The sequence below is a fragment of the Roseibium album genome (assembly GCF_965233825.1).
In the GTDB taxonomy this organism is placed as follows: Bacteria; Pseudomonadota; Alphaproteobacteria; order Rhizobiales; family Stappiaceae; genus Roseibium; species Roseibium album.
Genome location: NZ_OZ247583.1, coordinates 2,216,034 through 2,273,704, shown reverse-complemented (window position 1 = coordinate 2,273,704; position 57,671 = coordinate 2,216,034). Strand labels below are relative to the sequence as shown.

Annotated in this window: 48 protein-coding genes (2 of these 48 cut by a window edge); 32 read left to right on the top strand and 16 right to left on the bottom strand. The window is 57.9% G+C overall.

What is annotated here, in order from left to right:
- The 4 genes in view from ACO6TI_RS10550 to ACO6TI_RS10535 are tightly spaced (at most 59 nt apart) and all read left to right on the top strand, a layout consistent with a single transcriptional unit that may run on beyond the window.
- A protein-coding gene (locus tag ACO6TI_RS10550) for a tripartite tricarboxylate transporter substrate binding protein (protein ID WP_055120443.1) crosses the window boundary here: on the top strand, positions 1 to 747 show its 3' portion. Its footprint begins 234 nt before the window's first position; 747 of the gene's 981 nt are visible here — the last part of the coding sequence; its start codon lies beyond the left edge, outside the window; the stop codon is at positions 745 to 747.
- Between the two features lie 59 nt (positions 748 to 806).
- Positions 807 to 1,319, top strand: coding sequence for a tripartite tricarboxylate transporter TctB family protein (locus ACO6TI_RS10545; protein ID WP_422384916.1), 513 nt, complete (start codon positions 807 to 809; stop codon positions 1,317 to 1,319).
- A 1-nt stretch (position 1,320) separates the two neighbouring features.
- The gene (locus ACO6TI_RS10540; RefSeq protein ID WP_055120216.1) at positions 1,321 to 2,844 is read left to right on the top strand and encodes a tripartite tricarboxylate transporter permease; all 1,524 of its coding nucleotides are present in this window, start codon (positions 1,321 to 1,323) and stop codon (positions 2,842 to 2,844) included.
- 27 nt (positions 2,845 to 2,871) lie between these two features.
- Positions 2,872 to 4,065 (top strand): CaiB/BaiF CoA transferase family protein, encoded by a 1,194-nt coding sequence (locus ACO6TI_RS10535; RefSeq protein ID WP_422384915.1) that lies wholly within the window; start codon positions 2,872 to 2,874, stop codon positions 4,063 to 4,065.
- Between the two features lie 136 nt (positions 4,066 to 4,201).
- Here the strand turns inward: ACO6TI_RS10535 and ACO6TI_RS10530 are convergent, their stop codons facing one another.
- Together ACO6TI_RS10530 and ACO6TI_RS10525 are read right to left on the bottom strand one after the other, a co-directional pair.
- Complete coding sequence (locus ACO6TI_RS10530; RefSeq protein WP_422384914.1) at positions 4,202 to 4,813, bottom strand: class I SAM-dependent methyltransferase; 612 nt, start codon at positions 4,811 to 4,813, stop codon at positions 4,202 to 4,204.
- 16 nt (positions 4,814 to 4,829) lie between these two features.
- A complete protein-coding gene (locus tag ACO6TI_RS10525; RefSeq protein ID WP_196891441.1) occupies positions 4,830 to 5,252 on the bottom strand; it encodes a hypothetical protein in 423 nt (140 codons plus the stop codon).
- Positions 5,253 to 5,368: 116 nt separating this feature from the next.
- On the opposite strand from ACO6TI_RS10525, the gene ACO6TI_RS10520 reads away from it, so the two are divergent.
- Both ACO6TI_RS10520 and ACO6TI_RS10515 read left to right on the top strand, forming a co-directional pair.
- Positions 5,369 to 6,283, top strand: coding sequence for a LysR family transcriptional regulator (locus ACO6TI_RS10520; protein WP_196998976.1), 915 nt, complete (start codon positions 5,369 to 5,371; stop codon positions 6,281 to 6,283).
- A 274-nt stretch (positions 6,284 to 6,557) separates the two neighbouring features.
- A complete protein-coding gene (locus ACO6TI_RS10515; protein WP_422384913.1) occupies positions 6,558 to 7,862 on the top strand; it encodes a S8 family serine peptidase in 1,305 nt (434 codons plus the stop codon).
- Positions 7,863 to 7,865: 3 nt separating this feature from the next.
- Here ACO6TI_RS10515 and ACO6TI_RS10510 read toward each other — a convergent pair whose 3' ends face one another.
- Entirely contained in the window at positions 7,866 to 9,911 is a 2,046-nt protein-coding gene (locus ACO6TI_RS10510) for a trypsin-like peptidase domain-containing protein (protein WP_422384912.1), read from the bottom strand.
- Between the two features lie 282 nt (positions 9,912 to 10,193).
- Entirely contained in the window at positions 10,194 to 10,445 is a 252-nt protein-coding gene (locus tag ACO6TI_RS10505; RefSeq protein WP_055120227.1) for a hypothetical protein, read from the bottom strand.
- Positions 10,446 to 11,055: 610 nt separating this feature from the next.
- Here ACO6TI_RS10505 and ACO6TI_RS10500 point away from each other — a divergent pair.
- Positions 11,056 to 11,952 (top strand): hypothetical protein, encoded by an 897-nt coding sequence (locus tag ACO6TI_RS10500; RefSeq protein ID WP_422384911.1) that lies wholly within the window; start codon positions 11,056 to 11,058, stop codon positions 11,950 to 11,952.
- 192 nt (positions 11,953 to 12,144) lie between these two features.
- Here the strand turns inward: ACO6TI_RS10500 and ACO6TI_RS10495 are convergent, their stop codons facing one another.
- Positions 12,145 to 14,472, bottom strand: coding sequence for a DUF1989 domain-containing protein (locus tag ACO6TI_RS10495; RefSeq protein ID WP_422384910.1), 2,328 nt, complete (start codon positions 14,470 to 14,472; stop codon positions 12,145 to 12,147).
- Positions 14,473 to 14,579: 107 nt separating this feature from the next.
- Here ACO6TI_RS10495 and ACO6TI_RS10490 point away from each other — a divergent pair, with 107 nt between their 5' ends.
- Positions 14,580 to 15,593 carry a LacI family DNA-binding transcriptional regulator gene (locus ACO6TI_RS10490; RefSeq protein WP_422384909.1) on the top strand — a complete coding sequence of 338 codons (1,014 nt, stop codon included), beginning with the start codon at positions 14,580 to 14,582 and terminating at the stop codon, positions 15,591 to 15,593.
- Between the two features lie 48 nt (positions 15,594 to 15,641).
- Here the strand turns inward: ACO6TI_RS10490 and ACO6TI_RS10485 are convergent, their stop codons facing one another.
- The 3 genes from ACO6TI_RS10485 to ACO6TI_RS10475 all read right to left on the bottom strand — a co-directional run bounded on the left by ACO6TI_RS10485 (position 15,642) and on the right by ACO6TI_RS10475 (position 18,790).
- Positions 15,642 to 16,904: an ABC transporter permease subunit gene (locus ACO6TI_RS10485; protein ID WP_055120233.1), complete on the bottom strand. Its 1,263-nt coding sequence runs from the start codon at positions 16,902 to 16,904 to the stop codon at positions 15,642 to 15,644.
- The gene (locus ACO6TI_RS10480) at positions 16,901 to 17,707 is read right to left on the bottom strand and encodes a taurine ABC transporter ATP-binding protein (protein ID WP_055120235.1); all 807 of its coding nucleotides are present in this window, start codon (positions 17,705 to 17,707) and stop codon (positions 16,901 to 16,903) included. Before ACO6TI_RS10480 ends, ACO6TI_RS10485 begins: the two co-directional genes overlap by 4 nt.
- A gap of 81 nt (positions 17,708 to 17,788) precedes the next feature.
- Positions 17,789 to 18,790, bottom strand: coding sequence for an ABC transporter substrate-binding protein (locus tag ACO6TI_RS10475; protein WP_055120237.1), 1,002 nt, complete (start codon positions 18,788 to 18,790; stop codon positions 17,789 to 17,791).
- Positions 18,791 to 19,108: 318 nt separating this feature from the next.
- On the opposite strand from ACO6TI_RS10475, the gene ACO6TI_RS10470 reads away from it, so the two are divergent.
- From ACO6TI_RS10470 to ACO6TI_RS10415, 12 genes are all read left to right on the top strand, one after another.
- Complete coding sequence (locus ACO6TI_RS10470; RefSeq protein WP_422384908.1) at positions 19,109 to 20,488, top strand: aspartate aminotransferase family protein; 1,380 nt, start codon at positions 19,109 to 19,111, stop codon at positions 20,486 to 20,488.
- A gap of 163 nt (positions 20,489 to 20,651) precedes the next feature.
- Positions 20,652 to 22,121: a PLP-dependent aminotransferase family protein gene (locus ACO6TI_RS10465; protein WP_422384907.1), complete on the top strand. Its 1,470-nt coding sequence runs from the start codon at positions 20,652 to 20,654 to the stop codon at positions 22,119 to 22,121.
- A gap of 142 nt (positions 22,122 to 22,263) precedes the next feature.
- Positions 22,264 to 22,821, top strand: coding sequence for a helix-turn-helix domain-containing protein (locus ACO6TI_RS10460; RefSeq protein WP_029061968.1), 558 nt, complete (start codon positions 22,264 to 22,266; stop codon positions 22,819 to 22,821).
- Between the two features lie 27 nt (positions 22,822 to 22,848).
- Entirely contained in the window at positions 22,849 to 25,290 is a 2,442-nt protein-coding gene (locus ACO6TI_RS10455; protein ID WP_422384906.1) for a GcvT family protein, read from the top strand.
- Positions 25,291 to 25,345: 55 nt separating this feature from the next.
- Positions 25,346 to 26,896, top strand: coding sequence for a trimethylamine methyltransferase family protein (locus ACO6TI_RS10450; protein WP_104705302.1), 1,551 nt, complete (start codon positions 25,346 to 25,348; stop codon positions 26,894 to 26,896).
- Positions 26,897 to 26,938: 42 nt separating this feature from the next.
- Complete coding sequence (locus ACO6TI_RS10445) at positions 26,939 to 29,380, top strand: GcvT family protein (RefSeq protein ID WP_422384905.1); 2,442 nt, start codon at positions 26,939 to 26,941, stop codon at positions 29,378 to 29,380.
- A 272-nt stretch (positions 29,381 to 29,652) separates the two neighbouring features.
- Positions 29,653 to 31,431, top strand: a complete 1,779-nt coding sequence (gene xsc / locus ACO6TI_RS10440; protein WP_055120246.1) for a sulfoacetaldehyde acetyltransferase — start codon at positions 29,653 to 29,655, stop codon at positions 31,429 to 31,431.
- A gap of 19 nt (positions 31,432 to 31,450) precedes the next feature.
- Positions 31,451 to 32,590, top strand: a complete 1,140-nt coding sequence (locus ACO6TI_RS10435) for an acetate/propionate family kinase (protein ID WP_422384904.1) — start codon at positions 31,451 to 31,453, stop codon at positions 32,588 to 32,590.
- Complete coding sequence (locus tag ACO6TI_RS10430; RefSeq protein ID WP_055120249.1) at positions 32,590 to 35,412, top strand: molybdopterin oxidoreductase family protein; 2,823 nt, start codon at positions 32,590 to 32,592, stop codon at positions 35,410 to 35,412. The genes ACO6TI_RS10435 and ACO6TI_RS10430 overlap by 1 nt, the downstream gene beginning before the upstream one ends.
- Complete coding sequence (locus ACO6TI_RS10425) at positions 35,409 to 36,158, top strand: 4Fe-4S dicluster domain-containing protein (RefSeq protein WP_029061974.1); 750 nt, start codon at positions 35,409 to 35,411, stop codon at positions 36,156 to 36,158. The genes ACO6TI_RS10430 and ACO6TI_RS10425 overlap by 4 nt, the downstream gene beginning before the upstream one ends.
- On the top strand, positions 36,158 to 37,069 hold the full coding sequence (locus ACO6TI_RS10420) for a dimethyl sulfoxide reductase anchor subunit family protein (protein WP_196998971.1): 912 nt from the start codon (positions 36,158 to 36,160) through the stop codon (positions 37,067 to 37,069). Before ACO6TI_RS10425 ends, ACO6TI_RS10420 begins: the two co-directional genes overlap by 1 nt.
- A gap of 19 nt (positions 37,070 to 37,088) precedes the next feature.
- Complete coding sequence (locus ACO6TI_RS10415; RefSeq protein ID WP_422384903.1) at positions 37,089 to 38,120, top strand: GlxA family transcriptional regulator; 1,032 nt, start codon at positions 37,089 to 37,091, stop codon at positions 38,118 to 38,120.
- On the opposite strand, the gene ACO6TI_RS10410 is transcribed toward ACO6TI_RS10415, so the two are convergent.
- A complete protein-coding gene (locus ACO6TI_RS10410) occupies positions 38,114 to 38,947 on the bottom strand; it encodes an alkaline phosphatase family protein (RefSeq protein ID WP_422384902.1) in 834 nt (277 codons plus the stop codon). The genes ACO6TI_RS10415 and ACO6TI_RS10410 overlap by 7 nt on opposite strands.
- A 549-nt stretch (positions 38,948 to 39,496) precedes the next feature.
- Here ACO6TI_RS10410 and ACO6TI_RS10405 point away from each other — a divergent pair.
- The gene (locus ACO6TI_RS10405) at positions 39,497 to 40,786 is read left to right on the top strand and encodes an Hsp70 family protein (protein ID WP_422384901.1); all 1,290 of its coding nucleotides are present in this window, start codon (positions 39,497 to 39,499) and stop codon (positions 40,784 to 40,786) included.
- Positions 40,787 to 40,822: 36 nt separating this feature from the next.
- Here ACO6TI_RS10405 and ACO6TI_RS10400 read toward each other — a convergent pair whose 3' ends face one another.
- The 4 genes from ACO6TI_RS10400 to ACO6TI_RS10385 all read right to left on the bottom strand — a co-directional run bounded on the left by ACO6TI_RS10400 (position 40,823) and on the right by ACO6TI_RS10385 (position 43,487).
- Entirely contained in the window at positions 40,823 to 41,155 is a 333-nt protein-coding gene (locus ACO6TI_RS10400) for an Imm53 family immunity protein (protein WP_196898327.1), read from the bottom strand.
- A 3-nt stretch (positions 41,156 to 41,158) separates the two neighbouring features.
- The gene (locus ACO6TI_RS10395; RefSeq protein ID WP_422384900.1) at positions 41,159 to 41,473 is read right to left on the bottom strand and encodes a DUF1905 domain-containing protein; all 315 of its coding nucleotides are present in this window, start codon (positions 41,471 to 41,473) and stop codon (positions 41,159 to 41,161) included.
- A gap of 165 nt (positions 41,474 to 41,638) precedes the next feature.
- Positions 41,639 to 43,045 (bottom strand): PepSY-associated TM helix domain-containing protein, encoded by a 1,407-nt coding sequence (locus ACO6TI_RS10390; RefSeq protein ID WP_422384899.1) that lies wholly within the window; start codon positions 43,043 to 43,045, stop codon positions 41,639 to 41,641.
- A 79-nt stretch (positions 43,046 to 43,124) separates the two neighbouring features.
- Positions 43,125 to 43,487 (bottom strand): hypothetical protein, encoded by a 363-nt coding sequence (locus ACO6TI_RS10385; protein WP_196879030.1) that lies wholly within the window; start codon positions 43,485 to 43,487, stop codon positions 43,125 to 43,127.
- A gap of 385 nt (positions 43,488 to 43,872) precedes the next feature.
- Here ACO6TI_RS10385 and ACO6TI_RS10380 point away from each other — a divergent pair, with 385 nt between their 5' ends.
- From ACO6TI_RS10380 to cobM, 7 genes are read left to right on the top strand one after another with little or no spacing between them, the layout of a single operon-like run.
- A complete protein-coding gene (locus ACO6TI_RS10380) occupies positions 43,873 to 44,115 on the top strand; it encodes a DUF6732 family protein (RefSeq protein ID WP_029061979.1) in 243 nt (80 codons plus the stop codon).
- A complete protein-coding gene (locus ACO6TI_RS10375; RefSeq protein WP_422384898.1) occupies positions 44,112 to 44,798 on the top strand; it encodes a precorrin-8X methylmutase in 687 nt (228 codons plus the stop codon). The genes ACO6TI_RS10380 and ACO6TI_RS10375 overlap by 4 nt, the downstream gene beginning before the upstream one ends.
- Before the next feature lie 7 nt (positions 44,799 to 44,805).
- Positions 44,806 to 45,042, top strand: coding sequence for a hypothetical protein (locus tag ACO6TI_RS10370; protein WP_158705703.1), 237 nt, complete (start codon positions 44,806 to 44,808; stop codon positions 45,040 to 45,042).
- Positions 45,039 to 46,238 carry a precorrin-6y C5,15-methyltransferase (decarboxylating) subunit CbiE gene (gene cbiE / locus ACO6TI_RS10365; protein WP_422384897.1) on the top strand — a complete coding sequence of 400 codons (1,200 nt, stop codon included), beginning with the start codon at positions 45,039 to 45,041 and terminating at the stop codon, positions 46,236 to 46,238. Before ACO6TI_RS10370 ends, cbiE begins: the two co-directional genes overlap by 4 nt.
- Positions 46,235 to 46,960: a precorrin-2 C(20)-methyltransferase gene (gene cobI, locus ACO6TI_RS10360; RefSeq protein ID WP_422384896.1), complete on the top strand. Its 726-nt coding sequence runs from the start codon at positions 46,235 to 46,237 to the stop codon at positions 46,958 to 46,960. The genes cbiE and cobI overlap by 4 nt, the downstream gene beginning before the upstream one ends.
- A complete protein-coding gene (gene cobJ / locus ACO6TI_RS10355) occupies positions 46,930 to 48,801 on the top strand; it encodes a precorrin-3B C(17)-methyltransferase (RefSeq protein ID WP_422384895.1) in 1,872 nt (623 codons plus the stop codon). The genes cobI and cobJ overlap by 31 nt, the downstream gene beginning before the upstream one ends.
- Positions 48,798 to 49,574 carry a precorrin-4 C(11)-methyltransferase gene (gene cobM / locus ACO6TI_RS10350; protein WP_104705272.1) on the top strand — a complete coding sequence of 259 codons (777 nt, stop codon included), beginning with the start codon at positions 48,798 to 48,800 and terminating at the stop codon, positions 49,572 to 49,574. Before cobJ ends, cobM begins: the two co-directional genes overlap by 4 nt.
- Before the next feature lie 165 nt (positions 49,575 to 49,739).
- Here the strand turns inward: cobM and ACO6TI_RS10345 are convergent, their stop codons facing one another.
- Together ACO6TI_RS10345 and cobA are read right to left on the bottom strand one after the other, a co-directional pair.
- Positions 49,740 to 51,059: a cobyrinate a,c-diamide synthase gene (locus tag ACO6TI_RS10345; RefSeq protein WP_422384894.1), complete on the bottom strand. Its 1,320-nt coding sequence runs from the start codon at positions 51,057 to 51,059 to the stop codon at positions 49,740 to 49,742.
- Positions 51,049 to 51,915, bottom strand: coding sequence for a uroporphyrinogen-III C-methyltransferase (gene cobA, locus ACO6TI_RS10340; RefSeq protein ID WP_055120283.1), 867 nt, complete (start codon positions 51,913 to 51,915; stop codon positions 51,049 to 51,051). The genes ACO6TI_RS10345 and cobA overlap by 11 nt, the downstream gene beginning before the upstream one ends.
- A 130-nt stretch (positions 51,916 to 52,045) precedes the next feature.
- Here cobA and ACO6TI_RS10335 point away from each other — a divergent pair, with 130 nt between their 5' ends.
- Together ACO6TI_RS10335 and ACO6TI_RS10330 are read left to right on the top strand one after the other, a co-directional pair.
- Positions 52,046 to 53,143 (top strand): cobalt-precorrin-5B (C(1))-methyltransferase, encoded by a 1,098-nt coding sequence (locus ACO6TI_RS10335; protein ID WP_422384893.1) that lies wholly within the window; start codon positions 52,046 to 52,048, stop codon positions 53,141 to 53,143.
- Positions 53,130 to 53,891, top strand: coding sequence for a cobalt-precorrin-6A reductase (locus tag ACO6TI_RS10330; RefSeq protein ID WP_422384892.1), 762 nt, complete (start codon positions 53,130 to 53,132; stop codon positions 53,889 to 53,891). The genes ACO6TI_RS10335 and ACO6TI_RS10330 overlap by 14 nt, the downstream gene beginning before the upstream one ends.
- 15 nt (positions 53,892 to 53,906) lie before the next feature.
- Here ACO6TI_RS10330 and ACO6TI_RS10325 read toward each other — a convergent pair whose 3' ends face one another.
- Positions 53,907 to 54,677, bottom strand: coding sequence for a WecB/TagA/CpsF family glycosyltransferase (locus tag ACO6TI_RS10325; RefSeq protein ID WP_209012200.1), 771 nt, complete (start codon positions 54,675 to 54,677; stop codon positions 53,907 to 53,909).
- 352 nt (positions 54,678 to 55,029) lie between these two features.
- Between ACO6TI_RS10325 and ACO6TI_RS10320 the strand changes: the two genes are divergently transcribed.
- Both ACO6TI_RS10320 and ACO6TI_RS10315 read left to right on the top strand, forming a co-directional pair.
- A complete protein-coding gene (locus ACO6TI_RS10320; protein ID WP_196998960.1) occupies positions 55,030 to 57,105 on the top strand; it encodes a GumC family protein in 2,076 nt (691 codons plus the stop codon).
- Positions 57,065 to 57,671 carry the beginning of a UDP-phosphate alpha N-acetylglucosaminyltransferase gene (locus ACO6TI_RS10315; RefSeq protein WP_196998959.1) on the top strand. 716 nt of this gene lie beyond the right edge of the window, so 607 of the gene's 1,323 nt are visible here — the first part of the coding sequence; the start codon lies at positions 57,065 to 57,067; its stop codon lies beyond the right edge, outside the window. The genes ACO6TI_RS10320 and ACO6TI_RS10315 overlap by 41 nt, the downstream gene beginning before the upstream one ends.

The window sequence follows — 57,671 nt, the reverse complement described above, 5'->3', positions numbered from 1 at the left end:
GCCATCGGGTACCTGATCGAAAACGCAGACAGCAACCATGGCACGCTCATGGTCAATTCGACACCCATCGTGATCCGCTCACTCACGGGTGTGTTTCCGCAAAACTTCCGTGACCTGACACTGGTCGCCGGCACGATTGGCGACTATGCCGCTCTCGTTGTGCCCGCCGACAGTTCGGTCAAGGACGTCAACGGTCTCATCGACGCCTTCAAAGCTGATCCTGCGGGAACCGCGATCGGCGGAGGTTCGGTTCCGGGCGGAATGGACCATCTGGTTGCTGCCATGGTGTTTCAGGCAGCCGGCGCTGATCCGGTCGCTATGAAATATGTCCCCTATGATGGTGGTGGCAAAACGATGGCCGGCTTGCTGTCCGGCGAAGTCCAGGCTGTTTCGACCGGCTTTTCCGAGGCCGTAGAACTGGCAAAGGCCGGTGAAGTCCGCATCATCGGTGTCACGGCGCCGGAGCGCGTCGATGCCTATCCGGATGCCGCGACCATGGTCGAGCAAGGAAACGACACGACATTCGTCAACTGGCGCGGGTTCTTTGCCGCACCCGGTTTGCCGGCAGATAAACTGGCCGCATACCAGGCTGCTATCGCAAAGATGTACGACACCCCTGAATGGGAAGAAGTCCGGGCACGCAACGGCTGGGTGAACATCCACAATCCCGGTGACGACTTCCGCGTGTTCCTGGAAGGTCAGGAACAGACCATCGGCGATCTCATGAAAAAGCTGGGCTTCCTTTGAGCCACGACCGGCAACGCTGACAAGAAAGATACGTTCGGGCTCGCCCGAACGTATCACCCATGAAAACTACGGGGGGAACGATGGCGCTCGATCGCTGGCTGGCATTGGTCATCTTGCTGATCTGCCTGGCCTATGGCTACGCAGCTTACTTCACCATGGACGCGCTTTTACCGCCGATCATGAAACGCAGTCCAATCTGGCCATCAAGCTTTCCGAAAGTCTTGGTTATCGGAGCCATTCTGCTGTCGCTGAGCATCTTGCTGGGCCTGGAAAAATCTCCCGACAAGTCGGACGCGGCGGATATCAACCTGTCGCGTTTGCACGAATACAAGATCGGCCAGGCGGTTCTGCTCCTGGTCCTGATGGTGGCATATGCACTTCTGCTTCGTCCCATCGGTTTTCTTGCGGCGACCTTTCTGTTTCTGAGCGTCGGCAGTTTCATTCTCGGTGAGCGCCGCTTCGGTTTGATGATCCTCGTTGCGGCAATCGCTGCCGGGACGGTCTGGTATCTGGTGGACGTGGTGCTTGGAATATTCCTGAGCCCGTTCCCGATGTTTTTGAGTGGAGGCTGAGATGCTTGAAGGACTTCTGGCAGGCCTTTCGACGGCCTTCACATTTACCAACATCATGATGGTGATCGGAGGCTGCCTGATCGGCACGTTCATCGGCATGCTGCCGGGTCTCGGCCCGATGTCGATCATCGCCATCATGATCCCGGTCGCCATCACGATCGGTGATCCGTCGGCCGCCCTGATCCTGCTGGCCGGAGTTTACTACGGCGCGGTCTTCGGCGGGTCGACTTCGTCCATTCTCATCAATGCGCCCGGCGTCGCCTCGACGGTGGCAACGTCTTTCGACGGATATCCGCTGGCGCGAAAAGGTCAGGCGGGCAAGGCGCTGACCGTGGCTGCGATCGCGTCGTTTTCAGGAGGCACCATCGGTGCCATCCTGCTCATGGTCTTCGCGCCGGCGCTGGCGTCGGTCGCACTGCTGTTTCATTCTTCCGAGTATTTTGCACTGATGGTCGTAGGCTTGTCGGCGATCGCCGCATTTGCCGGGACGGGCCAGGTCAGCAAGGCTCTCCTGATGACATTCCTCGGATTGATGATGGCGACTGTCGGGGAAGGTGTGCTCTTCAACGCGCCACGCTTCACGATGGGGGTCATGGACCTTCAATCCGGTTTTGGTTTCATTACGCTGGCCATGGCGATGTTCGCATTGCCGGAAGCCATCTTCCTCGTGCTTGATCCGGGTCGGTCCAAGACCGGGGATGGCAGCGACAGTGGCAAGATCAAGAATTTGCGGATAACCAGGGAAGAGGCGCGCAAGATTACACCGGTCATCGGGCGCCAGTCGCTCCAGGGGTTCTTCATCGGGGTTCTTCCTGGCGCCGGCGCAACAATCGCCTCGTTTCTGGGTTACGCGGTCGAGCGCAACATCGCATCCAAGGAAGAACAGGAAGAATTCGGAAAAGGCTCCGTCAAGGGCATTGCCGCACCGGAGAGCGCGAACAACGCAGCCTGTACAGGGTCCTTCGTTCCGCTTCTTACCCTGGGTATCCCGGGATCCGGAACAACCGCGATCCTGCTGGGTGCGCTGATTGCGCTAAATGTCAGCCCGGGTCCACGCCTGATGGTGGACGAACCGCAAATCTTCTGGGCGGTCATCATTTCCATGTATCTCGGAAATCTGGTGCTTCTCATCCTGAACCTGCCGCTGATCCCCTATATCGCCAAGGTCCTGGCGGTTCCGCGCAACTACCTGATCCCGTTCATTTTGTTCTTTACGCTGATGGGTGCCTATATCGGACAGAACAACGCGACCGAACTCCTGCTTCTGGTCGGATTCGGGATCTGTGCGACGCTGTTCCGTTTTGCGGACTACCCTCTCGCGCCGCTCCTGATAGGGTTCATTCTCGGCCCGCTGCTGGAGAACAACTTTTCGCGGGCAATGCAGCTTTACGACGGAATTGGTTTCGTCTGGGAACGTCCGATGACACTGGGATTGCTGATACTGGCCGTCATGCTGGTGGTGTTGCCCGGATATCGGGCTCGCCGCGCGCGGCTGCGGGCAGAAGGCGTGGCCGACGGGGATTGAGCCGGACCGAACAAAAGGAAACGCCAGGTGTCAAAACCCCTTGCAGGCATTCGGGTTCTTGACCTGACCAATGTTCTTGCCGGCCCTTTTTGCTGTCATCATCTGGCACATCTCGGTGCCGAGGTGATCAAGGTCGAGGCTACCGGTCGAGGCGATCTTGCGCGTCGGCTGGGCGCTGATCCGGACCTGAACGACAAGGGCATGGGCGTTTCCTTCCTCGCGCAGAATGCCGGCAAGAAATCCGTCACGGTCAATCTCAAGCATCCAAGGGGAAAGCAGCTCTTTCTCAAGCTGGTGAAGACCGCAGACGTGCTGGTTGAAAACTTCCGACCGGGAGTGATGAAGCGGCTTGGCGTCGGTTACAATACGCTCAAGAAAGAAAAGCCTCAGCTGATCTATTGCGCGATCTCCGGGTTCGGACAGGACGGACCCTGGGTCCACCGGCCGGCTTACGACCAGATCATTCAGGGTGCATCCGGCGTCATGTCGATCACGGGTGACAGCGAAAGTGCGCCCCTGCGCGTCGGATATCCGGTTGCCGATACCGTTGGAGGCATAACTGCCGCATTTGCCGTCGCCTCTGCTCTGAACGCCTCGCCGAGAGGTAGCTTCATCGACGTCTCCATGCTTGAATCGGTGCTGGCCACCATGGGATGGGTGGTTTCGAATTATCTGAATGCCGGCGTTGAACCGGCCGCCAACGGAAATGAAAACGTGACGTCTTCGCCCTCCGGGGCCTTCGAAGCAGAACACGGACTTCTCAATATTGCCGCAAACAAGGACGAGCAGTGGATTTTGCTAACGGACCATCTGGGACTGGGCGCGCTCCGCGCGCGACCGCAATACGCCACGCGTGAAGACAGAAAGCGAAACCGGCTGGCTTTGAAAGCCGAGCTTGAAACAGTTCTGAAAACACGGCCTGCGCGCGATTGGGCCAAGGAACTCAACAGAATAGGTGTTCCATCCGGTGCGGTGTTGACTGTGCCGGAGGTTCTGGAAATGCCACAGGTCGCAGATCGTGGTTTTCTGAAGACGTTCCAGGACGTGCCCGGTGTTGGCCGGGATATTTCCGTGACGACGACAGGGATCAAACTGGACGGAGAAGCCCCCCGCGTCGACGATCCTCCGCCTCTTCTTGGCGAACACAACAATGAAATCTGGACTGACCTCGGTCTCAGTGAAGCGGAGTTGACCGAATTGGAGAACGACGGCGCGCTGTGATCCTTGTGAGCAGCCACCTGTCCGATTGATGCCCGGCCGAAATACCAGGCATGGCGCCAGGGCAGACCCCGCGTCGTCCTGTGCTCATGCCCGTATTCCCGTGTGCAGCCTGCGGACGCGGGAGTTGGGCCGGTGTTCAGATGTGCAGGATCATCGCGGCCGCGGGACCGTTGCAATACAGCGGCTGCATTCGTTTGACCCTTGCTGCTGCGGCTTGCTCGCAGAGTGCCTCCTGGCTCAGAAATTGTCCGCGGCCGGTGAGTGCGATGTGATGGCGCATGGCCATGCCGAACAGGGAGTGTGTCGGTCTGTCAGCACAATAGACAAGAAAGATGTATCCACCGGACCGGGTCACACGCACAAACTCGCTCAATGCCGACTGAGTTTCGGAAATCGTTTCGATGCCCCAAGTACAGGTCAGAAGATCAAAGCTGTTTTCCGCAAATGGAAGATTTGTCATGCATCCCAGCACCCGGGTCGCTGGAATGTCTGCGCAGGTTTCCAGCATGGTTCTGGAGGCATCAAGCAGGACGAACTCGATACTCCCATCGGTTCCCGACATCAGTCGGCGAGCCATATCGCCGGTTCCGCATGCAACATCAAGCACATTCATTCCGGGTCGCAGCGAAGCCGTCAATGCTCCTTCGATTGCGCACTGCGCCTCACCGCCGGCATGCCGTAACCATCGCGAATGCGATCTTGCATAGCGACTGCCGCTGAACACGTCAGGGCGAGGCGACACACGCATTCTCAGGGCGCCGGGTTCACAGGTCCGCATCATTGCCTGGTACAATTCGAACAACAGATCCCATGAGCCGACCAAGACCGACGCTGTGATGCTCGATGCCGGAGCCCTTCTTGTAGACATTCGTGCAAAATGTTCTTCCAGCCTCGACAACGTCAATGCAGTAGCTTGAGTCGGCTGAAAGCTTCCAGGTTCCGGTAATCTTTCGAGCAGGAAGGTCCGCGGCGAATGTCCCATCGTGACCATAGTAAAATGGAGACAGACCGCCTTTGCCGAACGCACCGTCACCGGGCAGGACATCAATGTAGACCGTGTTGCCCTGCAGATAGCCTTCCACCTGTTTTCCAGCGAGCCTTTCAGATTTGTCCGCAGCTGAACCAGTGCTGAGACCTGCGGCCAGAACGGCAAGGACAAGTATGTGTTTCTGGAATGTTTTGAGCATTTTTTCCCTCTTGAATACCATTGGAGATCCGTAGGTCATTCGCGCAGGGCAAAATTCACACGCGCAAATCCATAAATCAAATTGATAGAATTTATAAATAATATATACTTTTGATTATGTTGGATATTCGCCTGCTCCAGACACTGATTGTTCTTGACGAAGAAAGAAGCGTGACATCGGCCGCCCGGCGCATGGGGGTCAGTCAACCGGCCATGAGCACAACGTTGCGGCGCTTGCGGGATCTGTTTCAGGACCCGTTGTTCGTTCGTGCATCCAACGGCCTTCTCCCGACAGATACCGCCGTCGACTTGCTGAAAAAAGCGCGGGAAATCGTGCGCTTGGTCGACACGCTCGAAGCGGAGAAAACTCCCTTTGACCCAAAGATAGCGGAGATGGAAATTCGCATCTCGGCATCGGACTTCGCGCTGTCGAGCATCTTGCCAGGTCTGATACGGAAGCTTCAAAACGACGCTCCGAATGTCAGGATAACGGTTGCTCCACTGGTGATCGACACAGTCGTCGACTCATTGGAAAATGGGTCTCTCGACCTGACGGTCCTGCCGAATTTTCTGGCGCCGGACAACATGCAGATCAGAAGGCTTTTTGAAGCTGATTTCATTTATCTCATGCGGGACGGTCATCCATTGCTTGAAGAGCCGGTCACGCTGGCAGCTCTGTCCCGATGCGAGCATCTGAGGGTTGCGCCGATATCCGTCCATCGTGCGAACCGCATCGAGAAAATTTTCGGCAACGCAGGCCTGAACCGCAGAGTGCGACTGACGCTGTCCAACTATGTCTCGGCGTTCGAAGTTGTGAGAAACACCGATCTGATCATGTTGACACCACGCAACATCGTTCGGGAGCTGGGTGTCGGGTTTGCCACGTGCGAACCACCCTTCAAACTCGACCCAATCGCAATGAGTCTGATCTGGCATCCGAGGAAACAAAACTCGAAATCGCATCGTTGGGTGCGTGATTATCTGGCCGAGGCGGTCAGGTCTGCTCCGGAGGCGATGTGTCCGGCCGATTGATTTCTCGAGGTTCATGCGCAAACAGGCAGCGAACCATCCGGGCCTTCGCACGCGAGAACACCGCGTCGGTGGAACGGACACCGGAATAAACAGACAGTGTGGCTGGATTCCTCCGGTTTCGCAGAGCCATATTGGCGCTGACCCTGCTGACCGCTTGCGCCGAGGATCATCGAAATTTCCTGATCCGGAGATATCTGGCACTGGTTCGCGCTAACGACTAGTCTGCTACCCAGGAAAATCATCCGATTGTCTTCGCAGAAAAATGCGGGAGCTTGTGCCCATTCTTGAATACGTTCTCACATATTGCACGCGCGCCGTACCTTGTGTGCTGTTGACGCTGTTTTTCAATGTGGCGTCGCAAGCCGGGTCGCCGTCCAGTGCCAGGGACTGGATCCGGCAAGCCACCACGCATGTCTGCGGCAAGGCGGATATGAGCGGTCTTCAGATACAGAACGCTCTTGCAGGCAGCTGGCTGCTTGAAGAAAGCTACCAGCCAAACGAGACCGCGCCTGTCAGGACAAGCTTTCGACTGGCATTGCCGGGAGGCGATGAGATGACACTTGAATCGCGCCTGGCCAACGGAATGCTTCGTCAATTCCGCGCTTCCTATTCAAAGTTCGACGGCAATGAACTCAGGCCGGCTCTTCTTGCGATTGCCGATGGCAGCTGTACGGTTCGCTCTGCCCGCGAGATCCGCGAGGAAGAAGGCCCCTGGATCTTTCTCGATCAGTTCGAGGATGACCTTGAAACACTGAGGTGGGCAGAAACACTTCAAGCTCCCTGGCCGGAAGGTGATGACCCGGGTGGTGTCCGGGTCGCACTCGTCGATTCAGGACTTGCCTACGATCTGCCGCTCCTTGCGAGCCGCCTTGCGCGCGACGACGACGGGGAGCCAATCGGATTTGATTTCTGGGACATGGATCCCTGGCCTTATGACGGAGACACTTCCCGCGGGCCATTTCTGCCGATACGGCACGGAACGGCTGTTGCCTCCATATTGGCACGAGAGGCCCCGAACGCCGCGCTCGTCCCCTATCGCTATCCACGGCCGGACATGAGCAGACTGACCGACCTGGTCGAACACGCTCTCGAACATGGGATAAAGATCATCGCCATGCCGCTCGGGAGCCGGAACCCGGATGATCGGAAAGCATTCGAAGACGCGCTGAAAGACAAGGACATTCTGGCAATCGTCTCCGCCGGCAATGACGGACGGGACATCGACAATGACCCTGTCTACCCGGCGGGGCTGGAGCTTGAGAATATCCTGACGGTCACGTCCGCAGATGCCTTCGGCAGACTGGCGACTGGTTCCAACTGGGGTGGCAAAAGCGTCGACATCATGCTGCCTGCGGAAAACATCGAGGTGACGGATTTCAGAGGCGCCACCGGCGTGACATCGGGATCAAGTTATGCGGTGCCTCGACTTGCCGCGCTGGCAGCACGCATTCTTGCCGATGACCCGGGTCTTACGGTACCGGAACTCAAGGCAAGGATCCTCGAACGCGCATCACCTTCCCCGTTTGAGCGGCAAGGCGCTGTTGCGACAGGATGGATTCCCGACCCGGAAACAGATTGAGCCTTACCTGCGCCGCGGCGCGGGCGGCGCACTGTCAATGAAACGGCGTGCCGCCTGTGCTTGCCTCGGATCTGCCTTCAGCAACGCCCGATATCCCGCTTCGGCCAGTTCCGGATCGCCGCCCCAAACACCTGATTGAATGGAAAACCGAAGCGCCTGCGGGTCGTCGGGCGCAGCATTGAGAAGCCAGCGGGCATGGTCGGTCATGTCTTCAAAACGGGTCGCCAGTTGGAGCGAAACCAGAAGAGACATCCGGGAATTGATGGAGTTCGGCACCTGATCAGACGCTTGTCCATGAAGGCTTATCGCGGCGTCGAAGTCCCCCGCCTGAGCCAGAAGGCGTCCTGCTTCCAGGAGCTGGCCATGGTTCGACGACGCTTTGCATGTTTTGGAAAGCTGTCCAAGCGCCTCCTCCTGCCGTTCACCTGCCAGAACGGAATCGATGGCGGTCGCACACGCGGCGAAATTGATCCCGAGCCGGTTCGTCATCCTGGTGGCTTCGGGACTTTCCCGCTGCTGGAGGAGCAATTGTATCGCCGAGACAGGTATGGCCTCGTACCTGCCGTCTCCACCACCCACTGCGATGCCTGCAAGGTCTCCGTCCCCGTCGACCAGAGCTCCACCGCTGACGCCGGGTTGCATGCGGGCACGCACGTGGAGCCGCCCGAGATCGGCTCCTTCCGTAGGTGCCAGAATAAGTTCACCCGGCTCGAAGACACGCACTTCCCGTCGCGCAATGTCGGCACCAATTGCGTAGTATGGTCCTTCTGCCGGTCTTGCCGACGCCGGATCTAGTATCTGTCCGTCTTCGGGCAATCCATCCACCTTCAAAAGGACAAGATCACCGCGAAAGGCTGACGGAACGACCTTGGCGGTTTTCGGACCGCCGGGAGTATGAACCGTTGCATCCTTGCGGTTCCCAACCACATGCCGGTTGGTGACGAGCAGGTCGCTCGCGATCCTGGTCGCACTGCCGACCGGATCGAAACTGGACACCGGAAAGACAGCCTGACGCAGCGCGCAGACTGCAGACGGATGCGGGCAATCCGGATCGGAATTTTTTTGTACATCCAAATCCGGCTGCCTGGTCGGCTCAACGAACGACAAACTGACAGTCTTTTCTGCACCACCTCTCAGCACCCTGACATCCACAACGGTCGTTTGTGGTGGCAAAAGCGCGAGCGCCGTGAGCGCGTCGCGTGGTGTGCGTGTTCGACGGGATCCGATCTCCAATATCAGGTCACCGGTTTCGATACCGGCGGCGTGCGCCTTGCCACCTGCGCGCACCGTTCCAACAACGGGTGCGGCAGCCTTTGCAAGTTGGGCGTTGTCCGCGGAGCCCAGTCTCCAGTCAGCAGACAGGTATTCGACCTTGCCATCTGCAAGAAGGGCGTCGGTCACACGCATCAACAACTTGGCTGATACGGCAAAATTCACGCCGATATTCGCATCCGCTCCGGACGCAAAAATGGCGGACATCATGCCGATCAACCGGCCCTGCGCGTCGACCAATGCGCCACCAGAGGAGCCCGGGTTCGCCGCGGCATCTGTTTGAACGAAATCCTCGACCGCATTGAAGCCCGCATTTGTGACCCCGACCGCTGAAACGACGCCGCAGGTGACGGATAGTCCAAGTCCGAATGCATTGCCGATCGCGCAGGCCGGCTGCGCCAAACCCGGGGCAGGGCTGATTTCAAACGGCACCAGATCCGTCTCGACCGACAACAGCGCAATATCGCTTGCCGCATCACCGGCGATCAGGCGAGCCGGCAATACTCTTCCATCTGAAAGACGAATATCGACACGCTCTGCAGGTTCCACGACATGGAAGGCGGTTGCGATTACTCCGCGCCGCACGACCACGCCACTGCCTTCCGGCGCGGTACCGGGAGACGCGCCTTGTCCGCCTTGCTCGTGTCCGGGCCATACAGGAAGGACGGAGACGACGTGTTCCAGCGTTTCCTCAGGCATTGCCGATAACGGAGCCGTGGTCAGGAACAGGCACACAATCAAGGCAAAAAAAACAGAAAAACCAGTACGACGAGGCATCCAAAGCTCCGGAATTGGGATGAAACGCAAGTTACGTTTTCAGGTCGTTTGAACTTAGACCTATCGGAGCTTGTCGAAAAGCCGGCCCTGACATCTTCGACCTGTCAGTAGCTGGTGACACGGACTGACATGCATGGTGCCCCGAACCGGGCAAGCCTGAACGAAACTCCGTTACCAAGAAACTTCGAAACAGTAGCCTGCCCAAGACAAGCCCGCGCTCATCTGATCCGGCATGAGCCTGAGATTGTCACTCGGCAAAGCTGCTTTCCGGAGTTCGTTTCGTCAGGCCGCGTCGGTCTGGTCGAGATCGCCAAGTGCCGCACGATTGCCTTCCTCGATGTTGTACATGACAATTTCTATGGCATGCTCCGGTGACAATCGCGTTTCGTCCTGCAGGGCAATCAGGTTGCCGACAACCTGGCTGGAGACTGCAAGCAACTCTGCAGGGCAGAGCGTATCCTGGTATTTGCAAAGGACTCCGACCAACTCCTGACGCAGAGTAAAATGTGTGTTCGACGGGACAGCATACTTCATGACCTAACTTCCTCTAAACGCACTATAAAAAACAATTCACCATCAAAATTCGGCTCGAGGCCGGATGTTCGTCATGTTGCAATCGGGTGAAAGAAGGCGTCACGAACCGCTCGGGTCAACCAACAAAGGTCGCCACCTTCCAAACAATACTAAGCACTACTAACAATAGAGCGTGAATTTCAATAATCAGACACGCACTTAACAGGTGACAATTTCACTGCAAAAGCCACCTATGGAATATTACTTGAAAAGTTACCTAATTTCAATTTTGGCTCATCAACGCCACATCCCCGTTCAAATTGGCCTGTCGAGACCGAATTGATCAATCGCGGATGTCCAGTGACTGTTACTGTCAGCACCTGGGACGCAGTGCCAACTTGGCATAAGAGGCAAGGGAAACATCAAGTTCCGACTTTCAGCATCCATGCGTAAACAGAGGAAGAAGATTGAGCACTCAGATTTTGAGTTGCATCGTCCCGTCAGCTTACGCGTATTTCAGGCGCATCAGATTTCGCAAAAAATTTCATAGCCCATTCGGGTGATGTACCGTCTCGAGCACGCGATATAATTTAACAATTACTTAATGAATGTATTTTGAGGGGGAATTCCAATGAAAACCATTTTTGGACCTGCACTCCTGCTTGGCGCGATTGCAATCATGCCTGTGAGCGCGAACGCAGCGCCGTCTGTTCTTGCAAATACGCAATTTACTCTCGGCTCGACCTGCAGTTTCAATTCATCCGCTTCGGGGAGCGTTGCGGCCTCCTGCGGGTCCTATTCTTCAGGCGATGGCATTGATGCCCGTGCCAGTTTCGGCAGCATCGGCATCAGAACGAAGGCTGCAGGACCGAGCAGTGTCATCGGCACAGGCACACCAGAGGAAAATGACTTCTGGCGCGGCGCAGCAGCCATGAACGACACGCTTTCATTTTCGGTCGACAGCGGAACCTTCCGGCTTTTCACCGATATCGCGATCTCCCTGATCGAGGAAGTCAGCGGTTCTTTCGGCGGCAGTTCCCTGCCCTTTGGCCGCAACATTTTTTCTGTAAGGATCGGCGATGAAACGATCTTCCATCGTAGGCACGAATACACGAACAGTTTGACAACGGGAGTTGCCAGTCTGTCGTCCACCGACGACTTCGGGTCAGCCGGAAGAGGTTTCGTCGATCTGGCGTTTACCGGAGGATCGCTCGACCTGCACGCAAGCCTTTTTTCGGAATCCAGATGCGGAGCCATGCATACCGGGAACTTTTTCAACAAGACCGGCTCATGCCTGCTCGGGGTAGACGCCTTCAACAGCTTGCGGCTAATCGGGTCGTCCGTCTTCGATACGGATGGCAAAGAGGTATCCGGTGGCTTTACGAGCTCGGAGAGCGGATTTGACTATTCTGTCGGCGTCCCGCCGCACGGCCCTGTTCCAATTCCTCTTCCAGCCACACTTCCCTTGCTTGCCGGCGGCTTGGCTGTTTTCTTTTTCGGCCGCCGAAAGACAACACAGGCCGGTTAAGCCCAAGCTCAGACAGACAACAACTTCAAGCTTACTCTTCCTGTCACCCTGACGCAGGTAACTGCGTCAGGGTGACTTGGCGATTGGCCATCTATCAGCGCTTTCGTCAGCTGTTAAAGGCAAACACCGACTCACGCCTCATTCGCACCGACTTCCGTTTTCCGTTACGTCGGCTGACGTGATCAGCGTCTTTCAGGCGCGCGCGCGCGTTCTTTGCGGGTCCATGAAAGGAGTGTCGGAAACGCTGGCACCAAGACGCTTCATGCGCCCGTCGAGTTGACCGATTTCGAGATACGTTCCGTTTCCCGCCTGCTCGACGGCGATCCGAGCCATTGCAATTGCACGTTCCAGCGTTGGCGAACGTGTGGCGGAGGTGACGATGCCAACCTGCCGCTCGCCGGCATAGACCGGGGCACCATGCGCAGGTACATCATCACTATCGATCAGAAGCCCCTTGAGCAATCGGCGCGGGTCGCGGGCATTCCGTTCCAGCGCCCGCCTGCCGGTGAAAGATTTCTTGGCAAGATCGACCGCAAATCCCAAACCGGCCTCGAAGGCATCTATACCCGGCGCGATTTCGGCGTTCCGTGCGGCCAGCCCGGCTTCAATGCGCACGATTTCGAGAGCAGCACTTCCCATCGGTACAATGCCGAATTCCTCACCGGCTGCCATCACTGCATCCCAGATTTCAATCGCGTCGGATTTGGAGCAGAAGATTTCATAGCCGAGCTCACCGGTGTATCCGGTTCTGGACAGCAGAAATGGCGCTCCCTCGCGATCCCTTAGGCGAGACATTGTGACACCGAACCATTTCAGTTGATCGAGAGCAGGGACCTGAGGCTGTGTAAACACGATCTTGCGCAGCAGATCCCGCGATTTCGGCCCCTGAAGTGCCAGATTCGGAAGGCTTTCGCGGACATCGTGAATACGAACCTGCAAGCCAAGTTCATGCGCAAGCGCTTCAAGCGCCCGGGCGCTTTCTTCCGAACCGCAGCACCAGCGGAACAGGTCCGGTCCCAGGCGCAACAGGGTGCCGTCATCGATAACGGTTCCGCTGTCGTCACACATCAGCGTGTAGGAGGCGCGCCAGACCGCAAGTTTCTCGACATTGCGCGTCGTTGCGAGCTGCATCAGCTTCATGGCGTCCGGGCCGACAATGTCGTATTTGCGCAAACCGCTCATGTCCTGAATCGCCACAGCCTCCCGGCAAGCCCAGTATTCGCCCAAGGTTCCAAAAGCGGGATAGCTGACCGGAGCCCAGAGATTGCGTGCGGGTGCGAAATGCTGTGTCAGAACAGACAGCCGCTCGTGGAACGCGGAGTTCTGACTGGTGGTCATGGGAGCGTCTTCCTTTTCGCGATAGGCCACGGCACGTCGCATAGGTTGGTCCGGTCGGTAAATGCGCACGTGAACATCCGTCGGGTTCCAGCCGTTGATCGGGTCGATGTCATCCGGGCAGGCCGTAGACACACAGACAAGATCTTCCATCGCCCGCATGGCGACATAGTCACCGGGACGCGAGTAGGATTCGGCGGTCTGGATCGTGTGGTTGTCCGGATCTATCCAGGTATTCCAGAAGAAGTTGATCGCAGGCCAGGCCGACCGTCGCGCGATACCATATGGGTCGAGTACTTCTGACATGTTGTCCGAACAGTTCACATGCCCTGGATAACCGCGCTCCTCGTAACCACGTGCTGTACAGGCCAGGCCGAACGTATCGTGGCGGCCGCAGGTATCCTGTACGACATTGAGCATCGGACGCATTTCGCGATCGTAGAACTTGTCGAACAGACCAGGGCCGGGATAGGCGCGTCTCACCATCGACCGTGTCGCGGTGCTGTCTATCATCCACTCCTCTCCGGCCATCAGGGCGTCCGATCTGAAGGCCGTAAAGTCGGAACATTGCTGGCCTTCAACATCAATGATCTGAACGATTTCACCCTTCTTCAATTCATAGGCCAGTCCCGTACCCCGAGACACGGTGAATTCGTCGCGCGTTTCGCCCAAAAGTGGGGGCAGAACAGGACCTGAAACCACTGCAGGCTTGTGACGAACAGACACGGGTCCACCCAAAGAACCGCAGACCAGGTCCTGCGAGGTCGACTGGTAGATCAGCCACAGGTCAACAGGCCGTTCTGCCTTCAGGACCAGCACTCCCGACGAAACCGCAACCACGTGAGCGGCGATTGCATCAAAGTCCCGACCGCCGTTTGTGGAGATCCAGCCAGCGAGTTCGGCACTGTCGAATTTGCTAAAATTCATTCTGGAATTTGAGATCAGCCCGAGCGCATCAAGAGCGTCGCCTCCTGCCCCATCAAAAGCGACCAATGCCAGCTGGTCCTTCGCGGACATATCTTCGAGCGAAAGAAGATCACCGGGTTTCACTTCGAGATGGACAGATTCACGCGGGGCCAGCCAATAGTCCCTTGCATGCGTCGGCTTTCTGAAGCCGGGAAAGCTTCTTCCCGGTGTTTCATGGCCGACATTGTTGAAAGCGTAAAGTACGGATTGGTCGCGCATTTCAGGGTTTCCGCCGAATGTAACTAGTTACACAGCTTGTTTACCCGGAGTGCCTATGTCAAGTTTTTCTCAATTGCGATTTACTCATTGGGCAATTTCAGAGGCACATGGCGAACACCAGATCCCGCAAACGCGCCAATCTCAGGGATGTTGCAAAACTGGCGAATGTATCGGTTGCGACCGTTTCCCGTGTCCTGAATACACCAGATTCCGTTGCAGAGGCCACCAAGGCCGCCGTCACCGCGGCGATCGCAGAGCTGCGTTTCGTACCGAGTGCCGCGGCCCGCGCGATCAATTCCGGTCGGTCCCGCGTGGTGGGCGCACTCGTGCCGACGCTCGATCATGCGATCTTTGCACGTTACCTGGCGGCGATTGAACAAACGCTGTCCGGCTATCGTCTCTCCCTGGTCGTTGCCACCACGAAGGGCGACGCGGCAATTGAAGCCGAAAAGGCGCAAACTCTTGTCGATATCGGCGCGGAAGGACTGATAGTCTCCGGGGTCACCCATGAACCCGGGCTTTATGATCTGATCGAACGCTGCCAGCTGCCTGCTGTTGCGACATCCTACTACGATCCGGACTTTCACCTGCCGACCATCGGTTACGACAATGCCGGCGCCGGCCGGATCGCGCTGCAGCACCTGCTTGACCTTGGACACTCACGCATTGCCGTGGTGCATGGCTCCCTGATCGGTAATGACCGCACACTTGCGCGTCTCAAGGGTCTTGAAGATACGGGCGATGCTGAATTGAGTTTTGTCGAAGCCGATCTATCGATTGAAGACGGTTGCAAGTCCGCGCAAACCATCCTTTCGGCCGCACACAGGCCTACAGCCATTTTGTGCCTGTCGGACGTGCTTGCGACCGGTGTCCTTTATGAAATGCAACGCCAGGGCGTCGGTGTGCCGCAGGACGTGTCGGTCATCGGCATCGACGATCTGCCCGGATCAGCGCATGCGTCACCCAGCCTGACAACAGTTCACCTTCCTGTCGTCAGAATGGGGCATGCAACAGCCGTTGCTATTTCCGAATGGATTGAAAACGGACTGAAGCCGTCCGGGATGCTGCTTGCAACTGAACTGATTGCCAGGGATTCGACCGGTATCCGGCGCCCCGCTTGAAACAGGAACAGGCGCAGCATCACCGCGCCTGTCGTATTCTTCTCAATGTCAGGCCCGGCCCTTCCAGGGCACCAGAACCCGCTCGGCCATGCGCATCAGGATATCGATGCTGTAGCCGACGATACCGATCAGGATGATACCCATGATGACGATATCCGTGAGCTGAAACTTCGATGCAGCGATAATCATCATCCCGGCACCTTTCTGCGCGGCAACCAGTTCGGCGGCCACGACCGTTCCCCAGCAGACGCCCATGGCAACGCGTGCACCGGTAAAGATCTCGGGGAGGGAATTGGGAACGATGACATAGCGCAGGATCTGGCGCTTGTTGGCACCGAGCGAAAAGGCCGCGTGGACTTTACTGATATTGACACCTGAAACGCCGGCCCTGGCCGCAATCGTCATGATCCAGAGCGCTGCCAGGAACAGCAGCACGATCTTGCCGGTTTCCCAGATACCGAACCAGATGATGACCAGCGGGATTAGCGCAAGCGGCGGAACCGGGCGCATGAATTCCACGATCGGATCGAACCAACCGCGCACCCAGCTGGACAGGCCCATGGCGTATCCTAGCGGGATCCCGATAATCGAACCGGCGACAAAGCCACCGATAACGCGCAGCAGCGACCAGCCAAGATGCTCCCACAGCGTGAAATTCTGATACCCTTCGGAAGCGATCTCCGCAAAGCGACTGACCACAGCTTCCGGTGAAGGCATCCAGATGGGTTCCATCTGCAGCCCCTTGCTGGGTTCAAAATTCAGTGACCCCTTGGGTGTCATGCTTACCCTGCCGTTGGAAACACTGACACTTTCGCCGGGTGCGATTGGCTGACCGTCAACTTCCGTAACGCGCGCGCCCTCACCGTCATTGCGGGTGACACGCAAAAGCACGGAGCGCCAGGCACCAACAGTTCCTGAATCGTCCTGTGCAAAGCCTTCCTTCGGCGCCACCTCGGGAGCATCGATCTTTTTGCCGGGTTCGTGGACGATGACGTCCACATTGGCTTCACTGGTTTCACCAGCTTCGTTGGTAACGGTGTAACTGAAGCCCGTCTCACCGGTAAAGGGACCGGGTACGTGGAAAGGAACCAGCTTCGAACCGGTGAACGCGCCCCAGATGAAGAAGATAACGAGCACCGAAATCACGGATGCAGCCCTGTTTGGGCGGATTGCGCTCTCGTCGCCAAACGTCACCGTTTTCAGGCTGGTGTAAGACTGCCCGCGCTGCATCAGCGTGCTCAGATAGCTGACCAGAAAATAGCTCGCCAGAAACAGCGCAGCGTAAGTCAGAAAAACAATTGACCCGGTCATGCCGCTGTCTCCGATCGACCCATGATTTCCTCTTCCATTTCCCAGATCATCGAGAGGATTTCTTCACGGGTTTCACCAAAACCCTCGCTTTTTTTGACTTCCCTGAGATCGGCTTCAACACCGCGATCGGCAAAAGGCAAGCGGTATTCCTTGTGAATGCGTCCCGGTCTCGGGGCCATCACCAGAAGGCGTTCTCCCAGAAGCAGGGCCTCTTCCACCGAGTGGGTGATCAGGATGACGGTCTTGCCGGTTTCCTTCCAGAGCTTCAGGACAAGACCCTGCATCTTCTCGCGCGTCAGTGCGTCCAGAGCTCCCAGGGGTTCATCCATCAGAATGACGTCGGGATCATTGGCAAGGCACCGCGCAAGAGCAACGCGTTGCTGCATGCCGCCTGAAAGCTCATAGACAGCCTTTTCCTTGAAGTCCTGCAGACCCACTGTTTCAAGCAGATGATCGACAATCTCGTCGCGCTGCTTCTTCGGCATGGATTTCATGCGTGGACCGAAGTCGACATTCTTGCGGACATTCATCCATTCGAAGAGTGCCCCTTTCTGAAACACCATGCCACGTTCGGCATCGGGACCGGTGACGATGTGACCATTCAATCGCACCTGTCCGTCCGTTGGAGCCAGAAATCCGGCGACAATGTTCAAAAGGGTGGTTTTCCCGCAGCCCGAAGGACCCAGTACCGACATGATTTCGCCGGTGTTCAACTCAATGGAAACGTCCTTGAGTGCCTGAACGTGCGTTCCGTTGGGTAGGTCGAAACGCATGGATAAATTTTCGATATGGAGGCCGTCCATTGAGAGTCATCTCCTGCAGTGTGAAGAATGGGAAATTGGGGCGACGTCAGTTGCCGCCCCAAGACTTGCAGGGATGCTGGCTTATTCTGTTCCCGTCGCAGCCAGGTAGCTTGAGTCCACGGCATCGACATAGCTGTCGAGTGCCTGCGGGATCGAGCCGGCTTCCTGGAAGACATCTGCAACACCGAGCATGAATGTCTGGACATTTCCGCCCATCCACTTGTCACTCAGCTTGTCCTCAACGTTGGGGAACGTGAATGTCGCAAGCGTGGCTTCGGTCGCATCGACATCCATGCCGGCGTCCTTGGCGATGACTTCGATCATTTCCGCCTTGTTCTCACCTGCGTTCCACATGGCATTCGCCTCGGCCGTCACCTTCAGGAACTTGGTCAGCATCTCGGATTCTTCAGCGGCAAAATCAGCCGGAACGCTGATACCGTCAAAAACGAGAATACCGAGCTCTTCCTTCTCGGCGCCGGTCAGGAGGACATTTCCGTGTTCCACCATGCGGCGCAGGGCACCGCCCCAACCGCAGACCATGTCAAGGCTTCCCTGCGCGAAGGCTGCCGCACCATCGGCCGGAGCCATGTCAACGATCTCCATGGTCGAAATGTCGACGCCGAAGTGCTTCATCTGTGACAGGAAGCCATAGTGCGCCGCTGTCCCTATCGGCACGCCGACCTGCTTGCCTTCCAGTTCCTTGGCATTGTTCTTGTCGATTTCCAGAGCTTCGGCAACCACACAGTTGTCGTTTTCCGAGTAGCTGACCGCAATGTCCGTCAGGATGAGATCCTGACCGGCGGAAGCTGCGACAACAAATGGCGGCACGCCCTGGCTGACGGCAATCTGCACATCGCCAGACGCCATCGCTGCGGACATTGCAGTGCCTGTGTCAAACGAAACCCAGTTGATCGGAACGCCCAGGGCTTCTTCGTAATGGCCCTTTTCCTTGGCGTATTGGAACGGCATCGGCCATTCCAGGAAATACGCGACTGTCAATTCCTGAGCCGCGGACGTTGCCGGCAAGCCGCTCATGAATGCCAGAGCTGCCAGAGAGCCGATTAGTTTAGATTTGTAGGTCATTTATGCTTTCCCACTGTTCCCTCGATACTTCGCAGACGCGCAGGTATTCCTGTCTCTTGCCACCTTCGTCGAACGTTGGCTTGCCTGCATATGAAAATGGTTACGGCAGAACGACGCGGTTACAATAGAAACACTCAACTGGATCTAAAGTAAATCCAGATCTGGCCCTATATGTCCCCACGCCCCCGTGTTGACTGAAAATAATTGATGCAATGGTCTGCTTGAATTGTGAGCAGGCGCACAAAAAACTGCTTGCGCAGTCCAGCATCGAATTCGCCAAGTTTCGAGCATGCCGATGAGAGACGAAAGGACATTGCCATGAACGTTGCAGCTTCTCCGAATGATCTGAGTGAAATCATCGAAGCCGACCGCAACCACGTTTGGCACCACCTGCTTCAGCACAAGGGGCTGGAGATCAATGATCCGAAAATCATGGTGGAAGGCAAGGGTATGCGGCTCTGGGATGCGACCGGAAAGGAGCATCTGGATGCTGTTTCTGGAGGTGTCTGGACCGTGAATGTCGGCTACGGGCGCGAATCCATTGCAAATGCGGTGCGCGATCAGCTGATCAAGCTGAACTACTTCGCCCATTCGGCCGGATCGATCCCGGGATCGCTGTTTTCCGAACGCCTCATCTCGAAAATGCCGGGCATGAGCCGGGTGTACTTCACCAACTCCGGCACAGAGGCGAATGAAAAGGCGTTCAAGATGGTCCGTCAGATCGCGCACAAGCGCTTTGGCGGCAAGAAACACAAGATCCTTTATCGGGAGCGGGATTATCACGGTTCCTCAATCACCGCGATTTCCGCCGGTGGCCAGCAAGAACGCAATGCCCAGTATGGCCCCTACACGCCAGGCTTCGTCGAGGTGCCTCACTGCTGCGAATACAGGGCCCAGTGGGACGTAGACAATTACGGCGAACGTGCCGCCGACGCGATCGAGGAAGTCATCCTGCGCGAAGGCCCGGACACGATCGGTGCGCTCTGCCTGGAACCTGTGACCGCCGGGGGCGGCGTCATCACCCCGCCTGAAGGCTACTGGGCGCGTGTGCAGGAGATCTGCAAGAAATACGACATTCTTCTTCATATCGACGAGGTCGTCTGCGGTGTGGGACGCACCGGCACCTGGTTCGGTTACCAGCAATACGGTATCAAGCCGGATTTCGTGACAATGGCAAAGGGCGTCGCTTCCGGTTACGCCGCGATCGCCTGTCTGGTGACGACTGAAGATGTCTTTGAAATGTTCAAGGACGATGCCAGTGACCCGATGAACTTCTTCCGCGACATCTCCACCTTCGGCGGCTGCACTGCCGGACCGGCGGCAGCGCTCGAGAACATGCGGATCATCGAGGACGAAGGCCTGCTCGACAATACCACCTTGATGGGTGAACGCCTGATGGCAAACCTTCACGGCCTGATGGAAAAACACCGGGTCGTCGGTGACGTTCGTGGCAAGGGCCTCTTCTGTGGCGCAGAGCTTGTGGTTGATCGCGCGACCAAGGAACCGGTTGCTGAAAAACTGATGCAGGCGGTTGCAGCAGACTGCATGGCTCAGGGTGTGATCATCGGCGTCAGCAACCGGGCGGTTCCCGGCCTGAACAATGTGATCTGCCTGTCGCCCGCCCTGATTTCCACGCCGGATGACATCGACAATATAACAGACGCCATCGACGGTGCGCTGACGCGGGTTTTCAGCTAGCGAGCTCCGCGTTCCCTCTCAAAACCACCAGGGCATGGCAAGTATCTTTGCCATGCCTTTTTCCGTTTTTTGATCCGCGTTCAACCCAAAGCCAATTTGTATTTGCCAATTCGAATGCGGCAGCTAATTATAAGTCCAGCTGCAAACAGAATTAGGGCCAGATATGGCAATTCCAGCCGAAACGTTTTTTCTGCGCCCAGACAACGAAACGTCGCTCCAGCAGCAGATCCAGCGACTTATCGTTGAAGCCATCCTGTCAGGTCGCTGTCTGCCTGGTGAAAAGATGCCCTCCAGCCGAAAACTGGCAGAGCATCTGGGTGTTGCCCGCATAACTGTCACAATCGCCTATACCGAGCTTGTCTCCAACGAATATCTCGTTTCGAAAGGGCGCTCCGGCTATTTCGTTTCCCAGACCGCACCAAGCCGGCCGAAATTCAACCTGCCGGATCAAACCGACAAAACTCAGGTGGACTGGGCGCGGACCATCGGACAGCGGTTTTCCGAACACGTTCCCCTGGTACGGCCGGACAACTGGCGCGATTACAAGTATCCTTTCATCTACGGTCAGTCGGACGCCAGGCTTTTCGACCATCACAACTGGCGAAACTGTGCTCTGAAGGCAGTCGGCCGCAAGGATTTCGACACGCTGGCGACAGATTATTACGAGCGTGACGATCCCATGCTCGTCGAATTCATATTGCGGCAGATCCTGCCACGGCGTGCAATCACCGCACGGCCGGAGGAGATCCTGATCACGATGGGCGCACAGCACGCGCTCTGGATCACCGCGCAAATCCTGCTGACACAGCGACGCACGGCGGCAATCGAAAACCCCTGTTATCCCGGTCTGCGGCAGATCCTGAGCCAGACCCGCTGCAATACCGTATCGGTAGATGTCGACGCTGCAGGCCTTCCACCGGAAAACCTGCCGGAGACTCTCGACGTGGTCTTCACGACACCCAGTCATCATTGCCCGACGAATGCCACGATGCCCGTTTCCCGCCGGGAGCGCCTGCTGGATCTTGCTGCCCGAAAGGGCTTCATCATCGTGGAAGACGACTACGAGTTCGAAATTTCCTTTCTGAAATCTCCATCACCGGCCTTGAAGTCGCTCGACCCGACCGGATCGGTTATCTATGTCGGGTCCTTCTCAAAATCGCTCTTTCCAGGCCTGCGGCTCGGGTATCTGGTTGCGTCGGAACCCTTTATCCGTGAAGCACGGGCCTTGCGTTCCCTCGTCCTTCGACACCCTCCCGGACTGATCCAGCGCACCGCCGCCTATTTTCTGTCCTTGGGCCATTACGATGCCCAGATTGCGCGGATGGGCAGGATCTACCGCAAACGAAGGTCCATCATGGAGCAGAGCCTGCACGAAAACGGCCTGACCCAGACCGGCCAGGGAACGTTCGGCGGCTCCTCATTCTGGATGCGTGCGCCCAATAGTGCCGACAGTTCGAAGCTGGCGATGAAACTCAGGCAGGACGGTGTGCTGATCGAGGCCGGGCGTGCCTTTTTTTCCGAAGGCGAAGAGCAGCCCGGATACTACCGCCTCGCCTATTCTTCCATTGCCTCGGCCCGGATTCCCGACGGCATTTCGCACCTCGCCAAGAGGCTCGAAGAAGCAGTCCCGTAGGATGCTTTTTCACGGCTGAAATCCCCTTCCGACACCCGTCTTGAGAATGCGACTGAAAAAATTCATTCGCTCGTGAAATTTTTGTTGATTTTTTCATTTTGAAGCGTGAAATTATCTTCGAAATTTTCACGAGCAGGCCGACATGATGAACAGCAACAGTCTGGGCGAAGACCTCAGGGCTCTCAGGGGAGCCCGCAAAATGACGCTTGAGGATCTTGCCCAGAAACTCGGGCGGTCGGTCGGCTGGCTCTCCCAGATCGAACGGGACATCTCCACGCCACGTCTGTCCGACCTGCGGCAGATTGCAGATGTTTTCAACGTACCGCTGTCGATTTTTTTCGGCAGTACTGAAGCACCGGACGAAGAAAAGGGCCGTATCGTTCGCTCTACCGCGCGCCGCGTGATCGGAGAACGGGACGCCGGCCTCGTTGAAACTCTTGTGTCTCCAGACCTGACCGACAGTTTCGAAATGATCCACTCGACGTTTCAACCGGGATCGCGACGCAGCAAACCGATCTCGCGCGCCACGCAGGAAGTCGCCTACATGATTTCCGGCAAACTGGACATCTGGCTGAACGAAGACGAATTCACAGTCGAAGCCGGAGACAGTTTTCGTATCCGCAACGCATCCTATCGCTGGGCCAATCCCTATTCCGAACCCGCAGTCGCCGTCTGGGTCATTTCCCCACCGGTCTACTGACCCTTTTTCGAGAAGGAAATCCGAATAATGTCCGTCCCGTCTACAGCCCGTGTCGTTATTGTCGGCGGTGGTATTGTCGGTGTGTCCACCCTTTATCACCTGGCCAAAAACGGCTGGTCTGACTGCGTCCTCCTGGAAAAGAACGAGCTCACCGCCGGCTCCACCTGGCATGCCGCCGGCAACTGCCCGAATTTTTCAGGCAGCTACGGCATCATGAACATGCAGCGATATGCGCTGGAACTCTATCGAGGCCTTGCCGACGAGGTCGACTATCCGCTGAACTATCACGTCAGCGGTTCTCTGCGACTGGCACATAGCCATGAGCGGATGATGGAATTCGACCATGTTGCCGGAATGGCGCGGCACATGGGCCTTGAAATGGAAATGTGCACACCGCAGCAATTGCAGGAACGCTACCCCTTCCTTGAACTTCACGATCTGGAGGGAGGCCTCTGGGATCCGCTGGATGGTGACATTGACCCTGCCCAGGTCACACAGGCGCTGGCAAAGGGAGCGCGCAGCCACGGCGCCAAGATCCTGCGCTTTACACCCGCGACCGGTGTCAGCCGCGAAAACGGTGAGTGGATCGTACACACTGAAAAGGGAGACATCCGCTGCGAATACGTCGTCAATGCCGCCGGCTACTATGCCGAACGGGTCGGCGAATGGTTCCTGCCTTTTGGCGGCCGCCAGGTCCCGATGGCCGTGATGAGCCATCAGTACTTCCTAACCGAACCGGTTCCGGAAATCGCAGAGTGGAGTGAAAAAAACGGCCGCAAACTGCCGCTGCTGCGTGATGTGGACACATCATACTATCTGCGCCAGGAAACCACCGGCTTCAATCTTGGGCCTTACGAACGCAATTGCCAGACAGCATGGACGAGAGCCGATGACCCGATGCCGGACGACTTCAGTTTTCAGCTCTATCCCGACGACCTAGATCGTCTGGAATGGTACATCGAAGATGCCATGGCACGTGTTCCCCTTCTCGGAACGCAAGGGGTCAGCCGCAACATCAACGGTCCCATTCCCTACGCACCTGACGGCCTGCCCATGGTCGGCCCGATGCCGGGCGTTCCCAATGCATTCGAGGCTCATACCTTCACATTCGGGATCGCACAGGGCGGTGGCGCAGGCAAGGTCGCTGCCGAGTGGATCATGCATGGCGCGACGGAATGGGACATGTGGTGTGTCGACCCGCGGCGCTACACGGATTACACGGACAAGCAGTATTGCATTGACAAGGCCAAGGAGGTCTACGGCCATGAATATGCAATGCATTTTCCGCATCATGAATGGCCGGCGGCGCGCAACAGGAAAACCTCTCCCAACAATGACAGGATCCTGGAACTCGGCGGCCAGATGGGGAGTTACAACGGCTGGGAACGAGCCAACTGGTTCGCCAAGCCCGGGGACGACGCGTCCGAAGAGGCGACGCAAACATGGTCCCGTTCGGGGCCCTGGGAACCTCGCGTTCGCGAAGAGTGCGAAGCTGTACGCGACACGGTCGGCGTTCTGGATCTCTGCGGTTTTTCCCGCTTCAGCCTCTCCGGGGAAGGCGCTGCCGAGTGGTTGCGTGGGAAAATCGCCGGTGGCCTGCCCAAGTCCGGACGCATGAATCTCGGCTATTTCCCGGACAACCGGGGGCGCGTCCTGACCGAAATGTCGATCATCCGGCATGGCGACGACGACTTCACTCTCATCACGGCTGCCGTTGCCCAATGGCATGACTTCGAGGTCCTCAAATCGGATCTGCCAGATGGGATGACGCTCGCCGACCGGACCAGAGACATGACGACCCTCATTGTTTCAGGTCCGAAGTCCAGGGATCTCCTGAGCAACCTCACGGATGCCGACCTCGGTCTTGGCTGGCTGACCCATCAGCAGACCACGGTTGCCGGAAAACCGGCGATGCTTGTCCGGGTCTCGTTCGCCGGCGAGCTCGGATGGGAAGTCCATGCGGATATGGAGAATATTTCCACGATCTATGACGCGATTCTGGCAGGAGGCGCCAGGCCATTCGGAATGTATGCGCTCAATGCACTGCGTCTTGAGAAGGGCTACCGTGCCTGGAAGGGTGACCTTTCTACCGATTACACCCTTTTCGAGAGCGGCCTCGGACGTTTCGTGAAACTCGACAAACCCCAGGATTTCCCGGGGAAACAGGCTCTCCAGATCGAAAAGCAGCAGGGCCCAGCCAAGGGTTTCGTGACGCTGACGGTCGATGCCGGGGATCTTGATGCGCCGTATATGTCCAGCATCTGGAAAGGCGATGAGATTGTCGGTGAGGTGACCTCCTGCGGCTGGGGCTATCGGGTCAACACCTGTATCGCACTCGGCGTCGTGCGATCCGGCCTGGACGCGCCCGGCACCGACCTCGAGGTCGAAATCTACGGACAAAGATACAAGGCCGTCGTTCAGCCGGATCAACCGCTTTGGGACCCGGAAAACGAACGGCTTCGGGCGTGAGCCGGACTGCCGAAGAATACTGCAACCAGTCGGCATTGAAATCGGAGGAATGCGCATGACCGGGAGTGAAGTCAAACAGCGCCGCCGTTCCGGTGGGCGTTCTGCCCGCACGGCAGCGCGCGCGCGTCCGCTCGATGAAGCGATCCGGCCGGTCCGGCCGGGCATGCCGGGCGGGCAGCTCCGGCCGTTGAAGGAAACGGACGTAGAGCGCATCAACGAGGCCGCTCTGCAGGCACTGGAGGAAATCGGTTTCGGCTCCGCTCCAGCTTCCGGGCGAGCCTATCTCAAAGAGGCCGGTGCGATCGAGGGGGATGACGGGCGAATTCGTTTTCCGCGCGCGCTTGTCGAGGACATGCTCGCAAAGGCGGCCCGGAACCTCACGCTGCACGGCAGGGATCCGAAATTCGACCTGAACCTGTCGGGCACGAATGTTCACTATGGCACGGCAGGTGCCGCGGTTCATATCGTCGATCCGAAGACCGGCGACTACAGGCACCCGACAGTTCAGGATCTCTACGATGCAGCACGCCTGGTTCAACGGCTGGACAATGTGCACTTCTTTCAACGCCCTCTTGTCTGCCGCGAATTCGAATCGTCTCGAGAGCTTGACATAAACACTGTCTACGCAGCGTGCGCAGGGACAACGAAACACATCGGAACCTCGTTCACCGAGGCCGCCAATGTAGCTCCGGCCATGGAGTTGCTGCACGGGATCGCCGGCGGCGAGGACGCCTGGCGGGAGCGCCCGTTCGTCTCGAACTCCAATTGTTTTGTTGTGCCTCCCCTGACCTTCGCCGAGGAAAGCTGTGAGGTGATGGAAGCGTGCATTCAAGCGGGAATGCCCGTGCTGCTGCTGTCGGCCGGTCAGGCCGGGGCTACCGCACCAGCGCCAATCGCAACGGCCGTCGTGCAGGCTGTTGCTGAATGTCTTGCCGGCGTTGTTTATGTCAATGCCATCAAACCCGGCCATCCTGCGCTGTTCGGCACCTGGCCATTTGTCAGCGACCTGCGGACCGGTGCAATGTCCGGCGGCAGCGGCGAACAGGCCCTGCTGAGTTCCGCCTGCGCGCAGATGCATCAGTTCTACGGCCTGCCGGGTGGTGCGGCAGCCGGGATCGCCGACAGCAAGTTGCCGGACATGCAGGCCGGCTGGGAACAGGGCATCAGCAATGTCATGGCCGGGCTGTCCGGTCTCAACATGGTCTACGAGGCTGTCGGCATGCATGCATCGCTCCTGGGTTTCTGCCTGGAGTCCCTTGTGCTCGGCAACGATATGCTTGGTCAGGTCTTGCGCTGCGTTCGCGGCATTGATGTCAAGGACGAGTTCGTCAACATCGATGTCATACGCTCGGTGGTACTCGACGGTCCCGGCCACTATCTCGGTCATGACCAGACGCTTCAACTGATGCAGAGCGAATATGTCTATCCCGACATTGCGGACCGTTCGAGCCCGAAGGAATGGGAGGAACGCGGCAGACCCCGTCTGCTCGACAGCGCCCAGGAAAAGATGCGCAGCATCCTTGCAGACGACGGGCACACGATCGACGCAGCAGCCGAAGAAGCGTTACGGGCAGTCCTGCCCCTTGCCGAACTTTCAAGGCCTTGAAGGCAACTCATCTCAAAAAACCAAGAACAGAAAGAGCATAAAGTGACACCTCCATCAAAAGCCCGCGTCGTCATCATCGGCGGTGGCGTTGTCGGATGTTCCGTCGCCTATCACCTGACCAAGAAAGGCTGGACCGACGTTGTCCTCCTGGAACGCAAGCAACTGACTTCAGGCACCACCTGGCATGCGGCCGGACTGATCGCCCAGTTGCGGGCGACGGAAAACATGACGCGTCTCGCCAAATACAGTCAGGAGCTCTATGGCAATCTCGAAGCGGAAACGGAGGTCGCGACCGGTTTCCGCCGCTGCGGCTCGATCACCGTGGCGCTGACCGAAGAACGCAAGGAGGAGATATTCCGGCAGGCATCGATGGCACGCGCGTTTGGTGTGCAGGTCGAAGAAATCACGCCTGACGAGGTGAAATCGCGCTACGGGCACCTGAATACCGACGGTGTTGTCGCCGGTGTTTACCTGCCGCTCGACGGTCAGGGCGACCCGGCCAATATTGCGCTGGCGCTTGCGAAAGGTGCCCGCATGGGCGGTGCAAAAGTGATGGAGCGTGTCAAGGTTACCGGTCTGCAGAAATCCGGCCGCCGGGTCACCGGTGTCGAATGGCAATCGGCGGCAGGCAACGGCACAATCGAGTGCGATCACGTGGTCAATTGCGGCGGCATGTGGGGACATGAACTGGGACGCATGGCAGGCGTCAACGTACCCCTGCACGCGTGCGAGCATTTCTATATCGTGACCGACAGCGTTCCCGGACTGACGCACCTGCCTGTTCTCAGGGTCCCTGACGAATGCGCCTACTACAAGGAAGACGCAGGCAAGATTCTTCTGGGAGCCTTCGAACCCAATGCCAAGCCCTGGGGCATGAACGGTATTTCGGACGATTTTGAATTCGACCAGTTGCCGGAAGATTTCGACCATTTCGAACCCATTCTGGAAGCAGCGGTCAACCGCTTGCCGCTGCTTGCCGAAACCGGCATTCATACATTCTTCAACGGACCGGAGAGTTTTACGCCGGACGATGCCTATCACCTGGGTCTGTCGCCGGAAATGGACAATGTCTGGGTGGCCGCGGGGTTCAATTCCATCGGCATCCAGTCTGCGGGCGGTGCGGGAATGGCGCTGTCCGAATGGATGGATACCGGAGAAAAGCCGTTTGACCTCGGTGACGTCGACATTTCCCGCATGCAGCCCTTTCAGGGCAACCGCCACTATCTGTTCGAGCGGTCCAAGGAAACGCTCGGCCTGCTCTATGCAGATCATTTCCCCTATCGGCAGAAGGCAACGGCAAGGGGTGTGCGCCGGACACCGCTCCACGAGCATCTCAAGGCGCAAGGTGCCGTTTTCGGCGAACTGGCGGGATGGGAGCGGGCCAACTGGTTTGCCGACGAAGGTCAGGAGCGCGAATACCGCTATACGTGGAAACGGCAAAACTGGTTCGACAATGCCGCCCGCGAACACTTGGCAGTCCGCGAAAATGTCGGCATCTACGATATGTCGTCCTTCGGCAAGATCCGTGTCGAAGGACCCGATGCCGAAGCCTTCCTGAACTATGTCGGCGGTGGCGACTATTCCGTGCCGGACGGCAAGATCGTCTATACGCAGCTGTTGAACGATCGCGGCGGCATAGAAGCCGATGTGACGGTGACCCGCCTCTCGGAGACCGCTTATCTGGTCGTCACTCCGGCGGCAACACGCCTTGCCGACGAAACCTGGCTGCGGCGGCATGTCGGCGACCACAGGGTCGTGATCACGGATGTTACCGCCGGCGAAGCGGTTCTTGCCGTCATGGGACCGAAGTCGCGGGCACTCCTGCAAAAGGTCTCGCCGAACGATTTCAGCAACATCGTCAATCCGTTCGGTACAGCCCGAGAAATCGAGATCGGCATGGGCCTCGCGCGCGCGCATCGGGTCACCTATGTCGGCGAACTCGGTTGGGAAATCTATGTTTCGTCAGACATGGCCGCGCATGTGTTCGAAACACTCCACGAAGCGGGCAAGGAGCTAAATGCCAAACTGTGCGGAATGCACATGATGGACTCGTGCCGGATCGAAAAAGGCTTCCGGCACTTCGGCCATGACATCACGTGTGAAGATCACGTGCTGGAAGCCGGACTCGGGTTTGCGGTCAAAAGAGACAAACCCTCGTTCATCGGTCGCGATGCAGTGCTGCGCAAGCGCGAAGCAGGTCTCGAAAAGCGACTGGTACAGTTCCGCCTGACCGACCCGGAACCGCTCCTCTACCATGCTGAACCGATCCTGCGGGACGGCAATGTGGTCGGTTTCCTGAGCAGCGGAAACTACGGGCATACTCTTGGGGGTGCCGTTGGCCTCGGATATGTGCCCTGTCATGGGGAAAGCGTGGAACAACTGCTGAGCTCGTCTTACGAAATTGAAGTCGCTGGTGTGCGGGTCAAGGCCGATGCGTCCCTCAAACCTCTTTATGACCCGAAATCGGAAAGGGTGAAGGTCTGATCAACTGACGTAAAACTCCCTCGAGCGCAGGGCTTCAGCTTGTGAAAATCCAAGTCCGGCTCGTCTATCAATTAATTTTTGAGACCTATTGTCTCAATTTTTAATATCCGGTAACAATGACCTGACGATGGCGAAGGATCGGATTTGACCTCTTCTGGCCTTATGATGCTTCGCAATCTGGCCCTAAGAGTGCGATGGAAAGTCGAGTTAAATCTCTTCCCAACGCATTATTTGCGAAAAGAGATTTTCTTGAATTCACGGGAGTATTCGACATGAAAATGACGACCGAGGAAGCCTTTGTCAAAGTGCTTCAGGCGCACGGAATAGAACATGCATTCGGCATTATCGGCTCTGCCTTCATGCCGATTTCCGATCTGTTCCCTCAGGCCGGCATCAAATTCTGGGACTGCGCGCACGAGGGATCGGGCGGGATGATGGCGGACGGTTACACCCGTTCCACCGGCAAGGTCAGCATGATGATTGCCCAGAACGGGCCCGGCATCACCAACTTCGTCACGGCTGTCAAAACCGCCTACTGGAATCACACACCGCTCCTGCTCGTCACACCGCAGGCTGCGAACAAGACGCTTGGCCAGGGCGGGTTCCAGGAAGTGGAACAGATGGCACTGTTCAAGGACATGGTCGCGTATCAGGAAGAAGTCCGTGATCCCACGCGCGTTGCCGAAGTGTTGAACCGCGTGATCTTGCAGGCGAAACGCGCAAGCGCACCGGCCCAGATCAACATGCCCCGTGATTTCTGGACACAGGTTGTCGATATCAACCTGCCTGCGATCGTTGATTTCGAACGCCCCGCCGGCGGCGAAACCGCGATCCAGGAAGCGGCCGAACTGCTGAGCACCGCGAAGTTCCCGGTCATCCTGAATGGCGCGGGCGTCGTTATCGGCGGAGCCATTCCTGCTTCGATGGATCTTGCCGAACGCCTGGATGCTCCGGTCTGCTGCGGCTACCAGCACAATGACGCGTTCCCCGGTTCACACAGGCTCTTTGCCGGCCCGCTCGGCTACAACGGTTCGAAGGCCGGCATGGAACTGATCTCCAAGGCGGACGTCGTTCTCGCATTGGGTACACGTCTCAATCCGTTCTCCACACTGCCCGGATACAGCATGGATTATTGGCCGAAGGACGCCAAAATCATTCAGGTCGACATCAATCCCGATCGTATCGGACTGACGAAACCCGTCTCCGTCGGAATCGTCGGAGACGCGAAGAAAGTGGCTGAGGCGCTTCTGGACAAACTCTCTGCGAGCGCCGGAAACGACGGTCGCGACGAGCGCGTGCACACCATCGCGCAGACCAAGTCCCGTTGGGCACAGCAACTTTCTTCAATGGATCACGAGGACGACGATCCCGGCACCACCTGGAACGAACGTGCCCGCGCCGCAAAGCCCGAGTGGCTGAGCCCGCGCAAGGCATGGCGGGCCATTCAGGCAGCCCTTCCCAAGGAAGCCATCATCAGTTCCGACATCGGCAACAACTGTGCGATCGGCAATGCTTATCCGAGCTTCGAAACCGGGCGCAAATACCTGGCGCCGGGCCTGTTCGGGCCGTGCGGTTACGGCCTTCCGGCCATCGTCGGCGCCAAGATCGGCTGCCCGGACACACCTGTCGTCGGTTTTGCCGGGGACGGTGCCTTCGGCATTGCGGTCACCGAACTGACCGCAATCGGACGCAACGAGTGGCCGGCAATCACAATGGTCGTTTTCCGGAATTACCAGTGGGGGGCGGAAAAGCGCAACTCGACACTCTGGTACGACGACAACTTCGTCGGCACCGAACTCGACGAACAGGTGAGCTATGCGGAAATCGCCAAAGCCTGTGGTCTGCAGGGTGTTCAGGCACGCACGATGGATGAGCTGACGCAGATGCTCGACAAGGCAATTGACGACCAGATGAAACACGGCAAGACCACCCTTGTCGAAGCTCTGATCAACCAGGAACTCGGAGAGCCGTTCCGCCGCGACGCGATGAAGAAACCGGTCGCGGTTGCCGGTATTTCGGCGTCCGACATGCGTCCGCAAACGGCAAGCTGAAAGGCCGGTTTGCAACGCAATGGGTGATGTTCTTGTCCTGAATTCCGGATCCTCCTCGATCAAGTTCGCGCTTTTCGGCGCGGACCTGTCGAAAAGGACCAGCGGAAGCGCTGTCGAAATCGGCGGCGCTTCCAGCCTGGTTCTGAACGGCACCCGGCAAGACGTCAGCCTGCCAGATCACGTTGCAGCACTTGAAGCGATTTTCCGGTCGCTAGAGGAAGCAGGCGTGGACCTCGTCAATCTTGCGGCCGCCGCGCACCGCGTCGTGCATGGCGGCCGCAATCTGCGCGCGCCCTGTCTGGTGACACCCGACATTGCCGACGAGATCGGGCGCTGTTCACCGCTTGCGCCCCTTCACAATCCCCATAATCTTGCCGCCATCCGGGCCGTTGCGGAACTCGCGCCAAACCTGCCGCAATGCGTCAGCTTCGACACTGCTTTTCATGCGAGCAATCCCGACGTTGCAAGGCGATACGCAATCCCGGACAGCGCAGTGGAAGACGGACTGCAGCGCTACGGGTTCCACGGCATTTCCTATGAAAGCCTTGTGCTGAAACTGCCCGAACTCTCTGCAAACGTGCTGCCGGACAAGATCCTCGCCATGCACCTGGGTAACGGGGCGAGCCTGTGCGCCATCGGGAACGGGCGTTCGGTTGCCACGACGATGGGCTATTCACCCCTCGAAGGATTGACGATGGGCACCCGATCCGGGTCTATCGATGCCAACGTGGTCCTGAAACTTGTGGCCGACCACGGTCTCCAGCGCACGTCGGAGATACTCAACAAGGAGAGTGGATTGCTGGGGCTTGGTGGCGAGTCCGACATGCGCAAGCTCCACCAGATGAGGACGACGAAGTCCGAATTTGCAATCGATCATTTCTGTTACTGGGCCGTCCGTCACGCAGGATCGATGATTGCCGCGATGGGCGGTCTGGATGCCATCGTATTTACCGGCGGGATCGGCGAAAATGATGCCGTTGTCCGCCGAAAGATCCTTGAAGGGCTTGCCTGGCTCGGCATAGATCTCGACCCGAACGCAAATGCGTCGGGAGCCAGCAAGCTGCACACACCTTCCTCGAAAAAAATGGTATGGATCGTCCCAGCCGAAGAGGAAGAGATGATTGCACGCAGCGCGCAAGCGATCATGGAGGAACATTGATGTCACTAAGCGAACCGGTACTCAACACGTCGCCGGAAGTGTCGGACGAAGTCCGCAAGACGACCTGTTACATGTGTGCGTGCCGGTGTGGCATCAACGTGCATCTCAAGGACGGCAAGGTTGCCTATATAGAAGGAAATCGGGATCACCCGGTCAACAAGGGTGTGCTGTGTGCCAAGGGCTCGTCGGGCATCATGCAGGTCAACGCTCCCTCCCGATTGCGTGCCCCGCTCAAGCGGACCGGACCGCGCGGTTCAGGTGAGTTTGAGGAAATCTCCTGGGACGAAGCACTCGAACTCGCGACCTCCTGGCTGGACCCGGTTCGCAAATCTGCCCCGGAAAAACTGGCTTTTTTCACCGGACGTGACCAGTCGCAGAGCTTTACGAGCTTCTGGGCGCAGAATTTCGGAACTCCCAATTACGCTGCACATGGCGGATTCTGTTCGGTCAACATGGCAACCGCAGGCATCTACACGATGGGAGGGGCCTTTTGGGAATTCGGCCAGCCGGATTGGGAGCGCACCAAACTCTTCATGATTTTCGGTGTCGCGGAGGATCACGATTCCAACCCGATCAAAATGGGTCTCGGAAAACTGAAGGCGCGCGGCGGCAAGGTGATCGGCGTCAACCCGATCCGCTCGGGCTATAATGCAATCGCCGATGAATGGGTCGGAATAACTCCGGGCACAGATGGCCTCTTCATTTCCGCCCTGATCCATGTCCTTTTGAAGGCCGGCAAGATAGACCTGACCTACCTGGCCCAGTTCACCAATGCGCCGTGCCTGATCAATGCGACCCCCGGTTCGCCCGAGGAAGGGCTCCTCCTGCGGGACAATGACGACAAGACGCTGGTGATCGATCGGGCCAGCGGCACGCTTCAACCCTTCGACAAGGAGGGGGTCAACCCGGATCTCGCCGCCAGCGTCGACATGGACGGGGTCACCCACAAGACCGTCTTCCAGCATCTCGCCGACCAGTTTCTGTCCGACGACTTCAGCCCTGAGGCCGTGGCCGAGCGGTGCGGCGTCACCGCTGGACGCATCAAGGCAATCGCGGCCGAACTGGCCAGGGTCGCTTTCGAGGAAGCATTCGAAATCGACCAGCCCTGGACGGATTTTCGAGGCAAGCGGCATGAGAAAATGCAGGGGCGGCCCGTCAGTTTTCACGCCATGCGGGGAATCTCGGCGCATTCAAACGGGTTCCAGACGTGCCGCACGCTCCACATCCTGCAGATCCTGCTCGGAACGGTGGAAGTTCCCGGTGGTTTCCGTTTCAAGCCTCCCTACCCCAAACCCGTCGAGGCGCATCCCACGCCACATTGTCATTCCAAGCCGGACTGTCCGCTCGACGGGCCCCATCTCGGCTTTGTGCGCGGCCCCGCGGACCTGGCACTGAAGGAAGACGGCACACCGGCAAGGATCGACAAGGCATTTACCTGGGATAACCCGCTTTCGGCCCACGGGCTGATGCATATGGTCATATCCAATGCCCATGCCGGCGATCCCTACAAGATCGACACCCTGTTTCTCTACATGGCCAACATGGCCTGGAACTCGTCCATGAACACGCGCGGCGTCATGGAGATGCTGACCGACAAGGACGAAAACGGTGACTATGTCATCCCGCGCATCATTTACTCCGACGCCTATTCTTCGGAGATGGTCGCCTATGCGGATCTGATCCTGCCCGACGCGACCTATCTGGAACGGCATGATTGCATTTCTCTTCTGGACCGGCCGATTTGCGAGGCCGATGCGGCAGCCGACGCGATCCGCTGGCCGGTGATCGAACCGGACCGGGACGTTCGGGGGTTCCAGTCGGTGCTGGTGGATCTCGGTGCGCGTCTGAAGTTGCCCGGCTTCACCAACGAAAAGGGCGAGCCCCTTTACACCGATTACGCCGATTACATGGTCAATCACATGCGCCGGCCGGGTATCGGACCGCTGGCCGGCTTCCGCGGCAACGGCACAGAATCCGGTCGTGGCGAAGTCAACCCGAACCAGCTTGAACGGTATATCGAGAACGGCAGCTTCTTCATCGAGCACGTTCCGGCCGAAGCCACATTCTACAAACCATGGAATTCCGCCTATCAAAAATGGGCGGTTGATCTCGGGTTTTACGACAAGCCTCAACCCTACCTGTTCCAGCTCTATGTCGAACCCCTTCGCCGCATGCAGCTTGCTGCCGAAGGTCATGGCGACAGGCAGCCGCCGGATCACCTGCGCAAACAGATCATGGACCACCTGACGCCCTTCCCTGTATGGCATCCGCCGCTGGAAGACGCGTCGGTCGATACCGAAGACTATCCAGTCCATGCGCTCACCCAGCGGCCGATGGCGATGTACCACTCCTGGGGCAGCCAAAACGCCTGGCTGCGACAGATCCACGGCCGGAACCCGCTTTATGTTCCGACGAAGATCTGGAAGGAAAACGGATTTGAAGACGGTGACTGGGCAAGGGTCACGTCCGTACATGGCGAGATCACCGTTCCTGTCGCGCATATGGCCGGACTCAACGAGAATACGGTCTGGACCTGGAACGCAATCGGCAAACGCAAGGGGGCCTGGGCGCTTGACGAAGATGCACCGGAAGCCACCAAGGGCTTCCTGTTGAACCATCTCATTCACGAGTTGCTGCCTCCAAACGGTGACGGCCTGCGCTGGTCGAATTCCGATCCGGTTACCGGTCAGGCGGCCTGGTTCGATCTCAGGGTAAAAGTTGAAAAGGTGAAAGCGCCACCGGAAAGCCAGCCGGTCTTCAGCGCGCTGAAGTCACCGGTTGGCACTGGACCCGCAACTGTTCGGCAGAAGGTGACCTCATGACCCGGCTGCCTGAAACAACACAAAAGAAACTCGGTCTTGTCATCGATCTGGACACCTGTGTGGGGTGTCATGCGTGCGTCACGGCCTGCAAAGGCTGGAACACGGAAAATTATGGCGCCCCGCTCAGTGACACGGATGCGTATGGCAGCGAACCGGTCGGAACCTTCCTGAACCGTATCCACAGCTATGAAGTCGAACCGACAGGCGGCGGCTGCAGCCAGACGGTGCATTTTCCGAAATCCTGTCTTCACTGCGAAGACGCCCCGTGCGTGACGGTCTGTCCGACCGGCGCCAGCTACAAACGCTCCGAGGACGGCATCGTTCTTGTCAACGAGGATGCCTGTATCGGCTGCGGTCTTTGTGCCTGGGCTTGCCCGTACGGTGCACGGGAGCTGGATCTTGCAGCCGGCGTGATGAAGAAATGCACGCTCTGCGTCGATCGTATCTACAATGAAAACCTGCCCGAAGAGGACCGGGTACCGGCCTGCGTACGGACCTGCCCAGCCGGCGCGCGGCATTTCGGTGATTTTGCGGATCCGGAGAGCAATGTCTCAAAGCTCACCGCAGAACGCGGCGGCATTGACCTGATGCCGGAACAGGGCACGAAACCGGTCAACAAGTACCTGCCGCCCAGACCAAAGGACCAGATGAAGGACATGGACGTCCTGACGCCCTTGATTGAACCTGTCTGCGAGGAACCCAAGGGTTTTCTTGCCTGGCTCGACAAACGACTGGAGGCGCTCTGATGCATCCGGCTCCTTCCGTTATCATCTTTACCGTGTTGTCCGGACTGGGCTTCGGCTTGCTGACCTTTCTCGGGCTCGGTCTCCCCGGAGCCACCGGTTGGGCTGCGTTTTTCTACTTCGCAGCCGGATTCGCGCTGGCCGTCGGCGGTCTTCTGGCTGCGACGTTCCACCTCGGCAATCCCCAACGCGCCCTGAAGGCCTTCACACAGTGGCAGACAAGCTGGCTTTCCCGGGAGGCGTGGCTTTCGACGGCTGCGTTGATCGTGCTGGGCGTCTATGCCTTTGCCGCGATCTTTTTCAACGCTTCGATCACGTTGCTTGGCTGGCTTGGCGCCCTTCTTTCTTTGGCGACAGTTGTCGCAACAGCCATGATCTACGCCCAGCTGAAGACCGTGCCACGCTGGAACCACTGGCTTACGCCGCTTCATCTGCTGACAATTTCGTTGGCAGGCGGGGCAATGCTTGCACAGCAGGCGGGCGCAGCGGCGGTGCTTCTCCTGTTTGCCGGCGCAGTGCAGATTTTCCATTGGGTTTTGGGGGATCGACGATTTGAAGAACGTGGCCACACCATCGAAACGGCGACAGGTCTCGGAGACCGGGGCAAGGCCCGCCTCTTCGAACCACCGCACACCGGCTCGAACTACCTGTTGAAGGAAATGGCCTTTGTTGTCGGCCGCAAACACGCACAGAAACTGCGCCTCATTTCATTCGTTGCAATGATCGTGCTGCCGCTGGTCATCGTAGTTCTTTTGCCGATGAACCCTTTCACAGCTGTCATCGCGACACTGTTCTATCTGGCCGGAGCCTTTGCATCCCGATGGCTGTTCTTTGCCGAAGCACAGCACGTGGTCAGTCTCTACTACGGCGCGTCCGGCTCCAATCCGCCCTATCAACCTAGCTTATCTCGCTGAATTTTCTTAAGGTATTTGGATGAAAAGCGAGACCAAAAGGCGCAAGATAGGTTTCCTGTTGATCGAGGGCTACGCCCTGCTGTCCGTTGCCTCCGCGATCGAACCGCTAAGGGCGGCAAACAAGCTGAGTGGCAAAGCACACTTCAGTCTCAGCTACTTTTCGCAGAATGCCGGCAAGGTGCGCGCGACCTGCGGTGCGCAGTTTGAAACCGAGCCTCTTGGGATCCTGAGCAACCAGGTCGATATTCTGTTTGTCGTTGCGGGCAACAACCTGGGAGACCATGAGAACACCACCCTTTATGCGCAGCTCAGAAAACTGGCGGCACACGGCGTCGCGCTTGGAGGCATCTCGGGCGGTGGCGCATTGCTGGCCAAAGCCGGGCTAATGGAAGACCGGCGGTTCACCGTTCATTGGGAGCACGTTGAGGAACTCAACGCCCTTTCTGACGGCTACTTCCTGGAGCGGCGAATTTTCGTCGTCGACCGCAATCGTTACACATGTGCGGGCGGCGTTGCCTCGCTCGACATGATGCTTGCCCTGATCAAGACGGAACTCGGAGCGGAGCTTGCAACGACCGTGAGCGACTGGCTGGTGCACAGCGGGATGCGCAGTGCGGACGAACCGCTTCGCTCCCGCTACCTGGGCAGCAACAGCAGCCTGAACAGTTGCGTCGCGGCCGCCGTCGAACTCATGGAAAGCCATGTCACGGATCTGCTCACGCTTGACCAGATCGCGATGTTGGCGGGCGTCAGCTCCCGCAAGCTGCAGCGCAATTTCAAGTCCGATCTCAGTATCAGCGTCATGCGCTGTTACATGGACATCCGCCTGCACAAGGCCGATGAACTGCTACGCAAGACAAGAATGGCCGTCGCACAGGTTGCCTTTTCGACCGGATTTGTCGACCAGGCGCATTTCGCCAGCGTCTACCGGGAAAAATTCGGGTTTTCCCCCACGGAGCGGCGCAAGAAGACCCGTGTGTCTCCGCCGGTTGTCCGGACCGCAGTCCTTACCGAGGAATCGGAAGACACCGTGGCGCATGCGCATCACTGAACGCGGACAAAGCTTTCACGCATGCCCTCCGGCAGATCGACGCCGAGCAGCGTCAGCACCGATGCGGCGATGCCGAGCTGTGAAAGTTCTTCGGTCTCGGCAGGCGCCTTAGCATCGGAAAACAGGTAAAACGGCACTTCGGTTGCCATCGGGACCGTTCCCCCGTGCCAGTGATCGGCAGTCATGCCGTGATCAGCCGTGACGACGATGTCGTACCCGAGGGAACGCCACAGCGGTATCGCGCGCGACAACGCATTGTCGATGTGCCAGATCTGCCGGCGGTATTCCATGCTGTCACCCCCGAATGTGTGCCCGAGCGTGTCAGCCGAGCAGGAATGCAGAAGCATGTAGTCAGGCGCATGGCGCTCCATCAGCACCGTTGTCTGGGCGCAGAGGTCAATCTCCGCAGGAGCGACCGCGTTGATCGGACCGTATCCTTCCATGGAATAGAACCGGCCGTACTGGATGTCGGCGGTCTCGTCTTCGTGTTCGACCGATCGCAGCCTGTCCCAGGCCTGATCTACGTAAAGCCGGTGAAAATACTCCTGGGCGACCGCACCGGTCGTTTTCCCCGCTGCGCGCACTTCGGAAAAGATGTTCGGCGACGACGACCTGCGCATGCCTTCGTTCGAGACAATGCCATGTTCGTGCGGCCATAGCCCGGTATGGATCGTTTCATACATCGGGCCTGACAGGCTGGGCAGAGCCGTCTGCATCTTCCAGCGCCTGGCCTGCTCCAGCCTGACCGCACCTTCCAGATAACCACACTCGCTGAGGACCGATGCGTAACCGGCACCATCCATGATCACGAGCAGCACTTTTCTCATTTTCCGTCTTCCCCTGGAAACGACCGGGCATCCGGCCTCTTTTCAGCATTGCCGGCACGGTTCGATCAGTCGTCCAAAAGAAATCACGTCGACCTCAAGAGAATTCGCCTTGCCATCACGATGGATGTATCGGCGTGAAATCGTTCTGTAAACGCGCATTCGACCCGTTCTCTTGCACATATGCGACACGTCCCGCGACATGTATCCCGGACATCTGTTTTCGGCGCTGTTCCCCACCTCGTTCCGGTATGTACAAATCCGCCGTTGCCAGGACGCGGGCATCTAGCCATTTGTTTTTCTGCGGTTTCACCTTGCCTTTTGCCGCATTAACCCGTATTCAGCGCGGCCATTCCAAATTCGAGACTGCATATCCTGCCCGAACTGCCGCTCGTGTGGCGGAAATGAAATCCCCACTGGAGAGAGATGCCTGCTCGTCACATTTTTGAAACTGAAGTTCGATCAGAGAATGCTGAAAGTGAGACGAACTTCCGCTTCAGGTGACGAACGGATCGTGGTGCGTTTGCGCGTCGCTAAACGAGGACGGCTGAAATGACCGAAACAATCGGACTTGATTTTGGGACCTCCAACACCGTTGCGGTGGCGGCCCGGCAATCTGCGACGCAGCCCGTTCATTTTCAGGACAGGCAGGAGACATTTACCTCCTTGCCGACAGTCCTGAGTTTTCTGGATCGCGGCGCTTCCCGGGCGCTTCATCCCGAAGTCGGCCCCTGGGCGATCCGGCAATTCCTGGATAGCTTTGGCGATGTCCGCTTCATCCAGTCGCTCAAGACCTTCGCTGCCAGCCGTCTTTTCAAGGGCACGGGCGTTTATGGAGTGCGTTTCGAATTCGAGGACCTGATGGCAACATTCCTGCGCTGCGCCTTTGAGCGCGCCGGGACACGTTTCGATCCCGCCGGTACCCGGCTGGTCGTTGGCCGCCCGGTTGAATTCGCAGGTCACAATCCGGACGAAACCCTGGCGATGGAACGTTACCGCAGAGCATTTCGCAAGGTCGGATTTGAGGACATTCTGTTTGTCATGGAACCTGTGGGAGCAGCGTTTTCCTATGCACAGTCGCTGGAAAGAGACACGACCATTCTCGTGGCCGATCTCGGAGGCGGCACCACGGACTACTCCATCATGCGGTTCGAGACTGCGGCCGGGCACCTGAAGGCAACGCCTCTGGGGCGCGGAGGCATCGGAATTGCCGGAGACACGTTCGACTACCGCATCATCGACAATGTTGTCCTGCCGAAACTGGGCAAGGGATCGGCCTACCAGAGCATGGGCAAGGTCCTTGAGATCCCGCCAAACCTTTTCTCCAACTTCGCCCGCTGGCACATGTTGTCGATCTTCAAGACGTCCGACGATTTCAAGGAAATGAAGAAGCTGCTGCGCTGGTGCCTGGAGCCGGACAAGATCGAAATGTTCATCGAACTCGTCGACGAGGACCAGGGTTATCCGCTCTACAAGTCCGTGTCCGAAACGAAAGCCAGGCTGTCGTCAGATGACGAAGCGGAGTTTTCCTTCGCCCCTCTCGGTGCGGATTTCCGGGCGATAGTCTCCCGCCAGGAGTTCGAAGGCTGGATCGCCGCTGACCTCGCCAAGATGGACAAGGCCCTCGACGCAACGCTTGCAAAGGCGGGACTTTCTGAAAACGACATCGACCGTGTGTTCATGACGGGCGGAACCTCCTTCGTGCCCGCTGTCCGCCGCCAGTTCGCCAACCGGTTCGGAACGGAGAAGATCTCCGGCGGCAACGAACTGACCTCCGTCGCCAACGGTCTGGCGCTGATCGGCGCACGGGAAGATGCCGCAGATTGGGCGGTGGCGGCTTAGTCACAAAACGTCCTGTCTGCCTATATCGACAAAACGTCACTCACTCTGTTCGTAGTGAGCGCCATCCAGCATAAACGCCAGCACCTCGGACAGGTTGCCTACGCTGCACCATGCCTCCACAACGTTTTTCCCTGCATCGAACGAGTAGTGAACGAAGTCGTCTTCACTTGAAATCACATCTTCCGAACAGGTACGATTGTGTCTGGATACGGTTTCGTCGAACCGATGCTCGATCGTATCGAGATCCAGACGTACGCTCCATCCCGGGTTGTCGAGCGTTTTGATTGTCAGTCCACCCTGATGTTCCCAGTCACCGTCGCAGTTGGCGGCGAACCACTTTTCGATTTGCGAAATGCTGATGTCCGTCAATACCTATGTCCCCGGTTGGTCCAAGACTGTCATTTCCACATTGACCCGATCGCCCGCCGAAATCTTTTCAACCTTGCGCACTGCGGCCTTGACTGGCAGCAGGAAAGAGCCGGAAGCCTTGTCCGGCCAGATGGTGGTGCGCCATGTCGAGGAGCCGATGCTGGCCTTGACCCTGATCATGCCCCAGCTTTTCGCCTTCTGGCCACCAGCCAGAAAACGAATCTGGTCGGCGCATTCCGCCGGCAGGGTGATGAACGTCCAGCCGCCCGGTCCGGGCGACATCCACAGGTCACCGGAAAATTCCAATTGATCAAGCACGATGGTTCAACTTCGGTTCGAGGAAGAAGAATTTGCAACATGGCGGTAATTTCAGAGAACCAGCATCGCCGTCAACCGCCTACAGGCCTTGCAGATAGCGCTGCTGCCATTTCCTGAAAAAGAGATTGGACCGGGCGCCGGAAAACCCGACGCCCGAAGCCATCTTCAGCCAAACGCCCGGCGCAGCATGGGCACCCGCTTGATGATCAGATAGTCGAGTGCAAGTACGCTCAACAGCGTCAGACCAACCAGCGGAAAAGCCAGCGACAGAAACAACATCAGGATCATTGCGCCGCGCCAATGCGGAAGATCCTCAGGTGTTTTTGGTGCAAAAACCCGCAGCGCCATGCCTTTTGGCCGGCGCAGCCACCACATCACGGCGCCGCTGACACACAGGAAGATCACCGACAGACAGACCAACGTGTTGAGGATCAGGTTCCAGAGACCCATCAGACCCATGTGCAGCGGAATGCCGACCGCCATTGCCTTGCCCGCTGCCGAGTAATCGGCAAAGGCGACATTGGCGAGGACACGGCCGGTGTACTGATCGACATGAACGGTCCTGTCGGAAAACGGGTCTTCCGCATCAGCGCTCATCGTATCCTGGTTGATCGTCCAGACGCCGGTTTCGCCCCGGGGATAGGAAATGCGATATCTTGCATTGAAGCCCAGCGCACCGGCCAGTGTCGCAACGCTGTCGATGTCGACCGGAACACCGGGCGCTGTTCCCTCGATACCCGCCTCGGAACCGGATGCCGGCATCCGGGTCTGCTCCAGAGCCCAGGGCACCTCGGAAACCGCGCCGTGGTTCATCGCGGCATGGGTTTCGTCCGACAGGGGAACGTTGTCCCACTTTTCGGCAGGAAACGTGCTCCAGGCCTGAACGAACTTGCCGCCCCAGATGCCCGTCCAGGCCATGCCCGTGATCAGGAACGTCAGGAGCAGCACGGAAACATAAATGCCGATATTCACGTGCAGCGTTTTCAGCAGCGCTCGTCCCTTCTGGGTCAGGTCCGGAACAAGGGCTCTCACCAGAGAAACATCGCGCGGCCACCAGAGGTATAGTCCGGTCACGATCAGGACGAGGGAAAGACCCGCCGCGATTTCAAGGAGCCGGTCTCCGGGCGTCCCCAGAAGAAGATCGCTGTGAATGCCGTCGGCGAAGTCGTACCAACCCTGACGCCGGGACCAGCTTTCCACGATGTTGCCGGTGTAGGGATCGACGGCAACCATTTCCTGCGCGCCGTCCTGATTGATCCGGAAAACCGAAACGCTGTCTTCCGACCGCCCCTTCAGCCACTCCACAGGTGTGCCGCCCTGACGGCTTACAAGGGCGGCGTTGGCCTGATCCGAAATGGAGAGGACAGTGCTGTTTGCCGGAACCGGAACGACAATCCTCTCACCATCACGACCGTCAAAATAGCTGATATACATCATCATCAGACCGGTGACAGCGAGAACAGTCAGGAACGGAATGGCGAAAAGACCGGCATAAAAGTGCCAGCGCCAGGCCGCCAGATAGAAACGGCTGGGCGTGGACGCATTATTGGCGTCCGGAGAAAAAGTGCTCATGGGAACTCCATTGAAAACCTGCTGCAACGGGTCTCTGCCCGGCAGGTTTCAGATACGATCGGGGGTTTTGACTGGAGGTTCAGGCCCCATGAGGAGGTGCGCGCGCACCCAGTGAGCCGGCAATCGTGGTGGGCAGCCAGATGCCGTGACGTCCCGAAATCGATACACCAGAGATATGGGGTCGAAAGTCGAAACCGGTTGCTTGCGGAGTGTCGAGAAACGCGCCGACACCTGCAAAAACACAGTGTCCATGCGCGAGTGAACTATCTTCGTCATCTTCCGACGGCGCAGGAATTTCCAGACCATTGGCGTCCAGAGTTACCGTTCGCAACCCGTCCGTGGTACAGAGCGTAACGGTGAACCCACCATCCGCCTGGACAGCAGGCATGAAGCCCTGAGGCACGAGTGCGGTGAACAGGAAGGGCAGCAACAGCAGCGCCATGCCTGCTGTTCTCAAGTCCGGAAATTTTAGCCGGAAGTGCCTCACACCCGAATGCCCCTTTCAAGATGCTCAATTCTTTAGGTCAGATTCCGGAGAAAAACAAATCCTGTCATCCAATGTGTCTGTTTCGACCAATGGATGTCGTTTTCTCGCTTGATCCGCCAATAGCGCTCCCCTAGATTGCCGCAACTTGACGGCGTCCTATCAGGGACTGAAAGCGATTCTGGATGCGGTTGACCCACTCAGGGGACCAAGGCCGGAGCTGTCCGAAGCAACGCGATGTTTGGCTGATTCAAAATCGGCCAACGTTGGTTGCATGCTTTCATCTCCCTGTTTCGCGGTCATTCAACTGCCGGTTCCGGCACCTGCCTTTGGGAGATAAATTATGATCAACCGGATTGTCCTCGCCAGCCTCGCTGCAGTTCTTTTACCTTCGGCAGCCTTTGCGCATGGTGGTCACCTGGGTGAACTTGCCGGACACGCGCACTGGATCGGCGTTGCAGCTCTTGCCGGGGCCGCTCTCGTTGCAGGCGTCGTCGCTTTGAAAGACCGCAAGAAACAGGACGTTGACGACGCAGCCGAAGCAGATGGGGCAGAAGAAGACAACGCCGGTGAAGCCGCTCAATGAGCGGAACACCGGTCTGGGAGCAATACTTGGCAGATCGACCGACACCAGCATACCGGTACGAAAAGGACCCGTCGGCGATCTATCGTCAGTCCTTTTCCATTGTGCGTGACGAAGCGGATCTCTCCTGTTTGCCGGAGGAATTGCACCCGACCGCCGTGCGTCTGATCCATGCCTGCGGGATGACGGATCTGCCAACTGAACTGGCCTGGTCGGATAAGGTGCTTGAAGCGGCAAACGACGCCTTCCGGAACAAGGCACCGATCCTGTGCGACGTCGAGATGGTGGCGCATGGCATCATCCGTTCCCATCTGCCCGCGGGAACTGATGTCGTCTGCACTCTCAATGATGAACGTGTTCGGGAGTTGGCAAAGCACCTTGGCACGACCCGCTCTGCTGCCGCCGTTGAATTGTGGACGGACCGCCTGGAAGGTGCCGTCGTCGCGGTTGGAAATGCGCCGACGACGCTGTTCCATCTCCTTGAAACGATCGCCTCGGGTGGCGCCATGCCGGCTCTTGTGCTCGGATTTCCGGTTGGATTTGTCGGAGCTGCCGAATCCAAGGACGCCCTGATCGAGAACCCGTTTGGCCTGCCGTTTCTGGCCCTCAGAGGCCGACGCGGCGGCTCTGCGATGGCAGCGGCGGCGGTCAATGCTCTTGCTGCCGGCCTGCCGGAAGAAAGTTGAGACAGCGGTGACCGAAAACAAAAAGGGCCTGAGATCGACAAACACCGGCAAGCCGATGCGATCGCGCGGGTTTCTATCCCGCCCCGGCGGTGGGGCTCAAGACAGTGCAGATCACACAGGCGGTCACGCTGGCGAAAAAACAATGTCGCGCGGGACAAGACAGGTTTCGGCCACTCTCGACGGCAGGCCGAAATCCCTTTCCTCGAAGACAAAGATCAAGCCCTATCATCTGGAGGACAAATGACCTCTCCCTGGCTGACCCTGATCGGCATCGGTGAAGACGGCGTTCTGGCTCCGGGAGGACAGGATGCACTCGTGCGCGCGGAAATCGTCTATGGCGGATCCCGTCACCTCGACCTGGCAAGTGTCGGATCTGCCGAGAAGAGAACCTGGCCATCGCCCTTTGCATCGGTTTTTGAAGACCTTTCACAATTGCAAGGAAAACGCATCGCGGTGCTGGCAACCGGCGATCCGATGTGGTTCGGCATAGGGTCATCGCTGGTCAGGCGTTTCGGTGCCGATCAGCTGAGAGTCTTTCCGTCCCTTTCCGCCTTTCAGCTTGCCGCCTCGCGATTGGGATGGCCGGTGCAGGACTGCGAGTGCCTGTCGGTTCATGGCCGGCCCGTCGACCTGTTGCGAAGCGCACTCTATCCAGGTGCCCGGCTTCTCGTCCTGACAAGCAGTGCGGACACACCGCGTGAGGTTGCGGACCTGTTGGCGGATGAGGGCTATGGCCAGACCCGGATGACCGTTCTGGAACATCTTGGCGGCGAAAAGGAACGAAAGGTTGCCTCGACCGCTGAAGACTGGTCCTGCGAAGTCGCTGCCTTTCATACACTTGCCCTTGATGTTGTCGCCGAACCGGGAACCCACATCCGGCCGCGGACACCCGGACTGTCCGACGAAGCTTTTCACCATGATGGCAAGATGACCAAGCAGGATGTTCGCGCTGTCACGCTGGCTGAACTGAAACCGCATCCCGGTGCGGTTCTCTGGGATATCGGCGCCGGTTGCGGTTCCGTTGCCATTGAGTGGCTCAGGGCCGCGAACCGGACACAGGCGTTCGGACTTGAACCTCTTGCCGAGCGCCGGCAGATGGCCATGGACAATGCCGTCGCTCTGGGTGTCCCCCATCTGAAGCTGATCGACGCAACCGCGCCGGAGGGCCTCCAGGGCCTGCCCGAACCGGACGCCGTTTTCATCGGTGGAGGTCTGACGGTGCCCGGCATCATCGATGCTGTGCTCAAGGCGTTGCCTCACGGAGGTAGGCTCGTCGCAAATGCCGTGACGCTGGAGAGCGAAGCCGTTCTGCTTGCGGCCTATCGGACACTTGGAGGAAACTTGAAGAAAATTTCCATACACCGCGCAAGCGCTGTCGGCGGTCTGACCGGCTGGCGCCCGCTCATGCCGGTGACGCAATGGAGCCTGACCAGATCATGAGCGGAACACTTTACGGCATCGGTCTGGGCCCCGGCGATCCGGAACTTATGACCCTGAAGGCACATCGGCTGATTGCGTCGGCAAAGGTTGTTGCCTATCCGGCGCCGGATACGGGCGAAAGTTTTGCCCGCTCCATCGCCGCCGGCACGATCCCCCATACTGCACGAGAAATTCCAATTGTCGTGCCGATGCGTGTCGATCGTTTTCCTGCCCAGGAGATTTACGACAAGGCATCGGAAGAGATTGCAGCAGTTCTTGCAACCGGCGAAGACGTCGTAACACTGTGTGAAGGCGATCCGTTCTTCTACGGTTCCTTCATGTACCTCTTCGACCGTCTGTCCGATCGCTTTCCGATTGAAATCGTTCCAGGTGTCACGTCGCTCACAGCCTGTGCGGCCCAGCTCCAGCGTCCGCTGACGTCGAGAAACGATGTTCTTACAGTAATCCCGGGACCGTTGCCGGACACCGAGATCGAACAGAAAATCGCGGAAGCACAGGCAGTCGCCATCATGAAGGTCGGACGCCACCTTTCCCGTTTGAGGGCTCTGCTTGGCCGGATGGGTCTTCTGGAAAGAGCCGGCTATGTGGAACGCGCCAGCCTGGCTGAGCAAAAGGTTCATCGCCTCATTGACCTTGAGGCCGAAACCGCCCCTTACTTTTCCATGATCCTCATCTACAAGGGAGACGAAGCGTGGACGCTTCCCCCATCCTTTTCGTCCTGAACGAAGCCGGTCTGGACACAGCCGAAGACGTTGCAAAGCGCTTTTCAACTGCGCGCATTCACGGCCTGGCGGGCCGCGTCCCAACGGCGGATACGCAGTTCAATGAAACCATTGAACATCTGCAACTGCTATTCAGGGCCGGTCATCCGATAGTCGGTTTCTGCGCCAGCGGCATCCTGATCCGCGCACTTGCACCGATCCTGTCGGACAAGCGCAACGAGCCGCCAGTCATTGCGGTATCGGAAGACGGTTCCAGCATCGTTCCGCTGCTCGGCGGACATCGCGGTGCAAACGAACTTGCCAGGATCCTGGCAAAGTCCCTGGGTGGCCACGCAGCGATCACCACGGCGGGTGATACGAAACTCGGTATTGCCCTCGACGTTCCGCCAAAGGGATGGATCCTTGCCAACCCGGAAGATGCAAAACCGGTGATGGCCGAACTTCTGTCCGGCGCGGATGTCCGCATAGAAGGCCAGGCGGACTGGTTGCTGGAAGCCGAACTCAACCAGTCCGACAACGCATCGATTGCGCTGGCAGCAACCGAAAAACCGGTGGAAGGAAGTCCCACCCGGCTTGTCTACCACCCGCAAAAATATGCGGTTGGTGTCGGCTGTGCCCGGCACTGTGATCCGGCGGAACTCATCGGCCTTGTCGAAGACCAGCTCGCGGAAGCCGGGATTGCCCGGGGTGCAGTCGCCTGCGTCGTGACCATCGATCTGAAAGCGGATGAAGCCGCCGTCAACGACCTGGTCAATTATCTCGGCGTGCCGCTGCGCGTCTTCTCCGCCGAGGAGCTTCAGCGTGAAACGCCGCGCCTCAAGAACCCGTCCAACATCGTTTTTCAGGAAGTTGGTTGCCACGGCGTTTCGGAAGGGGCGGCGCTGGCAGCGTCCGGTGCCTTCGGCGCACTTGTCGTTGAAAAACAGAAAACCGAAAGTGCCACATGCGCCATCGCGCGCGCACCCCAACCGATAGACCCGGCCACCATCGGCAGATCCCGGGGACACCTTTCGGTGATCGGCATAGGACCCGGCAAGGACGAATGGCGGACGCCGGAGGCCACGCGGCTCCTGTCTGCTGCAACGGATGTGGTCGGTTATTCGCTTTACCTGGACATTGTCGAAAGCCACATCACTGGAAAAAAGCACCACAATTTCCCGCTCGGCGCAGAAGAGGACAGGGTTCGTTTCGCGCTCGAGGAAGCCGGCAAAGGCAAGAATGTCGCCTTGATCTCGTCCGGAGACGCCGGCATTTATGCAATGGGTTCGCTGGTTTACGAGCTGCTTCACCGCAATGAGGAATTCGGCGGCGTCTCGGATGCTGCAAAACGCGTGAGCATTACCAACGCGCCGGGCATTTCGGCGCTGCAGGCCTGTTCGGCACGGATCGGAGCACCACTCGGCCACGACTTTTGCGCAATCTCGCTCTCCGACCTGCTGACGCCATGGGAGGCCATCGAAACACGGTTGAAGGCAGCTGCGGAAGGTGATTTCGTGATCGCGTTCTACAATCCCGTTTCCAAGCGCCGCCGTACACAATTGGCAGCCGCGCGCGAGATCCTCCTGAAACATCGCCCCGCAACAACGCCTGTCGTGCTCGGTGTCAATCTCGGCCGGCCGGAAGAAACGCTGCGGGTAACCACCCTTGAAGCGCTGACTGTCGACGAAGTCGATATGCTCACGACCGTTTTGGTCGGTTCCTCGAACTCACGCGCGATCATGAAGGGTGACGGCAGCATTTTTGTCTATACACCGCGCGGCTACGCCAAGCGGATCGACGCGCCCAGACCCGCAAACTCAGATTTACCGCCGGAAACCGAAAAGGCAGAAGAAAACCAATGACCGTTCACTTCATCGGCGCAGGACCTGGCGATCCAGATCTCATCACCGTTCGCGGACTACGATTGATCCAGTCGTGTCCGGTCTGTCTTTATGCCGGGTCTCTGGTGCCGGAACAGATTGTCTCCGCGGCGCCTGACGATGCGCGCGTCATCGATACAGCACCCATGACGCTGGATGAAATCATCGACGAAATCAGGGACGCACATGACAAGGGTCTGAATGTTGCCCGCGTGCACTCCGGCGACCCGTCGATCTACGGTGCGACGGCGGAACAGATGCGCCGGCTGGATGCACTTGACATAGATTACGATGTAACCCCCGGCGTGCCTGCGTTCGCGGCGGCAGCGGCGGCCCTGAAAACCGAACTGACGATCCCGGAAGTCGCCCAGACGGTAATCGTCACGCGGACGGCAATGCAATCCTCCGCCATGCCGAACAATGAGGACCTCGATACGCTCGGCAAGAGCGGCGCGACGCTCGCAATCCATCTTTCGATCCGGAACCTTCGGGAGATTGAACGTCAGCTTGTCCCCCATTACGGACCGGATTGCCCGGTGATTGTCGCCTATCGCGTGGGGTGGCCCGACGAGGCCTTTCTTCACGGCACGCTTTCAACGATTGCGAACCAGATACGCAAGTCCAAGATTACCCGGACTGCCCTTGTGTTCGTTGGCCATGCCCTGAAGCCGGGACAAGACTTCCGCGACAGCGCGCTCTACGACGCCGATCACGTGCATGTTCTAAGGCCGAAAAAGAAAGCGAAAGCCTCCTAGCATTTGGGCGCGTCATTCCGGATGGATGCAGCAAAGGCTGTGTGCCGATCCGGAATGAATTGGACCGACGACTGTACGGTGTCGGTTTTTCCAGGTCCTTACCGATCCCGTGACGGGTTCGATACAGGCAGGTTGCCTGCCTCATCTTCTTGCATTTGAGGCGGGTCAAAAAGACGAAATCACATGGGCAAATGAGCCCATCACATTGCCGCTCCGCAATCCCATGTCATCTCGTTTGTTGCCCTCGGCATCTTGCGCGGAAAACAGGCGGTCAGCCCTTCCCTCGGATACGATAGACGCATAATGAAATTCATGCCCGGCGAGCGGAGATGTCCAGGGCAACCCGCCAACGGGTTCCAGCATGCGATATCCGAGGTGACGCTTGCGATCCTCAAACGACGTCACCAAAGGCAATAGACCCAGCATACCGTGCCTCACTCCCGACGCGTCGATGAGACCTTCGCCGAGCGTCATGTAGCCACCGCATTCGCCGTAGATGAGTGTGCCCGCATTCGCAGCCTGCCGCATTCCTGACTTGAAGCCTTCAGCCCCTGCCAAGACCGCTGCATGGAGTTCCGGATACCCCCCTGGGAGAAATATCGCATCTGCATCCGGGCCTGGGGCTTCGTCGGCAACCGGTGAAAAGAAAGCGATTTCCGCACCCTTTCGTTGCCAATCGTGCAACAGGTGCGGATAGGAAAAAGCAAAGGCTACGTCGCGCGCCACCGCTATCTTCCGCCCCAGAGGCGGCGGCAGGTTCATCCGAATGGCTTCTGCAGCCGGAATACAGGTCGCCGCGCTTTCAATGGCAGCCAGATCAACATGTGTGCGGCAAAGCTCTGCCGCCGTTTCCAGAAACGTCTCCAGATCCTTGTGCTCACTCGCCTGCACCAGACCCAGATGTCTTTCCGGCAACGTCAATTCCATCGAACGCGGGATGGCCCCGAACACAGTCACACCCAGCGGTGCGAGCGCTGTACGAAGCATTGTTTCATGACGCGCACTGCCAACGCGGTTAAGGATTACACCTGCAATTTGAACATCGGGCCGGTAATTCTGAAACCCGAAAACCAGCGCTGCGACAGACTGAGCCTGCCTGGCACAATCAATGACAAGGATCACGGGAACAGTGAGGACCGCTGCAAGCTCGGCGGCGGATCCCTTCCCGTTCGCCGCGCCGTCGAACAATCCCATTGCGCCCTCAATCAGAAGCAATTCATGCCCTGCTGCCCGGTCCATCGCCAGGGCGCGCAGCGTATCGGTGTCCATCGCCCAGGCATCCAGGTTGATGCAGTGTTTGCTGCTGGCAGCTTCGTGAAACTTCGGATCGATATAGTCCGGACCGGATTTCGCTGACGCCACCAGACGACCGGCATTGCGGAGGGCTCTTAGCAGCGCGAGAGTAATCGTCGTCTTGCCGGCACCGGAGGAAGGTGCCGCAATCAACACCCCTCCGGGGTCCTGGGATGTCTCGCTATCCGGCATCTGCCGTTCGGTTCTTTGCGCGCAGATCCAGTGGATCGGATGTCAGTATCTTGCCAGACATGGCCCCGAGCCAATCCAGGCCATTGCGCAGTCGCACGACTTCTCCGACGCAGACTATCGCCGGAGGCTGGATATCGGCAGCTGCAGCATCGACCGCACAGCGACCCAGCGTCGTCTCCAGAACCTGTTGGCCGGCCAGGGAAGCATTGCACACGATACCCACAGGCTCGTCAACAGATCGCCCACAACTTATGAGTTTGCCGGCTATCGTCTCCAGATGTTTCATTGCCATGTACATGACTATTACCGGAGATCCCTTGGCAATCCCGTCCCAATTGATGGCATCGGGGGTCAAACCGGTCTGGTCATGACCGGTCAGGAACGTGACTGCCTGATTGCAGTCACGGTGAGTTGCCGGGATGCCCGCATAGGCGAGACCTCCGATACCGGCAGTGACACCCGGAATGATCCGGAACGGAACACCTGCCTCGACAAGACCGAGGGCTTCTTCGCCGCCACGCCCGAAGACGAATGGATCGCCGCCTTTCAAGCGAAGCACACGCTTTCCTGCGCGGGCATAATCGATGAGCTTCAGTGTGATATCGCGTTGTTTCGGACTGGGTTTGCCGCCGCGTTTGCCAGCAAAATCCGTCACCGCACCGGGTTTGACCCAGTCGAGAATGCTTCTGTCGACAAGAGCGTCATAAACAACAATATCCGCCTGGCGCAGACCGTTCACGGCGTGCAGCGTCAGGAGGCCGGGATCGCCTGGACCGGCACCGGCAAGCCACACCCAGCCAGATTCAAAAACCGGCAGGCCATCGGGAAAACTATTGTTCTTGTCAGTACCGTTCATGAATTCTGTTTATCCGGCATTTTCCGGAACGCCAAGCACCTGCGCGATGGAAAACACAAGGAATGCGACATTTCAGAGCAATGTCGCTCAGGAGCGCGCACCGGTCTGCAACATCAGCTATAGAGTCTGCATGTCGAGGAACGAACCGAAAGAACTGAGACGAGGCTGGACGACGGGCGCATGTGCAACGGCTGCGGCCAAGGCTGCCTATTGTGCACTCATAACCGGCACATTTCCCGACCCTGTTGAGATTTCCCTGCCAAGAGGCAGCACCGCCGATTTCATTCTCACCCGGCACAGTATTTCCGGTGATGTTTCCAGCGCGACCATCACCAAGGATGCGGGTGACGATCCTGACGTGACACATGGCGCCCTGATCACATCGACCGTGCGGATTTTGGAACCCGGATCGGGTGTCCGGTTCAAGGCCGGCGACGGTGTCGGCACGGTGACGCGGCCAGGCTTGCCGATCCCGCCGGGCGAACCGGCGATCAACCCGGTTCCGCGACAGATGATGCAGACAGCGATCGGGGAAGTCGCGGACAAATACGGCGCAACAGGTGATGTGGAAATCGAAGTCTCGATTGACGGCGGCGCGGAACTGGCGCTCAAGACAATGAACGGGCGTCTCGGCATCGTCGGTGGACTGTCGGTGCTTGGGACAACCGGTATCGTGCGCCCGTTTTCCTGTGCGGCCTGGATCGCTTCCATCCATCGCGGTATCGATGTCGCGCGCGCAATCGGTCTGACTCATGTCGTCGGCGCCACCGGAACGTCCTCCGAAGATGCGGTAAAGGCGCGATATTCTCTCGACGAGACAGCCTACCTGGATATGGGTGACTTTGCCGGTGGCCTGCTCAAGTACCTGCGCCATCACCCTGTCGACAGGCTGACCCTCGCCGGAGGGTTCGCCAAGTTCTCAAAGCTGGCGCAAGGTGCGCTCGACCTGCATTCAGCCCGGAGTTCCGTCGATTTTGCCTTTCTGCAGGACCTTCTTGCAGAAGCCGGTGCGTCTCCTTCTTCCATCGTCGATGCCGCCCAGGCAAATACGGCAAAGGAAGTACTCGACCGGTCACTGGAGGAAAATGTCGACCTGAGCGGTTTGCTGGCAAAACGAACAAAGCTGGAAGTCCGGAAAATTCTCAAGGGTGCGCCGGTTGCACTGGAAGTTCTGATAACCGATCGGCAGGGCAACGTCCTGGGAGAAAGCGGCTTTGACGGCACCTGATCACATCTTGCTGCTTGCGGGGACTTTCGAAGCCCGTCAGCTCGCCGAAAGGCTGAGCAGCACGTTTCCCGGACTGCACCTGACCGTTTCCTTCGCCGGCGTTGTCAGAGATCTGCCGGATCTTGGAGTGCCCACACGTATCGGCGGGTTCGGCGGGACAGCCGGGCTCGCAAAATTTCTTGAAGATGAGAGCGTCACCCTGGTCATCGATGCGACGCACCCTTTTGCGGCGCAGATGAGCCGCAATGCTTTTGAGGCCTGCTGCAACTGTCGACTGCCCCTTCTTCGCCTGGAACGCACGGCCTGGAAACCTCTCGAGGAAGACCGGTGGGAACCGGTTGTTTCGATAGAGGATGCGGTTTCAGCGCTGCCGTCTGCGTCCCGCGCATTCCTGGCAGTTGGACGCAAGGAAATCTCCCGTTTTTACCCTCGTTCGGACATTTTCGGTGTTGCGCGCATGATCGAGCCGCCTCGCCAACCTTTGCCGCCACAATGGGAACTGGTTCTGGCACGGCCATCAAGTTCGGCGGAGGAAGAGATGTCACTGCTGCGTAAGCGCGGCATCACGCATCTGGTTGCGAAAAACAGTGGTGGGGAACGGTCCTACGCCAAGATCGAAGCCGCTCGCAGACTGGGATTGCCGGTAATCATGATTGACCGGCCGAAACTGCCAAGGACAAAGACATCAACGACCGTCGCGGACACGGTTGAAAAAATACGCATTGTCCTGGCGAGCAATAGATCCTGAACGCGGTTCAGCGCGCTAGTTTTCTGTGTCTGACTTTCCAAATTTCAGTTTCAGAAGTGCGATGAAGAAACGCGGAATCCCTATGATGTACCTGCGAAACAAGCGGCGTGGTTCCTGCAACAGGCGGAACAGCCATTCCAGACCAATGGACTGTACGAATTTCGGTGCCCTGACGACTGAACCGGACATGAAATCGAACAATGCGCCGACGCCGATTGCCACCGTGGCATTCAGCCTGGCGCGATTTTCGACGATAAATTTCTCCTGCCGCGGATTGCCCATGCCGACAAGGAGCAGGTCCGGTCGGGCGCGATTGATTTGCTCGCAGACGTGCGAGCATTCAGCCAAGTCAAAATATCCGTTCCGGGCTCCAACAACATGGTGCATCGGATAGACCGTTTCGATGTGTTTTTTTGCAAGCTGAACGTGGCGGTCCGTCGCTCCCAGCAAAAAAATCTTCAGGGGAAATCCAACTTCCGTGAGAATATCCGGGATCAGATCTGTACCGTTCAAATTGTCCGGGAAAGGTTTCCCGTTCAAAAAACGACTTGCCAGGTCGACGCCGATTCCGTCGTTCAACAATGTCATGTGCCGAAGCGTTTCGGCAAATGCCGGATTATCCAAAGCGGTCAGTGTTGTGTGTGCATTGCAAATGGCGATGTCGAGCGGATAGCTCATCTGGACAGATGACCGCACAAGCTGAACAGCTTCCTCACTGCTCATCCTCAAGATCGCCAACGGACCGATTAGCGATGTACCGGCCCTGATCGGAAGATTCAGATCCACCTTATTCATCAAAGGAGAGCCACATGGTATTGAATGCACTTTATCCGTCTTGTCTTTGTTCAAGATTGAATTGTCTTATCTCGAATACAATTAAAATAACTTAATTCAGAAATGGCGCCGATATTATTATTAATACTTGGTTTTCGTGACACTCGATTTTCTAATTAACCTAGAAACTTCTTCTAAACGCTTGCTCGAAGTTGAGGCGGTTCCGATCTGCTTATTTGCGATGCGTTAATCATGTTTGTTTACCAATGAGGATGGTGACCGGTCTTCTGGCTAAGAACCCGGAAGATGGCGGTCATGAACTCGGCGTGCAGCGAATGCGACGAAACTGAAGACCGATGGCAGTATGATTGATTTGTCAGAGATACCGGCGATCCTGCGGCGCCACCTGGTCTGGTTGATCGTGTGCCCGATCGTCTTTGCGGTCCTTGCCCTCACCTACGCCGCTCTCAAGACGCCGGTCTACCAGACCAGCGCGGAATTGCTGGTGCAGCCGGACGGGGTTCAGATCATCGGCACAGATCCGACGGCGCCGGGCAGAAGCCAGACCTTGCAGGCGATGGATCTTGATAGCCAGACCTTCGTGATCCTGTCCGCGGGTGTCCTGAACGAAGTCGCCAACAACCTTAAGCTCGATAGCGATCCGGGTTTTTATCAGCCCGGCCTGCGAAACAGGCTGCTTTCTGTCATCGGAGGTGGCCTTTCCGGCAACTCCAGGTCTTCTTCCGATGTTCGGGCCGCAACGCTGGAAGCCCTGAGAGAGGCGATCAACGTCTTTCGGCTGGGCCGATCATTCGTCTTTTCGATCACTGTCAGCCATCCCGACCCCGAGCTGGCAGCGTCAATTGCCAACGAAACCGCCCGGGTCTACATCGAGCAAAACCGAAGCACCCGGACCGAAGCATTGGCCCGAGCCAGCACGACCCTGGGCAAGCAGGCGCAGCAATTGCGTTCACGCGTCGAAACAGCGGAAGCTGCGGTGGAAGCCTACAAGGCGCGACAAGGTTTGATCAGCACCTCCGGCGGGTCCGTCATCGACCAGCAGCTGGACGCGCTGAACACCCAAATCACCGATGCACGGGTCGAACTGGAGCGCGCAAAGTCTCTCTATGACCAGATGGCGCCCCTGACGCTGTCCGACGTGGAGGCAGGTGCGGTTCCGGGTGGCACAGAAAACACGGTCCTGAGCTCACTGAGGGTCCAATATGCCCAGGTGGCGCAACAGGTTGCAGAAGCCGCAACAACCCTTGGATCAAACCATCCAACGCTGCTTGAATTGCGTTCGCAACTATCAAATACGCAACGCGAAATACAAAGTGAGTTGCAGCGTATCAAGCAGTCTGTCCGCAACCGTTTTGAACAGGCCCAGTCGACAGTCAACGCTCTCGAGCTGCAGTCGAAAAATCTCCAGTCGCAGAATACGGTGCAGGGCAAGGCCCTGATCGAACTTCGGCAGCTGCAAAGTGAAGCCGGTGCGAGCCGGGCGGTCTACGAAGCCTTTCTGAAACGCTCCAGAGAACTTGAAGAACTTCCGGAGCTCGACACAAGCACGACCCGTATTTTGTCCGAGGCTCCCGTTCCGACCACTGCGAGCGGACCCAAGAAAATTCTCGTGCTTGGTGCCGCCCTGGTCTTCGGATTTGCTGTTGCGGCGTCGGGAGCGGTGTTGCTGACAGTTCTCAGGGGACCCATGATGTCCGAACGGCAACTTGTCACGCAAACAAGTGCCCCCATCCTGGCCAACCTGAACAAACCGGCGCAGGAAAGCGCGTCCCTGATAAGATTGCCGCATCTGGCCGGAACCGATCGAACACAGCTGGAGTCCAAGGCTGCAATCGCACGGGTTCGGGTCGCCTACGCACTCAGAAATGCAATCGCCTATAATCGCCCGGCCAACATCCTTGCTCTTTCGGTCGGACGCACCGGCGACACCTCCGAGTTTGTGCGCAGCGTCGCGGAAGAACTCCATGACATGGGTGAAGAGATCCTCTTTGCTCATACGACCAACAATCGCCAGGTCGAAAGCAAAGCCCCGCGCAAACCTCAACCGGTCACTCCGGGAATAGACGCCATTCAAACGATTGCCGCCAAGCTGTCGAGCTCAAGTGGCGCGGTGCCTCGGTCAGCCGGTGCCGCCGATGCGGCCGGTCTTGCCGGGTACCTTCGTGTGGAGCACATCGATCCTCGCAAGAAATATGCGTCAGGCGGCGATCTCGGCTCCGCAAATGAAGATATTCTGCTTGTCGACGCAGGGAACATCGATGAAAGCCCGATGCTGCCGGTTCTGCTACGGCATTGCGACGGCATCATTCTGATCACGGCAGTAGGAGACACCAACGAGACCGAGTTCGAGCACGCGGCCGCCTTCCTGGAACCCTGGTATGACCGGATCATCGGAAATGTTGTCCTCAGCGCTGCATGACCACCAGATTGCGGTCCCGACAGCACCGGACCTGGAGCGGACACAGTACCGGCTTTGGCTGAAAGCCGTCTACGCAGTGGTCGTCGGAACTCTTCTTTTCAATTTTGTCCTGGCCTTCGTGAACACCAATGTGTTCCGAATTTCCGAAAGCCACGTGATCCTGTCGGAAATGGCATTGCTTGCAGTCGCACTTTTCCTGATCTTCAGCCGCAACACCCTGCTGTTACTGATTTTACTGCTCTATTTCAGCTACATGGCGCTGATCCTCACCTTGCGACCCGAGCTGGATCTCAAGGCGATCCGCGATTTCCTGATCCCGATCGTCTTCTATTTGATCGGCAGGAACTTCAGACAAATCGAGGATGCGGACAGACTGGTGTGGATCAGTGCCCTTGTCGTCCTGTCGGTCGGGTTTTTCGAGTTTGTCTTTCTTGATGTCTATACCGGACTCGTGAGCATCTTCGACTATTACGTTGCCCGTGGGACGCTGAGTGCGGATGCCAATTTCATCGAAGGCTCCAATCTCTTTGTCTCCAGCACACGCGTAGACGGACGGAATTTTCTTG

What these genes read in the sequence shown, in the direction of transcription:
- ACO6TI_RS10545 (WP_422384916.1), top strand. Translation starts at nt 807, where the DNA reads ATGAAAACTACGGGGGGAACGATGGCGCTCGATCGCTGGCTGGCATTG.
- ACO6TI_RS10540 (WP_055120216.1), top strand. Translation starts at nt 1,321, where the DNA reads ATGCTTGAAGGACTTCTGGCAGGCCTTTCGACGGCCTTCACATTTACC.
- ACO6TI_RS10530 (WP_422384914.1), bottom strand. Translation starts at nt 4,813, where the DNA reads ATGCGTGTGTCGCCTCGCCCTGACGTGTTCAGCGGCAGTCGCTATGCA.
- ACO6TI_RS10525 (WP_196891441.1), bottom strand. Translation starts at nt 5,252, where the DNA reads ATGCTCAAAACATTCCAGAAACACATACTTGTCCTTGCCGTTCTGGCC.
- ACO6TI_RS10520 (WP_196998976.1), top strand. Translation starts at nt 5,369, where the DNA reads ATGTTGGATATTCGCCTGCTCCAGACACTGATTGTTCTTGACGAAGAA.
- ACO6TI_RS10510 (WP_422384912.1), bottom strand. Translation starts at nt 9,911, where the DNA reads ATGCCTCGTCGTACTGGTTTTTCTGTTTTTTTTGCCTTGATTGTGTGC.
- ACO6TI_RS10505 (WP_055120227.1), bottom strand. Translation starts at nt 10,445, where the DNA reads ATGAAGTATGCTGTCCCGTCGAACACACATTTTACTCTGCGTCAGGAG.
- ACO6TI_RS10500 (WP_422384911.1), top strand. Translation starts at nt 11,056, where the DNA reads ATGAAAACCATTTTTGGACCTGCACTCCTGCTTGGCGCGATTGCAATC.
- ACO6TI_RS10495 (WP_422384910.1), bottom strand. Translation starts at nt 14,472, where the DNA reads ATGCGCGACCAATCCGTACTTTACGCTTTCAACAATGTCGGCCATGAA.
- ACO6TI_RS10490 (WP_422384909.1), top strand. Translation starts at nt 14,580, where the DNA reads ATGGCGAACACCAGATCCCGCAAACGCGCCAATCTCAGGGATGTTGCA.
- ACO6TI_RS10485 (WP_055120233.1), bottom strand. Translation starts at nt 16,904, where the DNA reads ATGACCGGGTCAATTGTTTTTCTGACTTACGCTGCGCTGTTTCTGGCG.
- ACO6TI_RS10480 (WP_055120235.1), bottom strand. Translation starts at nt 17,707, where the DNA reads ATGGACGGCCTCCATATCGAAAATTTATCCATGCGTTTCGACCTACCC.
- ACO6TI_RS10475 (WP_055120237.1), bottom strand. Translation starts at nt 18,790, where the DNA reads ATGACCTACAAATCTAAACTAATCGGCTCTCTGGCAGCTCTGGCATTC.
- ACO6TI_RS10470 (WP_422384908.1), top strand. Translation starts at nt 19,109, where the DNA reads ATGAACGTTGCAGCTTCTCCGAATGATCTGAGTGAAATCATCGAAGCC.
- ACO6TI_RS10465 (WP_422384907.1), top strand. Translation starts at nt 20,652, where the DNA reads ATGGCAATTCCAGCCGAAACGTTTTTTCTGCGCCCAGACAACGAAACG.
- ACO6TI_RS10460 (WP_029061968.1), top strand. Translation starts at nt 22,264, where the DNA reads ATGATGAACAGCAACAGTCTGGGCGAAGACCTCAGGGCTCTCAGGGGA.
- ACO6TI_RS10455 (WP_422384906.1), top strand. Translation starts at nt 22,849, where the DNA reads ATGTCCGTCCCGTCTACAGCCCGTGTCGTTATTGTCGGCGGTGGTATT.
- ACO6TI_RS10450 (WP_104705302.1), top strand. Translation starts at nt 25,346, where the DNA reads ATGACCGGGAGTGAAGTCAAACAGCGCCGCCGTTCCGGTGGGCGTTCT.
- xsc (WP_055120246.1), top strand. Translation starts at nt 29,653, where the DNA reads ATGAAAATGACGACCGAGGAAGCCTTTGTCAAAGTGCTTCAGGCGCAC.
- ACO6TI_RS10435 (WP_422384904.1), top strand. Translation starts at nt 31,451, where the DNA reads ATGGGTGATGTTCTTGTCCTGAATTCCGGATCCTCCTCGATCAAGTTC.
- ACO6TI_RS10430 (WP_055120249.1), top strand. Translation starts at nt 32,590, where the DNA reads ATGTCACTAAGCGAACCGGTACTCAACACGTCGCCGGAAGTGTCGGAC.
- ACO6TI_RS10425 (WP_029061974.1), top strand. Translation starts at nt 35,409, where the DNA reads ATGACCCGGCTGCCTGAAACAACACAAAAGAAACTCGGTCTTGTCATC.
- ACO6TI_RS10420 (WP_196998971.1), top strand. Translation starts at nt 36,158, where the DNA reads ATGCATCCGGCTCCTTCCGTTATCATCTTTACCGTGTTGTCCGGACTG.
- ACO6TI_RS10415 (WP_422384903.1), top strand. Translation starts at nt 37,089, where the DNA reads ATGAAAAGCGAGACCAAAAGGCGCAAGATAGGTTTCCTGTTGATCGAG.
- ACO6TI_RS10410 (WP_422384902.1), bottom strand. Translation starts at nt 38,947, where the DNA reads ATGAGAAAAGTGCTGCTCGTGATCATGGATGGTGCCGGTTACGCATCG.
- ACO6TI_RS10405 (WP_422384901.1), top strand. Translation starts at nt 39,497, where the DNA reads ATGACCGAAACAATCGGACTTGATTTTGGGACCTCCAACACCGTTGCG.
- ACO6TI_RS10390 (WP_422384899.1), bottom strand. Translation starts at nt 43,045, where the DNA reads ATGAGCACTTTTTCTCCGGACGCCAATAATGCGTCCACGCCCAGCCGT.
- ACO6TI_RS10385 (WP_196879030.1), bottom strand. Translation starts at nt 43,487, where the DNA reads ATGGCGCTGCTGTTGCTGCCCTTCCTGTTCACCGCACTCGTGCCTCAG.
- ACO6TI_RS10380 (WP_029061979.1), top strand. Translation starts at nt 43,873, where the DNA reads ATGATCAACCGGATTGTCCTCGCCAGCCTCGCTGCAGTTCTTTTACCT.
- ACO6TI_RS10375 (WP_422384898.1), top strand. Translation starts at nt 44,112, where the DNA reads ATGAGCGGAACACCGGTCTGGGAGCAATACTTGGCAGATCGACCGACA.
- cbiE (WP_422384897.1), top strand. Translation starts at nt 45,039, where the DNA reads ATGACCTCTCCCTGGCTGACCCTGATCGGCATCGGTGAAGACGGCGTT.
- cobI (WP_422384896.1), top strand. Translation starts at nt 46,235, where the DNA reads ATGAGCGGAACACTTTACGGCATCGGTCTGGGCCCCGGCGATCCGGAA.
- cobM (WP_104705272.1), top strand. Translation starts at nt 48,798, where the DNA reads ATGACCGTTCACTTCATCGGCGCAGGACCTGGCGATCCAGATCTCATC.
- ACO6TI_RS10345 (WP_422384894.1), bottom strand. Translation starts at nt 51,059, where the DNA reads ATGCCGGATAGCGAGACATCCCAGGACCCCGGAGGGGTGTTGATTGCG.
- cobA (WP_055120283.1), bottom strand. Translation starts at nt 51,915, where the DNA reads ATGAACGGTACTGACAAGAACAATAGTTTTCCCGATGGCCTGCCGGTT.
- ACO6TI_RS10335 (WP_422384893.1), top strand. Translation starts at nt 52,046, where the DNA reads ATGTCGAGGAACGAACCGAAAGAACTGAGACGAGGCTGGACGACGGGC.
- ACO6TI_RS10320 (WP_196998960.1), top strand. Translation starts at nt 55,030, where the DNA reads ATGATTGATTTGTCAGAGATACCGGCGATCCTGCGGCGCCACCTGGTC.